The organism is Marinovum sp. (assembly GCF_048263515.1).
GTDB lineage: Bacteria > Pseudomonadota > Alphaproteobacteria > Rhodobacterales > Rhodobacteraceae > Marinovum.
In genome coordinates this window covers 132581-190251 of the sequence record NZ_JBLXEC010000004.1, presented here as the reverse complement: position 1 = coordinate 190251, position 57671 = coordinate 132581, and the positions used below count along the sequence as shown (strand labels likewise).

The window sequence follows — 57671 nt, the reverse complement described above, 5'->3', positions numbered from 1 at the left end:
TGCGTCGCAGCACCTGCGGCCAGCTGCACCTGCTGATTGCGGCGCAGCACCTCGGCAAAGGCCTCGGTATCGGCCAGGTACATGTAGCCGAAGGAGCGGATGCCCAGTGTCGGGATACGCTCGTCACCGCCCATGTAGCGCCGGATGTTCTTGACGAAATCGGCGGCGAACTGGCTGATCCGAACGTTCAGCTCGGTCGAGAACTGCTGGCGCATGCAGCTGTTGGTATGGGCGGTGGAACAGGCCGAGTAGCTGGTGTCACGCTCGACCACCAGCACGCGCCCGTTGAAATCCGGGGTGTCGGTCAGAAACCAGGCGGTCGAGGCGCCCATGATGGCGCCTCCGACGATCACCACGTCATAGGCAGCCCTTTGCGGGGCCTCTGTCCTGCCTGCCATCGCGCGCTCCGATATGTCGACCTGTCAGCCGACGGTAGCGGGCTTGTCGGGCAAAAGCTACGCCTCGCGGCAGGCCCCCGTCACAGCCGGTGCAGCGTCGTCACCAGCGCGCTGTAGGAGATCGGCTTGATCAACAGCGGCGCACCGCGGCGCGGGTCCTCCGGCGCATCCGACAGCTCCTGCCCCGAGACCACGACGAAGGGAATGCCCTTGTCCCTGAGCCAGGCCGCCACCGGCTCCGAGGTTTCGCCGGTCAGCGTCCAGTCGAGGATCGCGAGGTCCGGCCGGTCGACCTCCATCCGTGCCAAGGCGCTGCGGGTGTCGCGGAATTCGCCGAAGCGGGTGAACCCCGCCTCTTCCAGCGTCGCGGCCAGATCCATGGCGATGATCACGTCATCCTCGAGGATCATCACCGATTTGGCATGCGCCCGCTTCGCGTCGGGCTGTTGCGCAATCTCCGGCGCGGCCAGCGCCGCGGCATCGGCATGGCGCGGAAAGGTCAGGTCGCATTCGATGCCGTCCGCCGTGACCCGGCGCTGCATCTCGCCGCCCAGCTGGCCCTGCACCACCTCTGACAGCAGTTGCGAGCCATAGCCCTTGTCCTCGGTCAGGCCCACGGCCTGCACTCCGGTCTCGTGCCAGCGCACGTCCAGCCGGTCGCCGCCCGGCATCGTCCAGCTCAGCGACAGCCGGCCGTCAGGCGTGCTGAGGAAGCCGTGTTTCAGCGCATTGGTGGTCAGCTCGTGCAGGATCATCGCGATGATCTGCGCCTCGGTCGGGGTCAGCGCCACCCGCGGGCCGGTCATGTCGATCCGGTCAAAGACGTCCGGGCCGAAGGGCGCCAGCTCCTCCTCGGCCAGCTCCTGAAAGGTGACATTGCTCCAGCGCTTCTGCCCCAGCAGCCCATGCACCCGCGACAGCGCCGAGAACCGGCCCTCGAGGTCGGCCTTGACCTGCGCCACATCGTCACCGGTGGTCATCCGCGTCACCGATTGCACCACCGCCAGCAGGTTGCGGGCGCGGTGGTCGATCTCGCTGGCCATCACCCGCTCGCGGTCGCGGGCGCGTTCGCGGTCGATCCAGCCCATGGTGGTTTCCAGCACCCGCTCGATTGCCGAGATGTCGAGCGCCGAGATCGCCCGTTCCTTGTGCCATTGCGCCGCGATGACCGAGGTCACCTCGCCATTCTCGACCCAGGGCACGCCCAGGCCCTGCACCACGCCTTCGGACATCAGGTAGTTGCGGCTTTCCGGTTCGAGTTCCGGATCGCTCAGCGCGGCGCTGGTGACCTTGCCGGACATGAAGCGTTCCTGCACGCGGGAGCCGACCCGCGACGCCAGAGCGACCTTTTCCGAGGGCGGCGTGCCCTCGGCACACCATTCATGCACCAGCTCGAAGCCCACTTCGCCGCCCCGGGTGGTGCGTTCGCGCAGCGCGACGCGGCAGGCCCCCAGCAGGCTGCCCAGCATTGACAGCGACAGGCGCAGCGCCTCCTGCGGCGTTTTCGAAGTGCGGAAGGCGTTGTTGGCGGCCACAAGAAACTCGGCGTTGCGGCGTTGCAGCACGTTCTCGGTGATCTCGTTGCCGGAGTTGAAGATGCCGACGATCCGCCCGTCTTCGTCGCGCAGCGGCGTGAAGCTGTAGTTCCACCAGGTCTCTTCCTCGATGCCGTGGCGCCTCATCGGCAGCATCTGTTCCTGGGCAAACAGCCCCTTGCCGTCCTCGAGCACTTGGCGGAACTGCGGGTCGATGATGTGCCAGATGTCAGACCAGACCTCGCGCCCCGGTTTGCCCAGGGCGTCGGGATGGCGCGGCCCCGGGATCGGCGCCCAGGCGTCGTTGTAGAGGAGCCGCAGGTCGGGGCCCCAGTAGATCGCGGTCGGAAAGGCCGAGTTCAGGCAGATCGACAGCGCGGCACGCAGCGATTGCGGCCATTTCGCCGGCGGGCCCAGCGGATGGCCGGCCCAGTCGAAGTCGCGCATGCGCTGCGCCATCTCGCCGTCACCGGCGAGGAAATCCATCGGATCGTAATCGTTCTTGAACCTGCCTAGCACCCTTGGACTCCACTGCTCGTCCGCCATGTCCACCGGTGTCTCTGGCCTGGCGCCCTGCGGACCCACTACAGGTAGGGCGGCGCCGGGGGTTTGACCAGAGGCCGGTGATATTGCCCGATAACCTGCTTGTGCGGCAGAGGAAAGTGGCTTGGGAGAAGTGGGGGTTTCGGGCGCGTCGCGGAGTCTCGCGGAGGGTTGCGTTGGGGTCTTCGGGCGGTGCAGATGCCGGTCAAGCGACACGCGCCCCGGACTAGATCCGGGGCCTCACCTTTGGCGTTGAGCGGTAGTCCCAAGCGCTTTCCCACCGGGCCGCCAGAAGCAAAAAGTGCCCACTCGGACCCCCACGCCCCGGACTTGATCCGGGGCCTCATCACGGGCGTTGGGCGGGAGGTCCCGGATCAAGTCCGGGACGGCGTGGCACCAGGCGTCCGGTGTTTGACGCTCCTCACACCGGCCCCTGCCACAGCCCGGCGCGGGCGCCCTCGGTGAAGCCCAGCACGAGGTGGTAGTGCAACCGGCTGAGCGCCTCGGGCCAGAGCACCTCCCCCTCGGCGTCGAGCTGGTTTACAAAGGCCGCGCGGCCGGCGAAAAAGCGGCGGAAGGTCACCAAGGCCAGCGCGCGTGCCCGGTCGGCCTGCACCGGGTCGGAGGCGCGCAGGGCACAGGCCTTGATCGCCTCGGTCTGCGGCCAGAGCAGGAAGCGGTCCTCGCGCCAGCCGGCATCCGCCGAGACCGCGTCGAACACCGCGCCCTGCATCACGCCAGCCTCGGCAAACCCATGGGTATCGGCAAAGGCCAGAAGCCGTGCCGCCACATCCGCCATCGCCGGATCGCCGCCCAGTTCGACCTCGCGCAGCAGCAGCCAGGCCCATTCGCATTGATGGCCAATCTCACGCCGCATGCCGTCCCGTCCCGGCAAAACCGAAAGGTCGGGGGCGAGGAATTCGGTGATCGTGCCGCTCTGGGTATCGAAGAAATACTCCAGCCCCTTGGCGCGCATCTTCTGCGCGCGGTCCAGCCATTTGGCCGCGCCGGTCATCTCGTAGGCCTGCAGCGCGGCTTCGTAATTGTGCATATGCGGATTCTGCGCGCGCGGCGGCGCGCCGGGAGCGGCGGGATCGCTCAACCCGTCATGCTCCAGCAGCAGGCCGGTCACGGGATCGGTCAGCCGGGTTTCCAGTGCCTGCCAGCAGGACTCCAGCTCTTCGCCGACCGACGCTTCGGGGTGCAGCCGGCCCCAGGTGGACAGGGCGAGGATCACGAAGCTCTGGTCGTAGCTGGTGGCCAGAAGATCGTCTGCCTCGCCGGTCGCACTGCCATCGCGCAGCACTGCGCGGCAATAGAGCCCCGAGGGCTTGCGAAAGGCCGGCAGCGCGCGGTGCGCCTGCTGGGCGGCCTCGCGCCACTGCGGCGCGTCAGACAGCAGCGCCAGATGCGAGAAAGTGAACAGCAGCCGCGCCTGGGCCAGCAGAGTGCGCCGCTCTGGCGCCACCGGTCGGGCCTCGGCGTCGAGCACGTCGAAGAACCCGAGGCCCTCTGACTGCTGCGCGTGTTGCGCCCAGGCCGGCAGGAAGTCCGACCAGAACCACCCGACCCAGGTGTCGGCGCTGGCCGTGTCATCGGGGAACTGTGCGGCGATGGAGGAAGGGGTCGGCGTCATGTCAGGGGCTCGCATCTCGGGAAACTTGGCCCTGCCCTAGCACGATTGCATTCTAGTATTCCAGTTAAACCTGCGCCGCCCCGCTTCCCGGGATCACCACCTGCACGGCGTCCTCGGGAAAATGGTCAAAGCTCTTGACCCAGCTGCGGTGCGGCCAATGCAGCTCGAGCCGCCCCTCGCGCGGCCGATAGGCCGCGGTGTAGAGCGTGCCGAAGCCGGCATTGAAGGCGGTGGAATAAAGCGGCGGGCGCAGGAAGGCGGCAACAAAGCGGTCATCGGTGGTCGGATGCAGGGTGAGCTGTTGCAGCAGGAACCGCTCGCGCTCGACCGTTGCGGTAAAGCGGGCATGCGAGGACCATTCGACCCGCTCCTGGTGGTTGGTGGCCACCGCGGCGTGGCTCAGCACCGGTTTGCGATCCGGCGCGAGATAGGCGGTCAGGTACTGACGGTCGGCATCCAGCACGGTGACGTTGTAGCTCATGTGGCAGGGAATGCGCGCCAGCGCTTCGCCGGCCTCTTTGGTGCTGATGCAGGTCTGCAGCACGTAGCGCAGGATCAACGGCACGCCAAAGCCGCGCCCGGTATTGCGCCGCCCGCCAAAGGTGAGCGAGACCGCGAGACCGGCATCGTTGATCCCGTCGACCAGGCCAAACAGCCCGTCGGACATGCCGATCACGCCCCTGCCCTGCCAGCGGGTTTTCAGCACCACGGCGTCAAAGGCCAGCGGCGCGTAATCGTAGTTCCGCACCAGCAGGGGCGCGTCCCCCTGCCAGATCGCCTGAGAACAGGCCGAAAGGTACGCAGGCGGGCCGTAGAAGCTGAGAAACCGCGCCGCCGCGTCGCCGCCGCCGGCCAGATCGCAGAGCTCTTCCCAGAGATCGGCGATCTCGGGCATGTGGCGGCGCAGCGCCTTGCGGCATTCCAGATAGGTCGGCCGCGCCGTCAGCCCCTCGCGCGCCCACCAGCGGTGATAGGCGGGCCAGTACGCGGCAAAGAGACCGGCCCATTTCGGGCCGGGCCGGTCCTCTGCAATGGCGCGGAACAACATGGTCACGGGATACGGACCCTGCCCCTAGAGGATCTTGAAGGACGGGTCTTCGAGCACCTGCGCCGAGGGCAAGGGCCTGGCGTGATAGGCGTTCTTGATCCCGGCGATCCACTGCTTCGACTTGTCGGTCAGCTGGAAGCCCTTGGTCATCGACCGGCCCCGGGTGACGAGAATGCCCAGATCGGCGCCCTCGTAACGGTAATCGCCGGGCTTGAGGATGCGCAGGAAGAACGCCTCTTCCTCGCTCTCGACGGCACGGCGGTGATAGTCGAAGCGAGCAAATTCGACCGAACCATCCTCGGCCATGCGATAGATGCCCGATTGCGGCGCCTCGGTGATGATGTCGACGCTGTCGTCGGTGTGCTTGATCACCATCTGCGACCACGAGTCGATCATGTCGGGATCGGACCAGCGGGCATTGAGCTCTTCGACGTCGATCTCGAAGGGTTTCTTCGAGAACTCCAGCAGGTGGAACAGGAACAACGGTGCATCCGCATGGGCAAAGGCCGCATGATTGGTCATCGAACTGGCGCCGGTTATCCGCGGGTTGAGCTCGCCCAGCCAGATGTCGCCGGTCTTCTTGTCGATCAGGAAATCGAGCTCGAAGTAGCCGCGATAGCCCTCCTTGCGCAGCTGTTCGCCGAACTTGAAGGTCAGCTCGCGCGCCATCTGCCGGGTCTTGGGCGGAAAGGCGGTCGAGAAGATCTCGTTGCCGCACCAGCCGCCGCGATAGGGCGTGAGATCCTTGAAGCCCACCAGCTCGGTCATCAGCGGGCCGACGATAGTGCCCTGCGACGTCGCGCAGGCCTCGATCGCCGAGCCACGGCAATCGATCCGCTTCATGATCTTGATCTCGCCCTCGCCGACGATCTCGTGCTCGTGCTTGCGGAAATCGGCCTCGGAGGCGATGAAGAACGTGGTGTGGCCGCTGTCGCCATAGGCCGATTGCAGCACCAAATCGTGACCGAGACCGGCCTTTTCACACACCTCGCGCAGGTGGGCGTAATCGCGCACCTCCGACAGGGTGTTGGGCACCGAGGGCACGCCGGCCTTGTTGCCGATGCGCACGGTCTCGATCTTGTTGTCCATGCTGCTGCGCAGCTTGGCCTTGGGGAACCACAGCTCGCCGCCCAGTTCCTTGACCAGCCGTTCGGTGGTCTCGTCGAACATCAGAAAGACGAACTTGGGCTTGCCGCCGCGCGCCTTGACGTAATCCACCACCTCCTTGTGCTGCAGCAGGTAATTGTTGATGTCCTCGATCGACTGGAATTCGTCATGCGGCATTTCCGACGGCACGATGACATTCGGGTGCCGCCCGTCGAAACAGTCCATGTAACAGATATACTTGAAGTTCCGCACCCACTCGTCGAGACCGAGCAGGTTGAAGTTGGTCGCCGAGACGAAATAGACCGGATCGGTATTGGTGTGAAAGAACCGCCGGATCTCGGAGATGTTGCGCAGGGTTTTTCTGGCCATCGGTCGTTCCTCGTTTGGGGTTCAGGGATTGCTGCAGGAAAAGCCTTTCAGCGCCTCCTTGGTAAAGACCCTGAGCCCCAGATCGGCGCGGAAGCCGTGGATCTCGCTCACGTCGAGCGCCCGCATGAAGCTGAGGATTTCCGGGCTGATCACCTGCCCCGGCACCAGGATCGGAAAGCCCGGCGGATAGGGAATGATGAAGGAGGTCGAGACCAGCTCCTCGCCGTCCTCGAGCCGCTTCTGCAGGGTGTCGTCGAGCGGCAGGTAGTCGCATTTCTCCTCGTCGTAGGCGAGGAAAAAGGCCGCGCGAATGTCACCCTCGGGCGTCTCGTCACCATAGCGGAAGGCCGGGTGGAAATGGCTGAAGTCCGGCAGCGGCGGCACATGTTCGACCAGCGCCGAGACCCGGTTCTCGAACGAGCGGCGCTCCATCTTCGACGCGTCGTCGAGCAGTTCGTCCAGCTCCTTGGCGATCTCGACCAGCACTTCGATCAGATAGGCGACGGAAGAGCGCGTGGTGCCGATATTGGTCATGAAGAGCACGGTATTGCGCGAGGTCTTGTTGATCTGGATGCCGTATTTGTCCATCAGGATCTTGGTCTTGAAGGTATCGCCATCCCAGCCGGTGCCGCCCACCGCCAATGTCACCCGCGTCGGGTCGAGCACGAAGTCATCGGTGGTCCATGAGGTCGAGATATCGGTCCAACCCTGATGCGGCTCGTAATAGGTGCTGACGCCGCTTTCGCGATATTCCTCGGGGATCATGTCGCCGGCGGTGATCACCTTGAAGTACTTCTGCAGCAGCGGATGGCTTGCCGCCGCCCGGCGGATCGCCATGGCGCTTTCGACCTGCCTCTGGGTGAACTCGAAGCCTTCAAGCTCGACCTGGCGCCGGCCGACATCGAGCGAAGCGATGATCTGGTAGTTCGGCGAGGTCGAGGTATGGGTCATGTAGGCCTCGTGGAAGGCCTGTTCGACCTCGCCCTTGAAGTCCTGATCGTTGACGTGGATCATCGAGCCCTGACGCAGCGATGTCAGGGTCTTGTGCGTCGACTGGGTGGCATAGGCCCGCACCCGCGCATCCGGCGGTGGAACCAGCCGAGTGTTCAGGATGGTCTCTTCATCCGCGCCTTCCAGCTCTTTCTCCTGGCGTTCCCAGGCGGCGATCGCTTCGGGCGTGCGCAGGGTCTCGCGCAGGGTATTGGCCACGTCCATCGCCGTCCGCTGGCGATAGGTCGGGTTGAAGCGGGCAAAGGCGAACCACGCCTCGTCCCAGAGGAAGATCAGGTCCTTCTTGATCGCAAGGCATTCCTCCATCACCCGCTGCACGTTGTAGACGATGCCGTCGAAGGTACAGTTGGTCAGTAGCACCATGCGCACCTTGTCGAGCTTGCCGGCGGCCTTGAGTTTCAGCAGGTGGTGCTTGATCTCACGCACCGGCACCGCGCCGTACATCGAGTATTGGTGCAGCGGATAGCTGTCCATGTAGACCACATGCGCGCCAGACAGCACCATGCCGTAGTGGTGCGACTTGTGGCAGTCGCGGTCGACCAGCACGATATCGCCCGGCTTGCAGAGCGCCTGCACCACGATCTTGTTGCAGGTCGAGGTGCCGTTGGTGGCAAAGAACGTCTGTTTCGAGCCGAAGGCCCGCGCCGCCATGACCTGCGCCTCCTTGATCGGGCCGCGCGGTTCGAGCAGGCTGTCGAGCCCGCCGGATGTGGCCGAGGTCTCGGCGAGGAAGATGTTGGGGCCATAGAAGGCGCCCATGTCCTGGATCCAGTGCGACCGGGTGATCGACTTGCCCCGGCTGATCGGCATGGCGTGGAACACGCCGGTGGGCTGGCGGGAATATTCCTTGAGCGCGGTAAAGAACGGCGTCTTGAAGCGTGCCCCCACCCCGCGCAGGATGTTGAGGTGCAGCTCCATGAAGTCTTCCTGGTTGTAGAAGACACGGCGGCAGCGCCCCAGATCGAGCCCGGCGATCTCTTCCGCCGAACGATCCGTCACCAGATAGGCATCAAGTTCGGGCCGCAGTTTGGCGATCAGCCGACAGGCCTCGGGGCCGTATTCGCTGGGCGAGAGGTGGTCGACCTCGCCCTCGGTGCCGAGGGTGACGAGGTATTTCTTCAGCAGCGGCAGCTCGTTGTGCGATTTCAGCACCAGCCCGGGCCGCACCACCACCGCCTGGACGTTGTGGTTGAACAGGATGCCGATCAGCGCATCCTCGACCGAGGGCACCACCACCGGCTCGTAATGGAACGGGTCCTCCGGCCGGCGGGCGCGGTGCAGCGCGTTGCGCAGGAAGCGCTCCTGATGCTCGTTGACGCTGTCGACGATCATCACCTCGAAATAGGGCCGCCCCAGCGCGCGGGCCTCTGGCGAGATCGCGCTTTCGTCTTCGTAGTCCTCGCTGTCGATCTCGTCGGCGCCCAGCGGAATGTGCCGGCGGCGATAGGCGCCCGAGGTCAGCGCCCGCGCTACCCGCCTGACCGAGATCGACAGGTCGTCGATATTGCGCATCTCGAGCAGGCGGCGCAGGTGTTCAAAGGCGGCATGGCCGGGAAAGGCCCAGTAGGATTCGATCGGGGCCAGCGACTGGAACAGCGACTCGGCGGTCTTGATCAGCCGCTGCGCCGAGCGCCCCTCCATGCCGGACAGCCGCAGCGATTCCACGCATTCGCGCAGCGCGCTCCAGCGATCGGCCCGCAGCTGCGTGGCACTGTAGTAATCCCCGATGGATGGCAGATCCTTGTCACTTGCAGGTACGTTCATTCCGGTCTCCCTGTTGGCGCCTTTGCGACGCTGCGTGTTGTTCTGCCATCCGGTCGGAGGCGGCCGTCAGCCGGTGCCGCCGACCATCTTGTAAGGCGGCAGGTTGTCTTCCGGCCTGTTGGCTTGCGGGTCGAGCCCCAGCGCGCTGCGCGGGTCCGAGGTGTTCACCCCGGCCTGCGATCCCTGCTGCGGGATGGCGAGCGGGCCCAGTGTCTTGAGATAGGCGTCGGTGCCGCTGGTGCGGTCGTAGACCGGGAAATCGGCCTCGCGGTCGCGGAAGCTCTTGAGCACCTGGCCCAGCCCCTTCATCCCGGTCTCGCGCTGGCGGCGGACCATGTCGAGATCGACCTCGATCGGGAACATGTCCTCCTGCCCGGCCGACTGGTGCAGCACCGTGGCGGTCGGATCGACCACCAGCGACTTGCCCACGCCGCCGGCGCCAAGGCCGTTGACGTCGATCACGTAGCACTGGAACTGCGCCGCGGTGGCGCGTGCGATGGCGATCTCGGCGTCGCGGTCGGTGGTGCCGGTCAGCACCGGGTGCAACAGCACCTCGACGCCCTGGCTGGTCAGCTGCCGCGTGGTTTCGGGGAACCAGATGTCATAGCAGATCGACAGGCCGAAGCGGCCGACGTCAGGCACGTCGAAGACGCAGAATTCGGTGCCAGAGGCGATATCGGCCTCATAGGGCTTGAACGGGAACATCTTGCGGTAGCTGCTGATGATCTCGCCCTCGGGATTGATCACCACCGAGGTGTTGTAGATCTGGCCATCCTCGGCCTTTTCGAACATCGAGCCCGGGATCAGCCAGATCCGGTGGCGCCGCGCCTCTGCCTGAAAGATGGCGAGCGTGTCGTTCGGGAACGGCAGGGCATAGTCATGCAGCGGGCCAAAGGCCGCCAGCTCCGAGAACACCACCATCTGGGTCCAGGGGAACCGGGCCATCAGCACGGCAAGCCGCTGCTTCATGCCTTCGACGTTGGAATGCAGCGCCGCGACATGCATCTGCACGCCGGCGATTGCGAAAGGGGTCATCTGCTTTCTGTCTCCTTGCACGGCACAGGTCTTTGCTGCGCCGGGTTGTTCTGTTGCCCCCCTGGCTGACGGGGAATACGGCGGATCTCTGCCCGGCTCGCGCCCCGCCACGGAATCGTGGTCTGGTGTGTCACAGTGTCAGCCTTCCGGCGCACTGGAAAGGACGATCGAAGGAACGTCGCGGTACGCGCCGTCGCGCCGCCCTCTGGCGCCGGGCGCATCTTGGAATGGTAAAAGCCGCGAAAACCGGCCAAATTCCTGCCTCCAATCCCCTTCTGGCCCGAGGTGAGCCACACGGCCCTCACCCCCTCGAACCGGAATTCTCGTGCCTTCAGCATAGCTTGGGGCACCTCACAATCAACTGTCTCGGAAAACGCCCGCCTGCGGATTGGGCGCATCGCCCGTTTTGCGGGCATTTCGTCAAAACGTCGGCGGGGTGCAGGCGCTGATGATCACGCAATCCTGGTCGCCGATGTTGCGGAACTTGTGCGGCAGCCGGCTGTCGAACAGATAGCCGTCACCCTTGTTGAGCACCCGAACCTGATCGCCCACGGTGATCTCGATGATGCCCGAGATCACCACGCCGGCCTCTTCCGCCTGATGGCTCAGCATCTTCTCACCGGTGTCGGCGCCGGGGGGATAGGTCTCGTGCAGGAGCTGCAGGCTGTGCGACGAGGCATTGCCGAGCTGGCGCAGCGACACCCGCGAGGCGCCCTTGCCCAGTCCCATGTCCTGCGGCGAAAGCTCGATGAATTCGTCGGCGGTATAGAAGTACTTGGGCGTGCCGGCGTCCTCGACCTCGGAGAAAAACTCCGACAGCGGGGTCTGCACCGCGTCGAGAAGGCTTTTGAGTGACGAGACCGAGGGGCTGGTCTTGTTCTGCTCGATCATCGACACCGCGCCATTGGTCATTCCGGCCCGCGCCGCCAGCTCCCGCTGCGACATGCCGCGCGCCTCGCGCGCCGCCCTGAGTCTGCCACCGATATCCAATGCGTCGCCTTATTTTGAGTGCGTGTTTGAAATTGTAAGCGCTGATTTTGCCGGCGGTCAACCGGTATTCGCGCGGCGATCCGAGCGAATACCCGCCGATCCGCCATATTTATATGGGATTTCACAGGCACTTAGAAATTTGATCAAAGAACGCCGCGCGGACGGATTGACAAAAATAATGATCACGGCGTACTAATTTTTTAATCATTCACCGGAGGGTTGGGCATATGACCGCCAGCACCAAGCCGCGCGCCACCAGGGCCGCGAACAAGGACAAGAAAACCACCGCGCGCAAGCCGGCGAGCAAGCCTGCCGCAGCGCCCGCCAAGACTGCCGCCGCGCCCGCCAAACCGGCCGCCGCTGTCCAGACCGGCAGCAATGCCGCCCTCCTGGCCCGTCGCGAAGCCTCCGTGCCGCGCGGTGTCGCCTCGGCCGCGCCGATCTTTGCCGCCCGCGCCGAGAACGCCGAACTCTGGGATGTCGAAGGCAAGCGCTATATCGACTTTGCCGGCGGCATTGCCGTGCTGAACACCGGTCATCGCCACCCCGGCGTGGTTGCCGCCGCCAAGGCGCAGGAAGACCTCTATACCCACACCTCCTTCCAGGTGGTGCCCTATGAGCCCTACGTGGCGCTGGCCGAAAAGCTGAACGCACTCGCGCCGGGCGATTTCGCCAAGAAGACGCTGCTGGTCACCACCGGTGCCGAAGCCGTCGAGAACGCCGTCAAGATCGCCCGCGCCCACACCGGCCGTCCCGGCATCATCGCCTTCAACGGCTCGTACCATGGCCGCACCCTGCTGACCCTCGGCATGACCGGCAAGATCACCCCCTACAAGAAGGACGTCGGCCCCTTCCCCGCCGACATCTTCCGCGCGCCCTTCCCGGATGCGCGCCAGGGCGTCACCGTCGAGGACAGCCTCAAGGCGCTCGAGATGCTGTTCCTGACCGATGCCCAGCCCGACCGCGTGGCGGCGATCATTCTCGAGCCGGTGCTCGGCGAAGGCGGCTATCACCCGGTGCCCGCCGAGATGTTCCAGGCGCTGCGCGCGATCTGTGACAAGCACGGCATCCTGCTGATCTCCGACGAGATCCAGGCCGGCTTCGGCCGCACCGGCACCTGGTTTGCCATCGAGCATTCCGGCGTCGCGCCCGACCTGATCACCTGTGCCAAGTCGATGGCCGGCGGCTATCCGATTGCCGGCGTGATCGGCCGCGCCGACGTGATGGACAGCCTCGCCCCCGGCGGCCTTGGCGGCACCTATGGCGGCAACCCGGTGGCCTGTGCCGCGGCGCTTGCAGCCATCGAGGCGATCGAAAGCGAAGGATTGCTCGCACGCTCCGCCGCGCTGGGCGAAACCTTCCGCGCCCGCTTTGCCGAGATCGGCGCGCGGGTTGCGCCCTTCCGGATGTGGGACATCCGCGGTCTTGGCGCGATGCTGGCGGTGGAGTTTGTCACCGACTTCGACACCGCCACTCCGGATGCCGCGCTGACCAAGGCGGTGATCGCCAAGGCGCTGCAGAAGGGCCTGATCCTGCTGGCCTGCGGCATGCACGGCAACGCGCTGCGCATCATGGTGCCGCTGACCGCGTCGGACGAGATCATCGAGGAAGCCATGGTGATCTTCGAGGCCGCCCTGGCCGAGGCGATTGCCGACGAACAGGCGCTCGCCGCCGAGTGACCAGACCCCGAGGCTGGCGGCATTTTCCCGCCGCCAGCCTTGCTTGCTCCTGTCATCAGGTTTACGCGGGATGCAGGCCCGCCCTCGCTGGACGGGTCCCCCCGGTTGCCTCAATCAGGAGCTCCTCCGATGAACCACGTCTTTCCGCGCCATTCCAAAGCCAAGCTTCCCACCGCCGTCGGCGGCGAGGGCTGCTACCTGATCGATGCCGACGGCAAGCGCTACCTGGACGGATCGGGCGGCGCCGCGGTGTCGTGCCTCGGCCACAACGACGAAGAGGTCGTGGCCGCCGTCAAGGCGCAGATCGACACCCTGGCCTTTGCCCACACCGGATTCTTCACCTCGCAGCCGGCCGAGGAACTGGCCGATCTGCTGATCGCCAATGCGCCCGAAGGGATCGACCGGGTCTACCTGGTCTCCGGCGGGTCAGAGGCCACCGAGGCCGCGATCAAGCTGGCCCGGCAATACTGGGTCGAGAAAGGCGAGCCGCAGCGCGGCAAGCTGATCGCTCGCAAGCAGAGCTACCACGGCAACACCATCGGCGCGCTTTCCGCCGGCGGCAACGAATGGCGCCGGGCGCAATTCGCGCCGCTGCTGCTTGACGTGAGCCATATCGACCCCTGCTACGACTACCGCCTGCGCCACGAGGGCGAGAGCGCCGAGGATTACGGCCGCCGCGCTGCCGATGCGCTGGAGGACGAGATCCAGCGCCTTGGCCCCGAGAGCGTCATGGCCTTCATCGCCGAACCGGTGGTGGGCGCCACCGCCGGCGCCCTGGCCCCGGCACCGGGTTATTTCAAGCGCATCCGCGAGATCTGCGACCGCCACGGCATCCTCCTGATCCTCGACGAGGTGATGTGCGGCATGGGCCGGACCGGCACGCTTTTCGCCTGCGAGCAGGACGGCATCAGCCCGGATATCCTTTGCGTGGCCAAAGGTTTGGGCGCCGGCTATCAGCCGATCGGCGCGATGCTCTGCACCTCGGAGATTTACGACACCATTGCCAGTGGCACCGGCTTCTTCCAGCACGGCCACACCTACATGGGCCATCCAGTCGCCGCGGCGGCCGGCAAGGCCGTCGTCTCGGCCATCCTCGACCGCGGACTGCTGCCGCGGGTTCAGGAAATGGGCGAGAAGCTGCAGGAAAAACTGACCGAGCGCTTCGGCCAGCACCCGCATGTCGGTGACATCCGCGGCCGTGGATTGTTCCGCGGCATCGAACTGGTGGAAGACCGCGACAGCAAGGAGCCCTTCGATCCCGCCAAGGGGCTGGCCGCCAAGATCAAGAAGGCTGCCTTCGCCGAGGGCCTGATCTGCTATCCGATGTCCGGCACGCTCGATGGTCAGCGCGGCGATCACGTGCTTCTGGCCCCGCCCTTCATCATCGAGGAGGCGCAGCTTGACGAATTGGTCGACAAGCTGGACCGCGCCATCGCGGCCTCTATCTGATGCGTGAGAGCTGCCAAGGACAGAGCCGATGACCGCCGCCTTTCCCCTGCCCCCGATCTCCGACGCCGACTGGCCCGAGGAGATCGCCGAGATGACCGGCGGCTTTGCCGGCAAGCTCAACGTCTATCGCACCATGGCGCATGACCCGGCGCTGCTGCGCGCCTGGGCCACGCTGCGCGATCACGTCGTGCTGAAAAGCGCGCTGGGGCTCGAGATGGTCGAAGTGGTGATCCTGCGCACCGGCGTGCGGCTGAGCTCGCGCTACGAATGGCAGCAGCACATTTCGCGCGCCCGCAAGGTGGGCTTCACCGATGCCCGCATCGCCTCGATCCGTGGCCAGATCGACGGCATGGCGCCGGAGGATGCACTTCTGGCGCGGGCGGTGGACGAACTTTTCGACATGAAGCAGCTTTCGCCGATGACCGCCAAGGCACTGGTCGAAGCCTATGGCAAGGAAGGCATGATCGACGTGATGGCGACGGTCGGCTTCTATTCCACGCTGGGCTTCCTGCTGAAAACCTGCGGCACGCCGCTTGACGATGACATTGCCGCCGAACTGGCGACGCAACCTTTTTCCGAAACAGACAACTGAGAATTGGAGCTTCCTGCATGCTCGACCAACAGACCGATCTTGCCTCCCTGCTGAACGATCCCGAGCTGATCGCCACCAAGGCCTATCTGGCCGGCGAATGGCGTGACGCCAGGGACGGCGCCACCTTTGACGTGACCAACCCGGCGCGTGGCGATGTCATTGCCAAGGTCGCCGACCTGTCGCGCGAAGAATGCGCCGAGGCGATCGATGCCGCCTATGTGGCGCAGAAGGACTGGGCGCAATGGACCGGCAAGGAACGTGCCGCCGTTCTGCGCAAGTGGTTCGACCTGATGGTCGAACATGCCGAGGACCTGGGCAAGATCCTCACCGCCGAACAGGGCAAGCCCAAGGCCGAGGCCAAGGGTGAGGTGATGTATGGCGCGTCCTTCATCGAATGGTTCGCAGAAGAGGCCAAGCGCGCCTATGGCGAGACCATCCCCGGCCACCAGCGCGACAAGCGGATCACTGTGATCAGCCAGCCGATCGGCGTGGCCGCCTCGATCACGCCGTGGAACTTCCCCAACGCGATGATCACCCGCAAGGCCGGCCCGGCGCTGGCCTCTGGCTGCGCCTTTGTCGCCCGCCCCGCCGCCGAGACGCCGCTTTCGGCGCTGGCGCTGGGGGTTCTGGCCGAACGCGCCGGCATTCCGCATGGTGTCTTCTCGGTGATCCCCTCGTCGCGTTCCTCCGAGATCGGCAAGGAATTCTGCGAGAACCCCAAGGTCCGCAAGCTGACCTTCACCGGCTCGACCGAGGTGGGCCGCATCCTGCTGAAGCAGGCCGCCGACCAGGTGATGAAATGCTCGATGGAACTGGGCGGCAACGCGCCCTTCATCGTGTTCGACGACGCCGATCTGGATGCCGCCGTCGAAGGCGCGATGATCTCGAAGTACCGCAACAACGGCCAGACCTGCGTCTGCGCCAACCGGATCTACGTGCAGGCCGGCGTCTATGACGCCTTTGCCGAGAAGCTGGCCAAGGCCGTGGCCGACATGAAGGTCGGCGACGGTCTGGCGGACGAACCCACCGTCGGCCCGCTGATCAACGAGGCGGCGGTCGAGAAGGTCGAAGAGCATATCGCCGATGCCCTCGCCAAGGGCGGCAAGGTGATCCAGGGCGGCAAGCGTCACGAACTTGGCGGCACCTTCTTCGAGCCGACGATCATCACCGGGGCGACCAAGGAGATGGTGTTCTCGCAGGACGAGACCTTCGGCCCGATGGCACCGCTGTTCAAGTTCGACACCGTCGACGAGGTGATCGAGCTGGCCAATGACACGATCTTCGGCCTGGCGTCGTACTTCTACGCCAAGGACCTGAGCCGGGTAACCAAGGTGCAGGAAGCGCTGGAATACGGCATGGTCGGCGTGAACACCGGTCTGATCTCGACCGAGGTGGCGCCCTTTGGCGGGGTCAAGCAATCCGGCCTCGGCCGCGAAGGCAGCCGGCACGGCATGGATGAGTTCATGGAGCTGAAGTACATCTGTACCTCGGTTTGATCTTCAGGCCGCCGGAGCTTGCTCCGGCGGCCTATTCGCTCTGAGACGGGCCAGCGGCTGCCCGCGGGATGCCGCTGCTCCCGTCGTTCTGCCGCACTTTATCCCAGCCAAATCCGGAGAACCTCCGAGCTAGGCGCTTGCGTCAGCGAAAGCGGCAGCCCGGTGGGGCGGGCAGCCGCTGGCCCGGCGGGCTTGCGCCCCTGTTCCGGGCCACGAGGGGCGCAGGCGTTTTTCGAGAGGCGCCAAAGCCTTCCTCACTCCAGCCACCCCACCCGCATGCCGGGCCAGCGGCTGCCCGCGGGATGCCGCTGCACCGGCAGTTCTTTGGCACTTTATCCCGGCCAAATCCGGAAGACCTCTGAGAGACGCACCAAGACCAGCCAAAGCGGCAGCCCGTTGGGGCGGGCAGCCGCTGGCCCGGCGGGCTGACGCCCTTGATTCCGGGCCACGAGTGGCTCAGGGGTTTTTCGGAAGGCGCCAAAGCACTCCTCACTTCAGCCACCCCACCCAACATGCCGGGCCAGCGGCTGCCCGGGAGATGCCGCTACCTCGGCAGTTCAGCCGCACTTTATCCCGGCCAAATCCGGATAACCTCCGAACGACGCACCAAGCCCAGCCAAAGCGGCAGCCCGGTGGGGCGGGCAGCCGCTGGCCCGGCGGGCTGACGCCCTTGATTCCGGGCCACGAGGGGCGCAGGCGTTTCAGCCCTTCACACCGTCCCGCCCAGCGATCCCTCCAGCTGCGCCATCTCCTGGCCGCCGGCCATCATGTCCTGCAGCTCTTCCGGCGTGATCTCTCCACGCTGCGCCGTCCCCAGCGTCTTGCCCCTGTTCAGCACCGTGAACCGGTCGCCCACCGCCAAAGCGTGCCGCACGTTGTGGCTGATGAAAACCACACCGATCCCGGCCTTGCGCACCTTGTCGATGGTTGCCAGCACGTTCGAGGTTTGGCGCACGCCAAGTGCCGAGGTCGGTTCATCCAAAATCAGGATCTTGGCGCCGAAATGCACCGCCCTGGCAATCGCCACCGTCTGACGCTCGCCGCCCGACAGGGTCCCCACAGCCTGATCGGGCGCGCGCAGGTTGATCCCCATCTTGCGCATTTCGGCCATGGTGATCTCGTTCATCCGGGCGACGTCCATGCGCTTGAACGGCCCGCGCCCGATGGTGGGCTCGCGCCCCATGAAGAAGTTCCGCGTCACGCTCATCAGGGGGATCATCGCAAGGTCCTGGAACACCGTGGCAATCCCCGCCTCCATGGCATCCCTCGGACTGCCGAAATCCATGGTCTGCCCTTCGAAGAGAATCTCGCCCTTGGTGGGCTTGTGCACGCCCGACATGGTCTTGATGAAGGTCGACTTGCCGGCGCCATTGTCGCCCAGCAGGCAGTGACACTCCCCCGGCTTGACGTCGAAGCTGACGCCGGCCAGGGCGATGATATTGCCGAAATGCTTCTCGATATCGACCATCTTGACGATCGGCTCGGCGGTATTGGGCGCGTCGCCGTGGTGAAAGGTTGTGTCCTCGGTCATCTCAACGTTCTCCCGTCACGCGCTTGCGGATGGCATTGTTGAACAACACCGCGATCAACAGCATGCCGCCCAGGAACACCTGGAACCAGTCCTGGTCGAAATCGGTGTAGGTCAGCCCGATGACCACCATGCCGAAGATGATCGAGCCAAAGAACGCCCCGATCGCCGAGCCATAGCCGCCGGTCAGCAGGCAGCCGCCGATCACCGCGGCGATGATCGCCTCGAATTCCTTCTGAAAGCCCCGGCGCGAGTCGGTCGAGCCTGCGTCCATCACCGTGATGATTGCCACCAGAGCGGCGCAACAGGCGGTGACCATGAAGAGCGAAATCTTCACTCGCCGCACCGGCACGCCCGAGTTGGTGGCGGCATTGGTGTCGCCGCCGGCGGCGAAAATCCAGTTGCCCGCCGGCGTGCGCAGCAGCACCCAGGTGGCCAGCAGCGCGATGATCACGAACCAGATGATCTCGATCGGCAGGCCCGGCACCTTGGGATTGCCGTTCTTGAAGGTCTCGACGATCCCCTTCTCGGCCAGCCAGGCAAACATCCCGCCAAAGGCATCGCCGGAAAAGAATGGCGCCAGCCAGTCGCCCTCGGTGGCATCCCGCACCCCGCGCAGCTGGGTCGAGCCGCCGGTCGCCATTTTCAGCCCCACCAGCGACAGCCCCCGCAGGATGAAGAGAAAGGCCAGTGTCACGATGAAGGACGGCAGGCCCGACCGGATCACGATCAGCCCGTTGATCGAGCCCACCAGCGCGGCAAAGAGGAACGTCGCCGGAATGGCGATCACCAGCGGCAGGCCGAAGGTCACGGTGGACGCGGCAAAGAACAGCCCGGCAAAGGCCACCATCGAGCCAATCGAGAGGTCGAACTCGCCGCCGATCATCAGCATCGCCGCGCCGATGGCGAGGATGCCGAGCTGCGCCGCCGGGGTCATGAAGTTGATGATCCCCGAGGTGGTGAACATTGCCGGATCGGCGGTGGCGAGGAAGAACAGCGTCACAAGGATCACCCCGGCGATGGCGCCCAGCTCGGGGCGTTTCATCATCCGGGCGCCGAAGCCTTCGGATTTGAGCCGTTCGTCGACGGCTTGGGTACTGTCGGACATGGGGGTCTCCTCTGGCCTTTGGATGCAAAAGGGCCGTGGCGCGGTCACACACCACGGCCCCCCTGTTCCGCAGACGTCGGTTTGCAGATTAACGGATGCCTTGAGCCGAAAGCTCGATCGCCTGGCCGGCCTTGTCCTTGGTGACAAGGTTCGGGCCCGAGGGCACGTTGCCGCCCGGCATCAGGCCGTACTTGGCATTGTTGGCCAGGAAGACCACCGGCAGGTAGCCCTGCAGGAACTGCTGCTGGTCGATGGCAAAGGCCGCGTCGCCGGCGGCAATCGATTCAAGGAAGTTGGCCGAGAGGTCGAAGGAGGCGACATGCACCTCGCGCCCCGAGGCCTGCGCCGCCTTGAGCGAAGGCTCGCCCGCCAGGCTCGCGCCCAGGGCCATCACCGTGTCGATATCCTCATTCGAGGCCAGCGCCGCCGAGACCTTGGATTCGATCTCTGCCGGGTCGTTGCCGGTGGGCAGAACCTCGACCGAGCCGCCAAAGCCCTCTTCGAAGCCCGAGCAGCGCAGGTCGAGCGCCACGTTGCCGACCTCGTGGTTGACGCAGATCGCGGTGGTGCCGCCCATCTCGGCCAGCTTGGCGCCGGCTGCCTTGCCCGCGTCGAACTCGGACTGGCCAACGTGCAGCGCCGCGCCCAGTTCGGCGGCGACATCGGAGCCGGAGTTCATCGAGATCACCGGAATGCCGGCCTCGGCCGCGCGTCTGATCGACGGGCCGAGCGCGTCACCATCGGGGATCGAGACGACGATGCCGTCGGGCTCCTGGTTGACGGCGGCGTCGATCAGCTGGCTCATCGCCACCATGTCAAAGGTCTCTGGCGCGCGGTATTCCACGTTGGCGCCGGTGTGCTGCGCGGCGAGGTCGACGCCGTTCTTGACCACCGACCAGAACGGGTCATTGGCCTGGCCGTGGCTGACAACAATGATGTCCTGCGCCAATGCCGGCGCGGCAAGGCCGACGGCCGCGGCAAAGGCCGCGGTTTTGATGAAATTGGTCATGGTTCCTCCCTTTGAACGATACGGGGTTTTCCCCGGTTGTTCCGGCCTGCGCCGGTGTTCCGCCTTGCCCTCCTCCGACAAAATGGAACATTTATTCCACTACCCTCGAATCGGACGCCAAGTCAACTCTGGTGGCGCAGCGCGCTGACCGAAACGGCCAGCGCCGTCGTCAGGGTGTTTGCGGCGCTCAGGCCCCGGAAACCGGCGACCTCGCCCTCGCGCACGAGCAGCAGTTCGCTGGCACTCTGACTGAGCGGACAGCTTTGTGAATCGGTCAGCCCGAAGACGGTGATACCGCGGTCGGCGGCGGATTGTGCCAGACGCAGGGTCTCTTCGGAAAAGGGTGCAAAGGAGATGGCAAAGAGCACATCCCCCGGCAGCACCGCGCCATGGCTCTCGATCATGCCGGAAGTGAAATGCACATTGGCCGGAACGCCCATCTTTTCGAACAGATATCCCATGTTGCTGACCACCGCAAAAGCACGCCGCAGCCCCACCAGGTGGATCACCCGCGCCTCGGACATGCCCCTGGCAATCCGGTCGAGCCGATCGCTTGTCACCGTATTTGAAAGCGTTAACAGTGATTTATGCCCCGCTTCGACAAAATCCGCCAGCAGCCGCCCGGTGCCCAGCGCGCCGCCTTCGGACAGGCTGGCAAGGCGTGCGTCGTAGTCGGGGCGGAAATCGGTGAAGCGGGCGCGCAGCAGGTTCTGCATCTGCGAATAGCCCGTAAAGCCAACTGCCTGACAGAACCGCATGTAGACCGAGGGTGCCACGTCGGCGGCCTGCGCCATCTCGGACACGGTGGATACCGCGATCAGGTGCAGGTGCCGGCGGGTGAAATCGGCGCATTGCCTGAGCCGCTTTGGCAGATCCTCCCTCTGCGCATCGAGGCGTTCAAGCAATTCCGAAACGCTCTCGGGCGCGGTCTGCATCTCGGCAAGCTTGGTCATTCAGGCGTCCTTTCCGGTGTCGCGCCAGATTACCCGAACGCCAGAGAAATGGAACAAAAATTCCTTAGTGCGACTTAAGGGTGTTCTGTCAGAGTGTTACGAGCGGAACGCCTCGCCCCGCTCCGGGGGCCGCGTCCGTATCAGGCCGCGCGTCTGCGCGCCGCATCACACACCAGCGCTGCCAGCGGTCATCGCGGCCCCGTCAGGTCTCGTCCTGGCCACGGTCGCGTTCGCGCAGGGCGCGGATGCGCAGACGTTGCGAGGCTTCGATATGGGCGCGCATCGCCGCCTCGGCCGCCGCCCCGTCGCGGGATTTCAGCGCCGCGAGGATGTCGCGGTGCTCGACCACCGCGCTTTCGGCGCGTTCGGCATCAGACAGCATGGTCGGGCCGAGGATCATCAGCGCTTTCTGCAGCGACACCATGGACTTGGCGAGAAAGCGGTTCTTGGCGCCGTCGAGCAGCGTGGCATGGAACACCCGGTTCAATCGCGCCGCCTCGGCGCCGGTGCCCTCTTCCGCCAGCCGGTCGTTGAGCCGGTCGAGCTCGTCGATCTCGACGTCGGACGCCGCCCGAGCCGCCAGCCGCGCCGCCGTGCCTTCGAGCACCGCGCGCATCTCGTAGAGCTCCATGACCTCGGCGTAGTCCAGCCGGCGCAGGCTGGCGCCCTGGCGCGGCACATGGGAGACAAGCCCGTCGGCCTCGAGCTGGCGGATCGCCTCGCGCACCGGGGTGCGGCTGACGCCCAGCCGCTCGGCCAGCTCGGTCTCGCGCAGCCGGTCGCCGGGCAAGAGCGTGCCGGCGCGGATCTCGTCCAGCAGCTGAAGATAGGTGGCGCTGCCCTGCGGGCCCGACTGCGGATCGGCTGGCTCGGTCATCTGGTTACTCGCTTGCATCTTGTATCCAATCGTATACAAATGGGTACACGCCGAGTCAACCGCGCCTCCAGCCTCTTTCGGAGCCTTACCGTGTCAGATGTTACCTCCCCGCTCTCACCGCTTGTCCGTCGTCTGCTGACCGGGGCGCTTGCGGCGCTGGGCACCGCGCTGTTCTGGGCGCTGGACCTGCCGCTGCCGTTTCTCTTCGGGCCGATGGCCGCCTGCCTGATCGCGGCGCTGGCGCATGTGCCGATCAAGGGCTTTGGCGAGGTCTCGATGGGCGCGCGCACCATCCTGGGCGTGGCGGTCGGCGCCTCGATCACCCCGGCGCTCTTTGCCGAGCTGCCGCGGATGATGGGGTCGGTCGCGCTCATCCCGGTGTTCATCGGGCTGATCGGGTTGGTGGGGGTGCCGTTCTTTCGCCGGGTCTGGGGCTTTGACGCGCCCACCGCCTATTACGCGGCGATGCCTGGCGGCCTGCAGGACATGGTGATCTTCGGCACCGAGGCCGGCGGCGATCCGCGCGCGCTGTCGCTGATCCATGCGACGCGGGTGCTGATCATCGTGACGCTGGCGCCGATCTTTCTGACCTATGGCTATGGCGCGGCGCTGACCAACCCGATCGGCGCGCCGGTGACCGAGGTGCCGCTGGCAGAGCTGGCGCTGATGGTGGCGGCGGCCTGGATCGGCTGGAAAGGCGGCGCGCGGGTGGGCCTCTTCGGCGCCTCGATCCTCGGGCCGCTGATCGTGACCGCCGTGCTGTCACTCTCGGGCCTGATCCACGCCCGCCCCCCGCGCGAGGCGATCCTCGCGGCGCAATTCTTCATCGGCTGCGGCATCGGCGTGCACTTCCTGGGCGTCACCCTGCGCGAATTGCAGCGGGTGGTGGCGGCGGGCGTGGCCTATGTGGTGGTGCTGGCGCTCCTGGCGGCGGGGTTCACCGCGCTGGCGACGCAGCTGGGCCTCGCCGGTCCGGTCGAGACCTTCCTGGCCTTTGCCCCCGGCGGCCAGGCCGAGATGACGGTGCTGGCCATCGTCGCCGGGGCCGACCTGGGCTTTGTCATCACCCATCACCTGACGCGGATCGTCATCGTCATCATCGGGGCGCCGATTGTCGCCGGGATCATCCGGCGGCGGTCCAGACCTCCGGGTTGATCATGTGGATCGGGGCGCCCTCGGCACAAGCCTGCCGCTGGCCTCGGACGAGTGACCCTCAGGCCATGACACGCGCGCCGATCAGCGCCTTCTGCGCCCGGCCGGCGACGTAGACCTCTTCCACAGCGCGGTCATCGCCCAGCATCTGCAGGATAAAGAGCTCTTCCGACAGGGTCTCTGCCGCCTCGGCCCTGAGCGCCATCGCCGACGTGGCGGCGGGATTCAGCACCACCACATCGGCATCGGTGCCCACGTCCAGCGTGCCGATCCGGTCGGCCATCCCGAGCGCCACGGCATTGCCGCGGGTGATCCAGTGGAAGGCCGCCAGCGGATGCAGCTTCTGGCCCTGCAGCTGCAGGACCTTGTAGCCCTCGTTCAGGGTCTGCAGCATCGAATAGCTGGTGCCGGCGCCGACGTCGGTGGCGATCCCGGCATGGATCCCCTGCGCCCTCAGGCGCGCATCGTCGAAGAGGCCGGAGCCAAGAAAGAGGTTCGAGGTCGGGCAGAACACCGGCTTGGCGCCGGTCGTCGCCAGCACCTCGATCTCGCGCGGCTCGAGGTGGATGGAATGGCCGAGCAGCGTCTTGTCATGCAACAGGCCGTAACGCTCGTAAACGCCAAGGTAATCCGGCGCTTCGGGATAAAGCGACCGGGTAAAGGCGATCTCGTCGCGGTTCTCGCTCAGGTGGGTCTGCACGTGGCAATCGGGGTGTTCGGCCACCAGCGCGCCCGCCATCTCGAGCTGCTCCGGGGTCGAGGTGATGGCAAAACGCGGCGTGATCGCGTAGTGCGCCCGCCCCCGCCCGTGCCAACGCGCGATCAGTGCGCGGCTTTCGTCATAGCCCTGCTGCGGCGTGTCGGTCAGACCCTCGGGCGCATTGCGGTCCATCATCACCTTGCCGCCGATCATCGCCATGTCGCGGCGCGCGGCCTCGAAAAAATAAGCCTCGACCGAGGCCGGATGCACCGAGCAGAAGGCCACCGCCGAGGTGGTGCCATGGCCGATCAGCAGGTCATAGAAGCGCGCGGCCATGGTAGCGCTGTGCTCCGGATCGGCAAAGCCGGTCTCGGCCGGAAAGGTGTAATTGTTCAGCCAGTCGAGCAGCTGCGCGCCCCAGGACGCGATCACCTGTACCTGCGGGAAATGGATATGGGTGTCGATGAAACCCGGCATCAGCAGGCAGGGCCGGTGATCGACAAGCGTGGCGCCGGGGGCTTGGGCCGCGATCTCGGCATAGTCGCCCACCGCCTCGATCAGCCCGCCGGCCATCAGCACCGCGCCATCGGCGAAATAGCTGTAGGCGGCGCTGTCGCCCTCGTCGCGGGGGGCGGCGTGAAAGGTCAGCACCCGGCCGCGCAGCAGCGTCTTGTCATTCGTCTGAAGCATGGTTCCGTCTCGTTTCTGGTGAAGGCGCGGGCCCCTTGGGTGCAGGGCCCGCGCTGTGTCAGTCCCGGGGTTCCCCGGTCATTCGGCAGGCGTGCCCTGCCCCTCTGCCAGCGGAAGATCGTCCTCGGCGCGGTCTTCCTGCACATGTACCAGCGGGTAGATGTAGAGGAAGGCGGCGGCGATCAGGTAGCCCATGGAGACCGGGTTGAAATCCGGCCAATGCAGGCTGGCGCCGTGGATCACCCCGAAGAGCGACATGACGGCCGCGGCCAGGGCAAAGCCGCCGGCATTGCGGAACCGCCCGTCGATCACCGACGCCACGATCGCGCCCCAGATCAGACCGGTCAGGATCGCGCCCTGGCTCAGTGCCAGATGCCCCTGGAAATGCGCGCCCTGCTGCAAGAGCGCGGCGGTCAGCGCCTCGTCGCCCAGACGCGGCAAGCCCTCGACACCGGTGGCGCCCAAGGCCCCCATCAGCGAGCCCCATTTGACCATCAGGAAGGCCGAGACATGTGGCATCATCGCGATGGTGACCGCGGCCATATGCGCCGGTTTCACCGACATCGCCGTGTTGGTGATCAGCGACAGCGCCACGAAGACCAGCACCGGCGCGGCGGCGGCCACGGGGATCAAGTCATTGAGGAAGGCCAGGAGGCCAAAGACCGCCGCCACCGGGATCACCACGGCCACGCCGATGATATAGCCGGCATGTGCCCCCATCCGCTTGTAGGCCGGGTGGCCGATATAGGCGGTGGTCGGGAACGGCGAGCCGAAGAGCGCACCGATCATCGTGCCGACACCATCGGTCACCTGGCAGGTGGCGACGGGGTAATGGTCGCCCGCGGCCTCGGCGCTCTCGACGTTGTTCATGGTTTCGATGAAGTTGTAGATCTGCACCGGCACCAGCACGAGGAACAGCTCGGGGTTGGCAAAGAGGTGCTGGATGCCCGCGATCAGGTCACCGACATAGGGCAGCGGCGGGTAGAAGCCGACGCCGGCAAAGCTGATCTTCGCCTCGCCGATCGACAGCGCCACCAGCGTGCCGACGATCAGCGCCAGAAGGCCCGCGGGGATGTTGAACGGCAGGCGGAAACGGCCGACCAGCCCCCAGAGGATGATGATCATCGAGGCAAAGCCCACAAACGGGTTCTCGAACACCGTGGCCAGCGGCACCGTGCCGATGAACACCAGAGCAATGCCGCAGAGCGTGCCCAGCATGCCGGCGCGCGGGGTGACACGCTTGAGCCAGGGGCCGACGATGGCGCCCATGGCAGCGACGATGCCGCCCATGAAGCCCGCGCCGATGCCCACCTGCCAGGCCAGAACCGGGTCATTCGTCGCCCAGTAGATCGGGCCGATGACACCGAAGAGATAGACGAACATCACCGGCGTCGAGATGCCATAGGGCAGCGCGGTGACATCGCGGCCGGTCTTCTCGGCGGCGCGCTTGGCCAGCCAGACATAGACCGCGATACCGGCGACAATCGCCACGGCGGCGCCGGGCACGATGCGGCCGAAGACGATCTCGGCCGGCATCTGGAAGACGAACTGGCAGATCCCCGCCAGCACCATCAGGTTGATCAAATTGTCGGTGAACAGCGCCCAGAAGGCGCTGAAATCGCTGCGTGAGACCAGCGTATATGTGTAACTCCCATCCCGCATGGGGACCTCCTCCTTAGAATGCGCCGACAGGCCCGCTCCTCTTCGGGCCGGTGGCGCGGCTATTGCGCCGCGATCAGCGGTGCATTGCCCCGAACCGGGGCCTCTGCGGCAGTTTCAGAGGTCAGCGCCGCGATCACGTCTGCCACCACGAAGGCGGCGATCACGGCTGGCCGCTTGTCGCGGCTGCCGCCTGCCCCGATGGGACAGATGAGATCTTCGATGGTCAGCCCATCGCAATGTTTCAGGCACCAGCTGCGGAACTTGGCCCGCTTGGTGTCAGAGCCGATCAGGCCTACGTAAGCCGCGTCGCCGCGCTCCAGCGCCGCCGAGGCCAGCAGGAAATCCAGCCCGTGGTCATGGGTCAGCACAACAAAGGCGCTGCCGGCCGGCGCAGTCATGATGTCGATCTCGGGGATGGCGCTCTGGCGTGTCTCGACCTGCGCTGTGCTCTGCGCCAGTTCCTCTGCACGCTGGTCGATCAGCACGGTCCTGACGGGAAGATGCTGCAGCTGCGCCGCCAGCGCCCGGCCGACATGGCCGGCGCCGAGGATATAGACCGCAGGCGCCGCCTCTGCCTCTGCCCGCGCCTCGGCCAGGGCGGCGGCGCGGTCGCCTTCGCTCATCCGTTGCAGCGACACCTCGACCCGCCCGCCGCAGCATTGGCCGATCTCCGGCCCCAGCGGCACGTCGAGCACCTGCGCCAGATCGCCAGAGGCCAGCAGCGCGCGGGCGGCGTCGATGGCGATATGTTCGAGCCTTCCGCCGCCGATGGTGCCGAAGAGCGCCTCGGCGGTGACATACATCTCGGTTCCCGCCTCGCGCGGTGACGAGCCCTTGACCGACGTCAGCCGCACCCGCACCACCGGATCGGCGGCGAGGAAGGCCTCGAGCTGTGCCACCCCGGCCATCACACCCGCCCCCGCAGCCGCTCCACCGCCATCAGCACGCGCTCGGGCGTGGCCGGCGCATCGAGACGCGGGCATTCGCGGTAGGCGGCGACACTGGCCACCGCCATCGACAGCGCCTCGAAGACCGAGACGCCGAGCATGAAGGGCGGCTCGCCCACGGCCTTGGACCGCTTGATCGTGCGCTCGGGGTTCACCGACCATTCCGCGAGGTTCACGTTGAAGATCCGCGGCGCGTCAGAGGCCAGCGGGATCTTGTAGGTCGAGGGCGCATGGGTGCGCAGCCTTCCCTGTTGGTCCCACCACAGTTCCTCGGTGGTGAGCCACCCCATGCCTTGGATGAAGGCGCCTTCGACCTGGCCCTTGTCGAGCACCGGGTTCAGCGAGCGACCGACGTCGTGCAACAGGTCGGTGCGCTCGACCCGGTATTCCCCGGTCAGCGTGTCGACCGAGACCTCGGAGCACGACGCGCCGTAGGCGTAATAGTAGAACGGCCGCCCCTTGCCCGCCGCGCGGTCCCAGTGGATGTCCGGCGTCTTGTAGAAACCCGCCGCCGAGAGATGCACCCGCGCCATATAGGCGGCCTTGACCAGCGCGTCGAAGGCCATGACCTCGTCGCCGACCTTGACCGCGTTGGGCAGGAAGACGACTTCCGCCTCGCTGACGTTCCACTTTTCGGCCGCGAAATCCACCAGCCGCGCCTTGATCTGCTCGGCCGCATCGAGCGCCGCCATGCCGTTGAGGTCAGAGCCGGAGGACGCCGCCGTGGCCGAGGTGTTGGGCACCTTCTCGGTCGTGGTTTTGGTGATCTTGATCCGGCTGATATCCACCTGAAAGGCATCGGCCACCACCTGCGCCACCTTGGTATTCAGCCCCTGCCCCATCTCGGTGCCGCCGTGGTTCAGATGGATCGAGCCATCGGAATAGACGTGGATCAGCGAACCGGCCTGATTGTAATGCGTGGCGGTGAAGGAGATGCCGAACTTGACCGGCGTCAGCGCAATGCCGCGCTTGATGAAGCGGCTATGCGCGTTGAACTCGAGGATTGCCTTGCGACGGGCCTGATAGTCGGCGCTTTCCTCCAGCTCGCCCACCAGACGGTCGAGGATATTGTCGGTGACCTGCTGGTGATAGGGCGTCAGGTCGCGGCCTTCGCCGCCGTAGAAGTTGGCCTTGCGCACTTCCAGCGGGTCTTTGCCCAGCGCATAGGCGATCTCTTCGATCATCCGCTCGGCGGCAACCACGCCCTGCGGTCCGCCAAAGCCGCGAAAGGCGGTGTTGGAGACCGTGTTGGTCTTCATCGGCCGCGAGGTGAGCTTCACATGCGGATAGAAATAGGCGTTGTCGGCATGAAACAGCGCGCGGTCGGTGACCGGGCCGGAGAGGTCCGAGGTCCAGCCGCAGCGCGCGGCGAACTGGCTCTCGACCGCATGGATGCGGCCCGCGTTGTCAAAAGCCACGTCGTAATCGATGACGAAATCATGCCGCTTGCCGGTGGCGGTCATGTCCTGATCGCGGTCCGGGCGGATCTTGACCGGGCGGTTCCACTTCTTCGCCGCCAGCGCCGCGACGCAGGCAAAGAGGTTCATCTGGCTTTCCTTGCCGCCAAAGCCGCCGCCCATGCGCCGCACGTTCACCGTGACCGCATTCGACGGCACGCCCAGAACATGCGCCACCATGTGCTGCGCCTCGCTGGGGTGCTGGGTCGAACAATGCACCACCACGTCGTCATCCTCGCCCGGGATGGCAAAGGAGATATGGCCTTCGAGGTACATGTGATCTTGGCCACCGACGGTGATCCGACCCTGCAGGCGGTTCTCCGCCCCGGCAAAGCCCGCCGCAACATCGCCGCGTTCCAGCGTCAGCGGATCGGTGACATGCGGATAGCCGGCGCCGATGGCGGCATCCGGGTCGAGCGCATGGGGGAGAGCCGTGCACTCGACCCGGGCCAGAGCCGCCGCTCGGCGGGCGGCATCCCGGGTTTCGGCCACCACCGCAAACAGCGGCTGGCCATGGAATTCGATCTTGTCAGTCGGAAACAGCGGCTCGTCGTGCCGGCCGGTGGGGCTGACATCATTGACGCCGGGAATGTCGGCGGCGGTGAGCACGCCGATCACGCCGGGGGCAGCCTTCACCGCCGCGAGGTCGAGCGCGGTGATCTCGGCATGGGCCACATCCGAGACGCCGAGATAGGCGTGCAGCGTGCCTGCAGGCTCGGCGATATCGTCGCAATACTCGGCGCGGCCGGTGACATGCTTGAGCGCGCTGTCGTGGCGCAGGTCGCTGTGGACGGCGCCTTCGATGGTGATCTGGTCTTTCATGGTCGTCCCTCCCTTACGCCACGGCCAGCCGGACCGGCTGGGTGCTGTCCTGCTCGTGGTAGAACCGGCGCAGCAGGTTGGCAGCGGCGCTGTCGCGATACTCGGCGCTGGCGCGCCAGTCGGTGAGTGGGGTGAAATCCTGCGCCAGAGCGGTGGCGGCGGCCTCGAAGGCGCTTTCGTGCCAGGCCTGACCCAGAAGCGCGGCTTCTGCCGCAGCCGCCCGCCTCGGCGTGGCGGCCATGCCACCGAAGGCCAGCCTGACATCGGTGATGATGCCGTCGCTCAGCGTGACGCGGAAGCCGGCAGCGACCGAGGAGATATCCTCGTCGCGGCGTTTGGATATCTTGTAGGCAGCGTGGCGCTGGCCTGCCTGCAAAACCGGCAGGCGGATCTCTTCGACGAATTCGCCGGGCGCGCGGTCCTGCTTGCCGTAGTCGATGAAGAAGTCCTCAAGCGCCATCTGCCGGCGGGTGTCGCCGTGGCGCAGCACCACTTCGGCACCCATGGCGATCAGCACCGGCGGGGTATCCCCGATGGGCGAGCCATTGGCGATATTGCCGCCGATGGTGCCGGCATTGCGCACCTGCCAGCCGGCAATGCGCGACCAGTATTCGGCCAGATGCGGATAGTGCTCGGCGATTACCGGGCCAAGCTCGGAATAGCTGACGCCGGCGCCGATGCGCAGGTGGTCGCCCTCACGCTCGATCCGCTTGAGCCCGTCGAGATGGCCGATGAAGATCGCGGGGCCGATGGGCTTGAGAAACTTGGTCACCCAGAGGCCAACGTCCGTCGCTCCTGCCACCACGGTGGCCTGCGGATTGGCGGCATAGGCCGCGGCAAAGTCGTCGACATCGCCGGGCAGGATGGCGCGGTTGCCCTCGGGGCCGGTCTCGATCCGCTGGCCGTCGCGCAGCGCGGTCAGGGCGGCGGTGATCTTGTCGCGCTCCTGCTCCAGCAGGTCGGCGGTGGGGGTGCCGTAGCGGCTGACGGCCACGGCGGCGCGGATGATCGGCGCGTAGCCGGTGCAGCGGCAGAGATTGCCCTGGATCGCGGTCTCGACTTGTTGCGCGCTGGGCTCGGGCACCTCCATCCAGAGCGCGTAGAGCGCCATGACAAAGCCCGGCGTGCAGAAGCCGCACTGGCTGCCGTGATGCTCGACCATCGCCTGTTGCACCGGGTGCAGCCCGCCGTCGGGGCCGCGCAGATGTTCGATGGTGACCACGTGGCACCCATCCAGCGTGGCGAGGAATCGGATGCAGGCATTGACCGCCTCGTAGCGCAGCTGACCGCTGGCCAGGCGACCGACCAGCACGGTGCAGGCGCCGCAATCGCCCTCGGCGCAGCCTTCCTTGGTGCCGGTCAGCCGGCGGTTCAGGCGCAGGAAGTCGAGAAGGGTCTGCGAGGCGCCCACCTCTGGCAGCGCCACTGGCGCGCCGTTGAGCAGAAAACGGATCTCGTTGCGGCTTTGCATGTCATTCCTCCCGAAGCGTGCATCCCTTAAGAGAGGTTCTACGCCTTTGCGGCTTCAACGAATACGGGCGCATTCGGCAAATACTTTATACGGATCGTTGATAATGGCGGTGCAGCGGGTGTACCCTGAGCGCGGTTCCCTGACCCATGCGAGCAAAGCCGATGCCTTACGTCGAAAGCCTGCGAGTCTTTGTCCGCGTGGTCGAGCTGGGCTCGATCACCTCTGGCGGTCGCGACCTGCGGTTGACCCCCGCGGTGGCCAGCAAACGCATCAAGGAACTGGAGCGTCACCTGGGTGTGCGGCTCTTCAACCGCACCACCCGGTCACTGACGCCGACCGAGGTCGGCCGGGTGTTCTATGAGCACGCGCGACAGGCGCTGGCAGCGCTCGACGAGGCCGAGGCGGTGGTGGCCAACTTCTCCGACACGCCGCGCGGGGTGATCCGGGTGACCGCGCCGCTGGTCACCGGCCGACGGATCATCGCGCCGCTGGTGCCGGAATTCACCGACCTCTACCCCGAGTGCCAGGTGCAGATGCGCCTGTCGGACCGGGCGGTCGACATGCTGGGCGAGCGGCTGGACGTGGCGTTCTTCGTGGGCATTCCCAAGGAATCGGGACTGACCCTGCGCAAGATCGCCGCCTGCGACCGGGTGCTCTGCGCCGCACCGGAGTATCTGGAACGGCATGGGGTGCCCACGGGTCCTGACGACCTGTTGCAGCACAATTGCCTGCTGCTGCGCTACCCGCGTTCGCCCGAGTATTTCTGGGTGCTGGAGACGCCCGCCGGTCCCCGCAAGCTCGAGGTGGCGGGCAAGTTCGACGCCGACGACAGCGACGTTCTGATCACCTGGGCCTTGGCGGGGCGCGGCATTGCCAATATCCCGCGGTTCCTGATTGCCGATGCGTTGGTCTCGGGCGCGCTGGTGCCGGTGCTGGAGGACCTGCCGCCGGCGCCGTCGATCTTCGGCTGCCTCTATCCGCACCGGCGGTTGCAGGATCCGAAGATCCGGCGATTTGTCGAATTCATGACGGAGCGGTGCCGGCGGGTTGTGATGGGGGCGTGATTGCAAGGCGGTGTGCCCCGTGCCGGCGGGGGTTGGGGGCTTTGCCCCCGTCCTCGCGGGGCGAGGACTCCCCCAAGGGTATTTCCGGCAAGAGGAAGCCGCAAGGCGGGCGCGTCAGCCGGGGATGATCTCGAACTTCAGGACGTCGACCATGCCGCGGTCGGTGATTTTCAGGGCGGGGATCACCGGGAGGGCGAGGAAGGCCAGTTGAAGGAAGGGTTCCTCGAGGGTGACGCCGAGGGATTTCGCGGCGTCGCGCAGGGTGACGAGGCTCTGGTGGACCTGTTCGAAGGGGTCGAGGCTCATGAGGCCCGCGACCGGCAGGGCCAGTTCGGCGAGGATGGCGCCGTCGCGGGCAACGACAAAGCCGCCCTCGATTTCCGACAGGCGGTTGGCTGCGAGCGCCATGTCGGCATACTCCATGCCGACGCAGGCGATGTTGTGATGGTCGTGGCAGACGGTTGACGCGATGGCGCCGGCCTGCAGCCCGAAGCCGCGCACGAAGCCGGTGGCGATATTGCCGTTCCTGCCGTGGCGCTCGACCACCGCGATGCGGGCGAGATCGCGGCCGGCATCGGGGCGCTTGTCGCCGTCCTCGATGGCGATCTCCTCGGTCAGATGCTCGGTGATGATCTTGCCTTCGATGATGCCGATGACATCGGTGGCGCTGCGGTTGCCGGTGCTGCGGAAATCGGCCGCCATCACCTTGGGAGCCTTGACCGAATGGCGGCCGACGACGTCAATTGTGGTGCGGGCAGCAAAGGCCGCTTCGGTGACCTCCTGCCCGGCGCAGAAGACGCGGGCGGCGCGGCAGTCCTCGAGGCTGTCGAGCGCCACGATATCCGCGCGCAGGCCCGGCGCGATGAGACCGCGGTCCTTCAGGCCGAAGGCCTCGGCGGCGGAGAGCGAGGCAGCGCGGTAAGCGGCAAGCGGCGACACACCCTTTTCGATCAGCCGGCGGATCATGTAGTCGAGATGGCCGTGTTCGGCGATGTCGAGCGGGTTGCGGTCATCGGTGCAGAGGCACATGTAGGCGCTGGTGCGCTCGGTCAGCAGTTCGGCCAGGGCCTCGAGATCCTTGGAGACCGAGCCTTCGCGGATCAGCACGCGCATGCCCTTCTGCAGCTTTTCGCGCGCCTCGGCGGCGGTGGTCGCCTCGTGCTCGGTGCGGATGCCGGCGGAGATATAGGCGTTGAGATCGCGGCCTGACAACATCGGGCAATGGCCGTCGACATGGCCGCCCTCGAAGAGGCGCAGCTTGGCCATGGCACGGGGGTCGCGGTGGATCACGCCGGGGTAGTTCATGAATTCGGCGAGGCCGATGCCCGAGGGGTGGTTCATCACCTCCTGCAGGTCGGCGGCCTCGATCTGGGCGCCGGCGGTCTCCATGTCGGTCGAGGGCACGCAGGACGACAGCTGCACGCGGATGTCCATCAGCGTATGGGTGCTGGCCTGCTGGAAATAGCGGATGCCGTCGAGGCCGATGACATTGGCGATCTCATGCGGATCGCAGATCGCGGTGGTCACGCCGCGCGGGGCGACGCAGCGGTCGAACTCGAAGGGGGTGATCAGCGAGCTTTCGATATGCAGGTGGGTGTCGATGAAGCCGGGCACGAGGGTGAGGCCGGTGACGTCGATCACCTCCCTGCCCTCGTAATCCGCGCCGATGCCGACGATGCGGTCGCCGCAGATCGCGACGTCGCCGGGGATCATCTCGCCGGTGACGAGGCAGAAGACCTGGCCGCCGCGGAGAACCTTGTCGGCGGGTGCGTCGCCACGGCCCTGGGCGATGCGGGTTTCGAGATCTGTCATGGCGGTGCCCCCTTGGAGATTTTTCGCGACGATAGCATGTGGGGCGGCGGTGTCACGGTGCGGCGGGGGGTCAGGTGGAAGAGACGAGAGGGAGCCCCGGAACGCCGAGCCTCGGGGCGGCGATCCTGCGCGTGTTTCTGGCAGCCGCGGGCCATGCCGAAGGCATGCCTCTGGCAGGACGACGCGCGGCGGCCTGCGGCCGCTGTTGACGCGCCGGGCATGGGGACGGACGGCGGTGCCAAACCTATAGCTCGGAAAAGGCAGCCATTCGGTCTTCCCAAAGAACAACCGCGCCCCGGACTTGATCCGGGGCCTCCCGGTGACAACGACCTGACCAGAAAGCAAAAAGGCCGGGGTTACCCCCGGCCTTTTCTCCTCCCTGTCAGAGGGACTTACGACGCGACGTTCAACTCGCCGCTGTCGATCTGCTCCTGTTCGATCGACTCGAACAATGCCTTGAAGTTGCCCTCGCCAAAGCCGTCGTCGCCCTTGCGTTGGATGAACTCGAAGAAGATCGGGCCGATCACCGTTTTCGAGAAGATCTGCAGCAGGATACGCGTCTCGCCGCCGTCGACCACGCCTTCGCCGTCGATCAGGATGCCGTGTTTCTTCATCCGGTCGATCGGCTCGTCGTGGCCTTTCACGCGGTCCTTCGACAGCTTGTAATAGGTCTCCGGCGGGCCGGGCATGAACTTGATGCCGCGCGCGGCGATCTCGTCGGTGGCGTCGTAGATGTCATGCGAGCCCACGGCGATGTGCTGGATGCCCTCGCCGTTGTACTTCTTGAGATAGGCCACGATCTGGCCGGTCTCGCCCCGGTCTTCGTTGATCGGGATGCGGATGCGGCCGCAGGGCGAGGTCAGCGCGCGGGAAAACAGCCCGGTGAACTTGCCCTCGATGTCGAAGAAGCGGATTTCGCGGAAATTGAACAGCTCGCCATAGAAGTTGAACCACTTGTCCATGTTGCCCTTGAAGACATTGTGGGTCAGGTGGTCGAGGTAATAGAACCCCACGCCACGCGGCTTGGACTGGGCGATCCAGGTGAATTCCTCATTGTAGGGCGAGGTCTCGTAATACTTGTCGATGAAGTAGATCAGGCTGCCGCCGATGCCCTTGATGGCCGGCACGTCCATGGTCTTGTCGTTGCCTTCGTAGGGCTCGGCGCCCTTGGACACCGCATGCTCAAAGGCGTGCTGCGCATCGACCACGCGCCAGGCCATCGAAGGGGCGCAGGGGCCGTGCTCTTCGACGAATTTCGCGGCAAAGCTGTCGGGATCGGCGTTGATCACATAGGTGATGTCGCCTTGCTGCCAGAGCTCGATCTGCTTGGTTTTGTGGTTGGCGACATGCTCGTAGCCCATCTTGGCAAAGAGATCGCGCAACTCCTGCGGATCGGGATGGGCGAACTCGACAAACTCGAAGCCGTCGGTCCCGGCGGGGTTCTCGGCGGTGATGGTCGATTTCGGGGCGTCGTGCGGGAACGGTCCCATTGGCGTCTCCTTCTGTCTGCGTGTTGCGCTCAGAATAACGCCGAAGGTGGGGGCGATGTGCGCGTTCTGCGGCAGCCCGGGGTTCCCTTTCGCGGTAATTCCGCGCAATGTGGCCATGTTACGCGGAGATCACGCTTATGCTCGATTCTACCGATCGCAAGCTGCTGGGGCTGCTGCAGCAGAACGCCCATCTTACTGCCAACGAGCTGGGCGAGGCGCTGAACCTCTCGGCCAGCCAGGCCGGGCGGCGACGGCAACGGCTCGAGGCCGAGGGCTACATCCGTGCCTATGCCGCCAAGCTCGACGCCGCGCGCTTGGGGCTCGGGGTGCAGGCCTTTGTCCAGGTGCAGATGGCCAGCCAGCGGCCCGAGGACGCGCAGAGCTTTACCCGGCTGATGATGACGCAGCCCGAGGTGGTCAGCACTTGGACCCTGACCGGCGATGCCGATTACCTGCTCAGGGTCTATTGCGCCGACCTTGCGGCGCTCAACCGGTTGATCCACGAGGTGCTTCTGCCGCATCGCGCCGTCGCCCGGGTGCAGAGCCAGATCGTCATGGACCAGTTGAAGCAGGACGCGCCGTTGCCGCTTTGAGGGACCATGTCCCGACCCCAGTTGACCTCATCACCAAGCACACGCGTCCGCGGTCGACCACCGAGAGACCCCTGCCCGGGACATCCAGGAAATTCCGGCGAAAATAACCGGCCCGTGACCTGAACCCGCCTTGTCCTGCGCCCGCTGCACTTGCATCATGAGCCAGGCACATAAGGATACCCCGCAAATGGAAAGCTTTCTCCTCCAGGCCTCGATCTTTCTCGCCGCCGCGGTGATTGCCGTGCCGCTGGCGGCCAGGCTGGGGCTGGGGTCGGTGCTGGGTTACCTCGCTGCCGGCATCCTGATCGGGCCGGTCTTCGGTTTTGTCGGCGGGCATGAAACCCAGGAATTGCAGCACTTTGCCGAATTCGGCGTGGTGATGATGCTGTTCCTGATCGGGCTCGAACTCGAGCCGAAAGCGCTCTGGGACATGCGGCACAAGCTGATCGGGCTGGGCGGGCTGCAGATCGGGCTGTCGACGGTGCTGATCATGATCGGCGCCATGCTGCTCGGGCTGGTCTGGCAGGTGGCGCTGGCGGTGGGGTTGATCTTCGCGCTGTCGTCCACGGCGATCGTGCTGCAGACGCTCAGCGAAAAGGGCCTGATGCAGACCGGCGGGGGCCGCTCGACATTCGCAGTGCTGCTGACCCAGGACATCGCGGTGATCCCGATGCTGGCGCTCCTGCCGCTGCTGGCTGTGGTGCCGCCGGCGGTGATCCGGCCCGACGGCGCGATCACCCTGCCCGCCAAGGAGGCCGAGGAGGCCGCCCATGCCACCATGTCGCTGGTCGAGGGGCTGCCGGGCTGGGGCGTGACGCTGGTCACCTTGGGCGCGGTCGGCGCGATCATTCTGGCCGGCGTCTACTTGGTGCGGCCGATGTTCCAGTTCATCCACGCCGCGCGCCTGCGCGAGCTCAACACTGCGCTGGCGCTGCTGATCGTGGTGGGTATCGGCACGCTGATGAACATGGTGGGCCTGTCGCCGGCGCTGGGCACCTTTCTCGCCGGCGTGGTGCTGGCGAACTCGGAATTCCGGCACGAGCTGGAAAGTGACATCGAGCCCTTCAAGGGGCTGCTGCTGGGGCTGTTCTTCATCACCGTGGGCGCCGGCATCGACTTCGGCACGCTGTTCGACGCGCCGTTCAAGATCCTCGGGCTGACCGTCGCCGTAATGGCCGCCAAGGGCGCGGTGCTGCTGGCGCTGGCCCTGATCTTCGGGCTGCGCGGGCGCAATCGCTGGCTCTTCACCCTGGCGCTGGCGCAGGCGGGCGAGTTCGGCTTCGTGCTGATCTCCTTCTCGGTCAGCCAGCACATCCTGCCCATCGCCCTGTCGCAGACGCTGCTGCTGGTGGTGGCGCTGTCGATGCTGATCACCCCCCTGCTCTTCATCCTCTACGAGGTGCTGTCGCGCCGCATGGCCGAGCGCGGCGAAACCGCCGAGCCCGACGAGATCGACGAACAGGGCCCGGTGATCATCGCCGGAATCGGTCGCTTCGGGCAGATCGTCAACCGGCTGGTGCAGAGCTCGGGGTTCAAGACCGTGGTGCTCGACAACAACATGAAGACCATTGAACTGATGCGCCGCTTCGGCTTCAAGGGGTTCTACGGCGATCCCACCCGGCCCGAGCTGCTGCATGCCGCCGGGCTCAAGGACGCGCGGGTGCTGGTGGTGGCGCTCGACGATCCGGCGGCGACGCTGCGGCTGGTGACCTTTGCCCGACGTGAACGGGCCGACCTGCACATCGTCGCCCGCGCCCATGACCGCACCCATGCCTTCAAGCTCTACCAGGCCGGTGCCGACGACATCGTGCGCGAGCTGTTCGACAGCTCGTTGCGTGCCGGGCGTTACGTGCTCGAGAACATCGGTCTGACGGAATACGAGGCGGCCGAGGCGGAACGGGTGTTCTATCACCACGACCGTCATTCGGTGGCCGAGCTGGCAAAGCTCTGGCGCGACGATATCCCCTCGGTCGACAACGAGCCTTATATCGCCCGCGCCAAGGAGCTAGAGCGCGATCTCGAGGCGCTGCTGCTGGCCCAGTTGCAGAAGGATTCGGCGGCCTGAGACCCCCGCTGGCAGTTTGACCGACACATGAAAAAGCCCGCACAATCTCTTGCGCGGGCTTTCGAATTTCAGATCAGCTGTTGTCCTCGGACTCTCAGGCCGCGCGCGACAAGAGCACCTCGTCGACCTGCTTGGCCGCCGCCACTTCGTCGCCGCCGGAGACGGCTGCAACTTCGCGGGTCAGGCGCTCGAGAGCGGCTTCATAGAGCTGACGCTCGGAATAGCTCTGCTCGCGCTGTTCGTCATTGCGGTGCAGGTCGCGCACCACTTCGGCGATGGAGATCAGGTCGCCTGAGTTGATCTTCTGTTCATACTCCTGGGCGCGACGCGACCACATGGCGCGTTTGACGCGGGCCTTGCCCTTGAGCGTGCTGAGCGCCTTTTCGATCACATCGGGCGAGCTGAGCGAACGCATGCCGATCTCGGAGGCCTTGTTGGTGGGCACCCGGAGGGTCATCTTGTCCTTCTCGAAGGAAATCACGAACAGCTCCAGCGGGATGCCTGCGATTTCCTCCTTGTCGATCGACACGATCTGGCCCACACCATGGGCCGGATAGACGACATAGTCGTTCGGGCGGAACTCGTTTTTCTTCGATTTGGTCATGCAGTCCTTCCTCGCATGTTCCCACGCCTCACGCGACAAAAGAACCGGACGGGGATTTTCATCTCCGTTCCCGGTTTCAACAATGCCGTGTTCAGGCGAACAGGTGCAGACGATCCTGTTCTGAGTGAGAAGAGTAAATCATATGACAGGAATATAGCACGAAAAGGATGCGATTTCCAGCATATTTCCGTGATCAGACGGATTACCCCTCTGATCGCAAGTGCTTATGCGGCGCAGTTCAGGCGCTTTCGAACCGCTTTGACGGGCTGCGCCCGAATCGCTGACGCAGGGTCAACCGCCTTCGCCGGGCGCTTCCGAGAAGTACTTCTCGAGCTTGCCCTCTTCGCCGTCGCGTTCCTCGGCCTCGGGCAGCGGGTCCTTCTTGGTGATGATGACCGGCCAGAGCTCGGAGTACTTGCGGTTGAACTCGACCCATTTCTCCATGTCCGGTTCAGTGTCCGGGCGGATCGCATCGGCGGGGCATTCCGGTTCGCAGACGCCACAGTCGATACATTCGTCGGGGTGGATCACCAGCATGTTCTCGCCCTCGTAGAAGCAATCCACGGGGCAGACCTCGACACAGTCGGTGTATTTGCAGGCGATGCAGGCATCGTTGACGATATAGGTCATGAGACGAGTCTTTCTTGCTGACGCGGGTGTTTGCTAATCCAGCAAGCCGGATCATTCAAGCGTGCGTCGGCGGTTAAGATCAAGGTTGCGACGATCCTGCTTGGTCGGGCGACCTTTTCCCTCGTAGGCCGGATTCGGCGGCAGCCTGTCCTCTTTCGGGGCCTCCGGCGGTGACAGGTCTTCGTAAAGCGCCTGAGCCTCGGCCGCGGGGCCGCGCCGCGCGCCAAGCGCCAGAATGCGGATGATCCGCACGCGCTTGGCCTGGACGAAGGTCAGGACATTGCCGGGGCTGACGGTCCGGCCGGGTTTCGACACCCGCGTGCCGTCAACCCGCACCCCCTCGGTCGAGACGGTGCGGGCGGCCAGGGTACGGGTCTTGAAGAACCGCGCCTGCCAGAGCCATTTGTCCAGCCGGAGCTTGTCGGCGGACAAGGGCTCAGCCCTTGTCCTTGAGCCCCATCAGAGCGGCGGCAAAGGGGTTGTCCGGATCGATCCGGTCCTTCTTTTCCGGGCGCGACTGATAGGTCTTGGCGCCCTCTTCACGCCGCGGGCCCTTGCCCTTCGCGCCTTTGGGACCCCTACCCTTGCCCTCGCCACGGTCGCTGCGCCGGCCCTTGCCCTGCGGCTTGCCACCGTCGCGCTCACCGCGTGCACCGCCCCGCGGCTTGCGGTCGCCGCGCGCGTTGCGACCCCAGGTGAAGGTGTAGAACACCTCCATCTCGGGTCCGGCCTCTTCCTTGTCGGGGGTCTCGCCGGGGGCCAGTTCGCCTGCCGCTTCGTCGACCACCGGGATCGGGTCTTCGTTGGCTTCCAGCTCGGAGGGCGCGACGGTTGCGGCCGCCTCGGTGCTGTCGGTGGCCATGGCCGCCGGAACTTCCTCGGTGGCCTCGGGAATGTCGGGTGTCTCGCTGGGCTCGACAGGCTCGGCCTCGGCCGCAGGATCGATCTGCGGCGCGGCTTCGGTGCCGGGCGCTGGCTCGGGCTGGGCCACGTCCATCACCGGGGTGTCGGGCGCGACCGGTTCGTCACCGGCCTCTTCCACCACAACCGCGTCGGCAGGCTTCACCTTGGCGCGTTCGCCCTTTTCGGCGCGGTAGCCAAGTCCCTGCATCAGATCGGCAAATTGCTCGAGCGTCATGCCGGTGATCGACAGCATGTCGGCCTTGGCTTCAAAGCCGCCGCGGGTGTCCTCGGCGCGCAGCATGTCGGCCAGACGTTCAAGCATGTCGATGCGGATCGCCCGGGCGCCGGCCTTGCGATAGCCCGACATGGTGTCGGCGCCTTCGGGGGCACCCTGATCGGAGGGCACGGTCACCAGACCCGGCGGCGGTGCCTCGGGGAAAGCATCGAGCCCCTGCCAAAGCGACCAGAGCACCAGCCGCAGACGGGTCGGCGCGGGTTTCAAGAGCAGCGGCATGAAGATGGTGAACTGGCCGAAGCGCACGCCATGCTTGCGCAGCGCGCCACGGGCATCCTGATCGAGCGCCTTGACGTCGTCGGCCACCTTGGCACGCGGCAGCACGCCGAAGTTCTCGACCATCTGGAAGGCAAAGCCCTTGGCCAGACCGCTCAGCGCCTCGTCGCGGCCGAGCGCGACCAGCGGCTCGAACAGCGTGGCGATCTTGCGGTCGATGAAGTGCTGCAGGCGGCGCTGCACCTTCTGCGCCACATCCGGACCGGCTTCGTCATCGACGAAGGCCTTGACCTCGGGCTTCAGTGGCTCGCTGCCCTTGACCAACTTGCCGACCGCCTGGTCGCCCCACATGAGGCCGCCCTGCTCGGTATAGTCGATCTCGGTATCGGGCGCATTGTAGAACCGGTCAGCCCGCAGGTGGAAATGCGGGGTCAGGGCCTGAAGCGACGCCGCCTTGAGCGTCTTGGCCTCCTGACCTGTTGCATCCTTGTCCTGCCGGAAGCGGAACCCCTCAAGACGGCCGACGAATTCACCTTCGACAGTCACTTCACCGTTTTCGTTCACATCGGCCAAGAGGGCCTCCTTCTGTTTCAACCGCCGCAAAAGCACGGATGTGCGGCGGTCAACAAATCTCTGGGTCAGACGGTCGTGCAGCGCATCCGACAGCCTGTCTTCTACAGCGCGCGTCACCCCGCGCCAATGGCTTTCGTCAGCGACCCAACCCTTTCGTTGAGCCACATAGGTCCAAGTGCGGATATATGCCAACCGTTTCGACAATGTGTCGATATCGCCGTCCGTGCGGTCGATCCGTCGCACCTGTCGCGCCAGCCAGTCATCGGGTACCTTTCCGCTCTCGTGCAGATTGCCGAAGATAACCCCCAGAAGCCCCGCATGTTCCGCATGAGATATGCCGCGGAAGTCGGGAATGCGGCAGACGTCCCACAACAGCTTGACCGACTGCGGGCTGGACGCGCGGGCAAAGACCAGATCGTCCTGCGCCAGGGTGCGCAGGGTGCGCAGGTCATCGGCCTCGCGCGCCTTGAGCAGGATCGGGTCTTCGGGCGGTTTTTCAAGCGAGGCGATCAGACGGTCGATACTGCCGAACTCCAGCGCCGCGTTGCGCCATTGCAGCTTTTTCAGCGGGGTGAACTGGTGGTCGCAGATCGCATCGACGACGCCTTCGTCGAGCGGCGGCGCCTCGCCGGTCACGCCGAAGGTTCCGTCGCGCATGCCGCGCCCGGCGCGCCCGGCAATCTGGGCCAGTTCGTTGGGGGCAAGCGGCCGCATCCGGCGGCCGTCGAACTTCGACAAGCCGGAGAATGCCACGTGGTTCACGTCGAGGTTCAGCCCCATGCCGATGGCATCGGTGGCCACAAGGAAATCGACATCGCCGTTCTGGTAAAGATCGACCTGCGCATTGCGGGTTCGGGGCGACAAAGCCCCCATGACAACCGCCGCACCACCCTTCTGGCGCCGCAGCAGCTCGGCAATCGCATAGACATTCTCAATCGAAAAGCCGACCACGGCGCTGCGTGCCTGCAGTCGGCTTATCTTTTTCGAACCAATGTAGCTCAGCTGGCTCATCCGCTCGCGGCGCAGGAACTCGACGCCCCGGACCAGCGCCGCAATCGGCCCGCGCATGGTCTCGGCGCCCAGAAACAGCGTCTCGTGGGTGCCGCGCATGCGCAGCAGACGGTCGGTGAAGACATGGCCGCGCTCGGGATCGGCGCAAAGCTGGATTTCGTCGATGGCGACGAAATCGGTGCCCATGACTTCGGGCATCGCCTCGACGGTGCAGACCCAATAGGCGGCGCGCGGTGGCACGATCCGCTCTTCGCCGGTGACCAGCGCCACCACGCCGGGGCCTCTGATGGCGACGATCCGGTCATAGACCTCGCGCGCGAGCAGCCGCAGGGGCAGCCCGATGATGCCGGACCGATAGCCCAGCATCCGCTCGATGGCGTAATGGGTCTTGCCCGTGTTCGTGGGCCCAAGGACCGCTACGGTCCGCTGTTCCATCGCCATCCCGTGTCTCCCGGGGGTTGTTCGTTGTTCAGATTTCGCGGCCGCGGGCGGCAACCAGCAGACGCTCGACGCCGCTTTGTGCCTCGGCGTCGTGGGGGTTGAGCGCGAGCACCATTTCGTAGCCGCGCAGCGCCCGGTCTTCCTCGCCCAGCGTCTCGAAGATCACCGCGAGCCCGCGCAGCGCGCCGAAGTGATCGGGATTGAGCCGCAGGGCCATCTCCAGATCCCCCAGCGCCGGACCGATCCTGCCGGCGTTGAAATAGGCCATGGCCCGCATGTGATACCCCTCGGCAAAGCCCGGCGCATGGTCGATCAGCGCGGTGAAATGCTCGGTCGCGGCCTCGAGATCCTCGACATCCATCGCATCGCGGCCACGCTTGAGCAGCAGGTCCATCGCCGCCGACCCGCTTTTTGACCATTCGCGGCTGATATCACTGACCAGCCGCCCGGCCTCGGCCGGTTCGGCCTCGCGCAGCTGCTGCAACAGGCTCTCGACATCCTGGGCGCGTACACCCGACGGTAGGGAATACGTGACTAGGATGAGAAATGCCGCAACGCTACATTTGATGTGCTGTCTGATCGTGACCATAGTGCCAGTAATGTAGCGCAGCGGGCCCGGAATACCACCCGCGATCAGACAAAGGAGCGTGCAAATGAGTGACGTGGTTGCCGAGGCCGTGAAGGCCCTCAATGCAAAGATCGACGGTGGATTCGACGGTGTCGCCAAGTTCGTCATCGAAGACGAAGGCGCGATCATGGTCGACGGTGATGGCGCGCGCGCCGGCGACGACGAGGCCGAGGTCACGATGACCGCCGATGCCGATACCTTCGAGTCGATCCTGTCGGGCGATCTCGACCCCACCGCCGCCTTCATGTCGGGCAAACTCGCCGTGGATGGCGACATGGGCACCGCGATGAAGCTGGGTCAGGCGCTCTCCTGATGACCCTCTCGCCAGCGCCCTATTTCGAAGACATGGCGCGCGGCCCCAAGGGCGGGCGCTGCTTCTGGCTGACGACCGAGGACGGCAAGCGCATTCGCATTGGCCATTGGCCGACCGCGGCCAAGCCGCAGGGAAGCTTCCTGATCTTTCCCGGTCGTACCGAATATGTCGAGAAATACGGGCTGCTGGCGAGCGACCTTTCTGCCTTGGGCTACGAGGTCGTTGCCGTCGACTGGCGCGGCCAGGGGCTGGCCGACCGGCTGCTGCCTGATGCACGCGTCGGCCATGTCGACGTCTTCGACGATTACCAGCGCGACGTGCGTGCCGTGCTGGACGCCCTGCCCCAGCTGAGCCTGCCCAAGCCCCTGTTCCTGCTGGGCCATTCCATGGGCGGCTGCATCGGCCTTCGGGCGCTCTACAACGGTCTGCCGGTGAGGGGCGCGGTCTTTACCGGGCCGATGTGGGGCATCCGCATCGCCGGCGCCGTGCGCCCCGCCGCCTGGGCCATGGGCTGGACCAGCCGCAAGCTGGGCTTTTCACATTTCTACGCGCCCTCGACCGGATCGGCGAGCTATGTCGCCACTGCGCCCTTCGAGGACAACGTGCTCACCCGCGACCCCGAAATGTTCGACTACATGCGCGGGCAGGTGCTGGAGCACCCCGAGCTGCAACTGGGCGGCCCCTCGCTGCATTGGCTGCACGAGGCGCTGCGCGAATGCCGCGCCCTGGCCACCCTGCCGCCGCCGAAACTGCCCTGCGTCACATTCCTCGGCAGCAACGAACGCATCGTCAGCGTGCCGGAAATCCACAGCCGCATGGCCAACTGGCCGCAGGGCCGGCTCGAGGTGATCGAAGGCGGCGAGCACGAGGTGCTGATGGAGGATGCCGCCACACGGCAGCATATCTTCGAGGTCACCTGCCACCATTTCGAGGAGACCTTGCTGGCCAAACCCCGGGCCGCCACCGCCTGAGGGCAGGCTGACGCCGGGCCAGCGCCGCCAGCTTCCCTTGAACCTTGCACCCTGCCGGGCTTATCTGTGTCCAACCAGAACAGAAGGCCTATTTCATGCTGCACCTCCCCTTTCCCGTCCGTGACGCCCAAGCAGGCGGCGGCGCGCGCGACCTCGGAAATCTGCCCGAATGGGACCTGACCGATCTCTATGCCTCCGAAGACGCCCCGGAACTGGCGCGCGACCTCGACTGGCTCGAAAAGGAATGCGCCGCCTTTGCCGCGGACTACGAAGGCAAGCTCGCCACGCTCTCGGCAGAGGAGTTCCTGACCTGCGTCCAGCGCAACGAAAAGATCAGCGCGATCGCCGGCCGCATCATGTCCTTTGCAGGGCTGCGCTATTACCAGCAGACCACTGATGGCGGGCGCGCCAAGTTCATGTCGGATTGCCAGGAAAAGATCACCGACTACACCACCCCGCTGGTGTTCTTCACGCTGGAACTCAACCGACTCGAGGATGATCACCTCGCCGGGTTGCTGGACCAGAACCGCGATCTCGCCCGCTATGCCCCGGTCTTCCGCCGCATCCGCGCGATGAAGGATCACCAGCTCTCCGACGAGCTGGAAAAATTTCTGCATGATCTCGGCGTTGTCGGAGACGCCTGGGAGCGGCTCTTTGACGAGACCATCGCCGGGCTGCAATTCGAGGTCGACGGCGAAGAGATGGGCATCGAGGCGACGCTCAACCTGCTGACCGAACAGGACCGGTCCAAGCGCGAGGCCGCCAGCCGTGAACTGGCGCGCGTCTTCGAGGACAACATCAAGATTTTCGCCCGCGTCCACAACACGCAGGCGAAAGAGAAAGAGGTTATCGACCGCTGGCGCAAGATGCCCTCGCCTCAGGCCGGTCGGCACCTGTCGAACGACGTGGAACCCGAGGTCGTCGAGGCGCTACGCAATGCGGTTGTCGCCGCCTACCCACGCCTGTCGCACCGCTACTACGCGCTCAAGGCAAAATGGCTGGGGCTCGACCGCATGCAGGTCTGGGACCGCAATGCGCCGCTGCCGATGGAAGAGACCAGGATTGTCGGCTGGGACGAGGCGCGCGAGATTGTGCAGGAGGCCTATGCCGGGTTTGATCCGCGCATGGCCGAGCTGTCAGAGCCCTTCTTCACCGACGGCTGGATCGACGCCGGGGTCAAGCCCGGCAAGGCGCCCGGCGCCTTTGCCCACCCCACGGTCACCGATGTTCACCCCTACGTCATGCTCAACTACCTCGGCAAACCGCGCGACGTGATGACGCTCGCGCATGAGCTGGGCCACGGCGTGCACCAGCGGCTGGCGGCGGATCAGGGCGAGATGCTGTCCTCGACCCCGCTGACCCTGGCCGAGACAGCGAGCGTCTTCGGCGAGATGCTGACCTTCCGCAAAATGCTTGAAAAGGCCGAGACCAAGGAAGCCCGCAAGATCCTCCTCGCCGGCAAGGTCGAGGACATGATCAACACCGTGGTCCGGCAGATCGCCTTCTACGATTTCGAGTGCAAGCTGCACGACGCCCGTCGCGGCGGCGAGCTGACGCCAGAGGATATCAACGCGCTCTGGATGTCGGTGCAGGCCGAGAGCCTGGGGCCGGTCTTCGACTTCATGGAGGGCTACGAGACCTTCTGGGCCTATATCCCGCATTTCGTGCATTCGCCCTTCTACGTCTATGCCTATGCCTTCGGCGATGGCTTGGTGAACGCGCTTTATGCCGCCTACGAGGCCGCGCCCGAGGGTTTTCAGGAGAAATACTTCGACATGCTCAAGGCCGGCGGCTCCAAGCACCACAAGGAGCTGCTCGCCCCCTTCGGCCTCGACGCCTCGGACCCGGCCTTCTGGGACAAGGGCCTGTCGATGATCGAAGGCTTCATCGACGAACTGGAAGCGATGGAAGACTGACAAGGTGCGGTGGGTCACTCGGGTGTCGCAAACTCGGTGACCCTCACGACCGCCGCGCCCTTGGCCGGCCTTGCACTGGCGTATTTTGGAAAGAGAAGAAGCAGCAGGGCCTTCTTCTCTTCGGCAAATACGCCAGTGCCATCCATGACACGGGCCGCTCGGGTCAAGAACAGGGCGGCCGCGGTGACACGGGCGGCCTGCCCCTCGACATTTTGCCTTCGAACCCCGCACGGATCGCCCATGTTGACGCTCGACAATATCCTCACCGACAAGGGCTCGAAATACGCGGTCTCGGGCGCGCCCTGCCGTTCCGAGCAGGAGGCAAAGGCGCTGCTCAAGGCGCTGAAGACGAACAAGAAGTTCGCCAAGGCCACCCATAACACCTGGGGGTTGCTGCTGGGCGAGACGCCGATCAAGGCCGATGACGGAGAAAGCGGCGCCGGCAACGTGATCCTGCGCATGCTCGAACGCGACGAGATCTGCAATCACCTGGTCGTGGTCACCCGCTGGTACGGCGGCAAGCATCTGGGCGGCGACCGATTTCGCCACGTGCAGACCGCCGTGCGCACCTATCTCGAGGCCGCCGGTCTGGTCTGAGCCGCGATTTCTCGGACCCAAAGCGCTTTTCGGGTGTTAGACTGGTCATGACCCGTCCAGAACCAGCCGGAAAAGCCAGATGATCGACACCCAGACCTTCCTGTTGCGCGCTGCCGTCGCGGTGATCCTCGGCGGCATCATCGGCATTGACCGCGAGATCAAGCGCAAACCGCTGGGCCTGCGGGCCTACATGCTGGTGTCGCTCGGCGCGGCGGCGGTCTGCATGATGTCGATCAACATGGCGGCCAAGGCCGAGGTTGACGGCCTCGCCTTCGACCTGTCGCGCGCGGTACAGGGCATCGTCGGCGGCATCGGCTTTCTCGGCGCCGGCGCCATCATCAGCCGCAACGAGACCGGCCGGCTGCGCGGCGTGGCCTCGGGCTCGGCGATCTGGCTGGTGGGCGTGGTGGGCATCGGCGTGGGCTTTGGCCTGCTGATCGAATCCGCCGTCATCGCCATCGCCGCGACGCTGATTCTGACCGTCGTCGCCGAGGCGCGCAACGGCAGTGATTTCGACAAGGGCACCAGCCCCGACACCTGATCTATTGCAGCACGAAGGGTTGCCGCTGCCAGGCCCTGAGCGCATTGATCACCGCTTCGGGCTGTTCCAGCGCCGCCATGTGACCGGCGCCTTCGATCACCTCGAGCTTGGCATAGGGGATCAGCGTCGCCAGGAACTGGTGGCGTTTCACCGGCAGCGCCGCGTTCTCGGCCCCGCAGAGGATCAGCGCCGGCACCTTGCATTTCCGCATCACCGCCTGCTGGTCCTTGCGCCGCATCATTGCCCGGCTTTGCCGCGTGTAGATATCGGCGCCCAGGTGCATCCCCATGTCGAGCGCCAGCGCCATGACATCGCTGCGATAGGGCGACACGGCGAGACCGGCGGTCGAAAGGTCCTCCTGCAGCACCTCGCGCAGCCGCCCGGTGCGGGCGCGGATGATCCGGGCTTCGCGCGCCGAGGCGTCCTGCGGTGTCTCGGCCAGCGGCGAGGCGTCGATAAGGGCGATGCGCGTGACCCGCTCGGGCGCGCGGCGCATCAGCTCCATCGCCACCACGCCGCCAAATCCCATGCCGGCGACGCCGAATTTGGCCGGGGCGGCGGTCAGGATGGCCGAGGCGATCTCTTCGATGCGTTCGCCCTGGGTGACCGGGGCCAGCATCACCGGCGTGTCATAGCTCAGCGCCGCGACCTGCGGTCCGAAGACCCGCGCGTCACACATGAATCCCGGCAATAATACGAGCGGTTCACGCATTGCTTGGGCCCCTGCTCTCTCATATCCGCCCCGCGTTGGCCGCGAGGTCCCGGGCAGAGCCTATCGCAACGCGCCGCGAATGACAGCGGGGAATCGCCGGTCGGCCCCGCCACAGGTGGGCTTTCGCCGATCCCCGGGGTCAGGAGCCTTGCTGCATCCGGTCCCAGAACACCGCCAGGTGCCGCGCCACGATCTCGTTGTAGCGCGCGCTCTCCTTCAGCGCCGCCAGCCCGGCGTTCACCCGGTAGAGAAAGGTCGTGCCGCGCCAATGGGTCTTGGAGATCACCACATGCAGCCCCTCGGTCGACAGCGGGCGTTCCAGCGGCACCACCTTGCCGCGCAGCCCCATGGCATCGAGCGTATTGGCGCCGAGAAAGACGTTCACTGTCACCGCATCGACCGTGCCGGCGGTGAGCAGATCGAAACAGGCCTGCGGGCTCTCGGCCCGGACCAGGGTGATCAGCCCTTGGCTCAGCCAGTTGCGGCCGTCACGGTCGAGATCATGGGTGAAATAGCCCTTGGGCCGGCAGAGCGTTTTGCCAAGGATGTCGGCGTCGTCGGCAAAGTCGAAGCTGTCATCCGCCCGCACGAAGAGCATGATCAGGATCTCGACCAACGGATCGGAGAAATGGAAATTGGCGCAACGTTCGTTGTCGGGCGTGGCCGCGCAGTCGGGCTTGAGCCAGGGAAAGCCCATGTCCACCTGCTTGTCATCGAGCAGCGGAAACAGGTGTTTCGACCAGTCATCCTCCCAGACGATGGCATAAGGCACCGGCGCGGGCGCGCTTTCCAGCGCGGCGTTGACCAGTTCGGTCGCCATGCCCTGGCCGGGCCAGTCGGTGTCGGTAAAGGGCGCGTAGTTCGAGCCGGTCAGCAGCACCATCTCGGCATCGGGGCGTTGCAGCGGCGTCGCATCCTCTGTGACGGGCGCTGCCTGCCCCGGCGCGCAGGGCACGTAGATTTCGGTGCCCGGCACCAGCTTGAAGGTGTTGTCCTCGAGCAGCGCCTGGTTGGCATAATAGATCAGCGTCCATTGCTCGTGGTCGCCGTAGCTCTCCTTCGCTAGCGAAAAGAAGGTATCGCCGACCTCGACCTGCCGCGTTTCGTTGCAGCCGGCCTGCGCCGCGCCGGTGCCGAGGATCAGACCGAAGACAGCCGCCGCTGCGCCGTATCGCAAACCGCCTATGCTCAGAACCCCGCCCAGAGACGCGACAGATGCGCCTCGATGATTGTGGTATAAGCGCCCGAGGCCCGGATCTCCGCGAGGCCCGAGTTGAACCGCGCGATCAGCGCCTCGGCCTGCGGGTTGCCGCGATGGGCCACCAGGTGCAGCGTCTCGATCGACAGCGGCCGCGCGCCCAGAACCTCGACCCGGTCGCGCAGGCCCATTTGCGCGATCAGAAGCCGCCCGGTAAATTCGTTCAGCGCCACGACGTCGGCCGCGCCGGTGGTCAGCTGGTCAAAGCAGGCCTCGGCGCTGGCAGGCTGCACCAGCGTCATTTCGGTGCCCTCCAGCCAATCCACCGCCCCGAACCCGCGCGGCCGGCAAAGCCGCAGCCCGGCGAGGTCAGCCGGCGTGGCGAAGGTCAAGCCGCTGTCACTGTTGGCAAAAATAAGCACCAGCATCTCGAACATCGGGTCGGAATAGAGGTACTCCGCGCAGGCACCAGTGCCGTCGCAGGCCGGTCTGATCCAGGGAAAGGCCAGATCCGCCATGTCCGTTGACAGCATCGGGTCGAGATGCGCCGCGCGGTCGTTGATCCAGAAAATCCTGTGGTCTGCGCCCTCGGACGCGGCCAGTGCCCGCTCCACCACCTCGGTCATCATGCCCGCCGCCGGCTCGGCCCGGTCGGTGAAGGGCGGATAGCCGTCGCCCGCCAGAAGGCGCAGGGTCGGGCCTGGCGTTGTTGGTGCCGGTTTGGCGGTGTCCGGCGTCGGTGTATCAGCCTGCGTCACCGGCGTACCGCCGGGCAGGCCTGTTGGCATGCCGTTGATGCAGCTCAGCCTGAGCTGCTGCCCGGTGCGGATGTTGTTGGCGGCTGCGCCAATGCTGGCAGCGTTGTTGCTGTGGATCGCGGTCCACAGGGCGGCGTTCTGGTACATCCGGTCGGCAATGTCCGAGAGGCTGTCGCCCGGTTGCACCGTGTAAACACCGCCGCAGGTCTCCTGCGCCCGGGTGGACTGCGCCGCAAACGTAGAAAAAAACGCCATCGCCCCGACGGCAAGCAATCGTGAAAAACTGGACATGAAATTCCCCTAGATATGGTGGTAATTTCCTGCATCTGGGGGTTTGGGTCAACGATATTACCAGACGTAGTGGCAAAGCCTTCGGTGTATTGAACAATCTTCCCGGTTTCCGCGCGGACGGGCCGCGTCAGCCGGCGAATCGTGGCGCCTCAGCACATGACGCTGGGTCCGGCCGTTTCATCCCCCGGCAGCCGCAAACCGCGGAACGGCGGGAAATCGGCATAGCGCGCCTGCCGCTCGGAGAGGCTTTCGTCAGGGTCTTCGCCTCGGCGCAAGAGCGTGCCGCGCGGGGTGATGTAGCTCGAGATCGTCTTCCAAGGCCGGGGTCGCCAGGACACGTTGAAGGCGCAAAGCTTGGGAAAGAACCAGATCTCGGAATAGTCGATGTGATCGTGCAGCCACCACGCCAGATCGCGCCAGTCGCGCCCGGCGTCGTAGCGATCGGCGAACCAGGGGATCACCAGGCTGGCCCCGGCCACCGGCACCTCGGCGATGTCCCAGATGTGGCATTCCAGCGGGTTGTCGTTGCGGGCGCAGTTGAGCCGGTTGTCATTGCCGAACTGGTTGAGTTCGGGCGAGCGATAGCCCGACCGCACCGCCACCCGGCCGAAGGTCTCTTCCAGCGGGTCGAGCAGCTGCGTGCAAAGCGCCCGCCCCCGGTCGACCGCCAGATCGGGGTTCTCAGGGATATTCGGAATGCGGTGGATATTGCCGATCTCCGAATAAAGAAACTCCCGCATGTAGAAATACCGGCTGAGACGGACCCGCCCCAGCGTCTCGAGGCTCCACATGCTGGCGGGTTTGCGCATCAGCGCGGGCTGCCACTGCCTGCGGTCACGGCCAAGTCCTCAGCCATAGCCGTTCCAGCAGAATGCCCCGTCTTCCGCCAGTGGAGAAAAGGGATTGAAGGTCACCTCCCAGATATTGCCTTCGGGATCGGCGAAATACCCGTGGTAGCCCCCCCAGACAGCCTCTTGCGGCGTTTTCAGAACCGTGGCGCCAGCCGCCTCGGCCCGTTGCATCAGATCGTCCACCTCCTCCTTGCTGCGCAGGTTATGCGCCAGGGTGACAGCGCCACGACCCAGGGTACCCGGGGCGACGCCGATATCCTCGGCCAGGGCCGCGAGCGGATAGAGCCCCAGCGTCTGGCCGATCAGGTCGAAAGCAACCACCTCGTCAGGCGATTCGGCACGCTCCCAGCCCAGCCGTTCGTAAAAGGCCGCCGTGGTGGCCATGTCCTGCACGCCAAGGGTGATCAGGGATACGCGCTGTTCCATCGTGGACTCCAAAGGTTGACACTTCGTGAACGTAACATGAACATCAACTGATGTCCGGTCAAAAAAGCGAGCCCTGTTCCGGCGGCTTGCGCGCCGGTTTGCTGCGTGCGGCTTTGCCCGCGCCCAGCTTCAGCCGGCCATCGGCAAATTCGATCTCGAGGCCTGTGGTCTCTTCGGCTGCGGCCTTGGTGGTGACCACCCCGGCGTCGCCGCGCACCACCGCGTAGCCGCGCGCGAGGGTCGCGCGGTAGCCCAGGGTTTCGCGCAGCCGGTCGGTGGCCTCGAGCCGTTTACGCAGGTCGGAAATCTGGCGTGAACCTGTTTCGGCGAAACGTGAAAAGACGCGCTCAAGTCGTTCTTTCTGAACGTCAATATCCTTTTCGACCGCGCGCGTCGACAGGCGCAATCCGGCCAACCGCTCGGCCTTGCGCGTCACCGCCCGGTCCAGCGCCGGGGCCAGCCGCGCCGAGAGGTGATCCAGCCGCTGGCGGTCATTGGCCAGCATCCGCCGCAGCGAAGACGGTTGCAGCGCACCGGAGCGGTCTGAGAGCATCACCCGCCGCCGCGCCACCCCGCGCTCCAGAGCGACAGGCAGCCGGTCGCCCCAGGTGTCGAGCCGCTGCCGCGGCCCCTCCACCAGTGTCTCGGCCCGTGGCAAGGCGCGCGCCAGGTCACGGAGCCGCTGGCTGCGCTGCGACAGCCCGCCGGTCAGCGCCTGCGCCAGCCGCCCGCCCTGTCCTTCGAGCCAGGCCAGCAGCTCCAGCCGCACTGGCACCGCCATTTCCGCAGCGGCCGTGGGCGTCGGCGCGCGGCGGTCGGCGACGTGGTCGATCAGCGTGGTGTCGGTCTCGTGGCCCACCGCCGAGATCAGCGGAATGTCCGAGGCCGCCGCCGCGCGCGCCACGATTTCCTCGTTGAAGCCCCAGAGATCCTCGATCGAACCGCCGCCGCGCGCCACGATCAGCAGGTCGGGCCGCGGCAAGGCGCCGCCGGGGGTCATGGCGTTGAAGCCATGGATCGCGCGGGCGACCTCTGGCGCGCAGCTGGCACCTTGGACGGCGACCGGCCAGATCAGCACCTTGCGCGGGAAACGGTCGCGCAACCGGTGCAGGATATCGCGGATCACCGCCCCGCTGGGAGAGGTGACAACTCCAATGATCTCAGGCAGATACGGCAGCTTCTTCTTGCGATCCGCGGCAAAGAGCCCCTCGGCCTCGAGCAACGCCTTGCGCTTTTCCAGCATCGCCATCAGCGCGCCGACGCCGGCCGGTTTGATGTCTTCGATCACCATCTGGTATTTCGACTGGCCGGCAAAGGTGGTCACCCGGCCGGTGGCCACGACCTCCATGCCTTCCTCGGGCAAGGTGGTCAGCCGCGCCGCCACGCCCTTCCAGACCACGCCGGAGATCACCGAGCGATCATCCTTCAGATCCAGATAGATATGGCCCGATCTTGGCCGCGACACCCGGCCGACCTCGCCGCGGATGCGGACATGGCCGAACTCGCCCTCGATCACCCGCTTGATTGCGCCCGAGATCTCGGAAACGCTGAATTCCGGCGCGTTCAACCCGTCGGGGGCATCATCAATCAGGTCGGACATCGGGCCTCGCTTGTATCTGCTCGGCCCGGACCCTAAAACGCCTCGCAACAAAGGCCAAGCGGAGAGCGCCCATGAACATCCTCATTCTCGGTAGCGGCGGGCGCGAGCATGCGCTGGCCTGGGCGGCGTTGCAGAACCCGAAATGCGACAAGTTGATCGTGGCGCCGGGCAATGCCGGCATCGCGCAGATCGCCACCTGCGCCACCGTCGATATCGAGGACGCCGGCGCGGTGCTGGCGCTGGCCGAGGCCGAGACCATCGATTTCGTCATCGTCGGCCCCGAGGCGCCGCTGGCCAAGGGCGTGGCCGACCGGCTGCGCGACGCCGGGCTGCTGGTCTTCGGCCCCTCGCAAGAGGCCGCGCGGCTGGAGGCCTCGAAGAGCTTTACCAAGGAGATCTGCGACGCGGCCCGGGCCCCCACCGCCGGCTATGCGCATTTTACCGATGCCGAGAAGGCGAAGGCCTACATCCGCGAACAGGGCGCGCCGATCGTGGTCAAGGCCGACGGTCTGGCCGCCGGCAAGGGCGTGATCGTGGCGATGGACGAGCAGACCGCGCTCGACGCCATCGACGACATGTTCGGCGGTGCCTTCGGCGCGGCGGGCGCCGAGGTTGTGATCGAGGAATTCATGGAGGGCGAAGAGGCCAGCTTCTTCGTGCTCTGTGATGGCAAGACCGCCCTGCCCATCGGCACGGCGCAGGATCACAAGCGGGTCGGCGAAGGTGACACCGGGCTCAACACCGGCGGCATGGGCGCCTATTCGCCCGCACGTGTGCTGACCGACGAAATCGCCACCCAGGCGCTGGAAGAGATCGTCAAGCCGACGCTGCAGGTCATGGCCGACCGCGGCATGCCCTATCAGGGCGTGCTTTATGCCGGGCTGATGATCAGGGACGGTAAGGCGCGACTGGTGGAATACAACGTGCGCTTCGGCGATCCGGAGTGCCAGGTGCTGATGCTGCGGCTGGGCGCGCAGGCGCTCGACCTGATGCATGCCGCTGCCGAAGAGCGGCTGGACGAGGCGCAGGTGAACTGGGCCGACGATCACGCGATGACGGTGGTCATGGCCGCCAACGGCTATCCCGGCAGCTATGAAAAAGGCAGCGTGATCAAGGGGCTGGACGCGCTTCCCGAGGACAGCAGCAACATGGTCTTCCATGCCGGCACCACGGCAAAGGACGGCGCGATCACCGCCAGCGGCGGGCGGGTGCTGAACGTCACCGCCCGCGGCGAGACGCTGGCCGAGGCGCGCGAGCGCGCCTATGCCATGGTCGAGGCGATCGACTGGCCCGGCGGGTTCTACCGCAAAGACATCGGCTGGCGCGCGCTCTAGCGCCCCAGCCCCTGGGCGTAGTCGACCAGTTGATCGACCACGATGCCCCAGCCGTCGTAGAACCCCATCTCCTTGTGCGCCTTGGCTTTTTCGGCTGATCTGTGCCGCGCGGTGGCGGTGTAGCGCGTGCCACCATCGTCCAGCGGCGCGAGATCGAGGATCGCGGTCATGAAGGGGTCCGGCGCGGGCTTCCAGCCCTCGGTGTAGGTGTCGGTAAAGACCAGCCGGCGCTCGGGGTCGATTTCGAGGAAGACGCCGTTGTTCTCCATCCGGTTGCCCTCGACCTCGAAGGTGGTGTTGAAGCGCCCGCCGACCTTCAGGTCGATGTCGCAGTCGAGCACCTTGTGCGGCTTCGGCACGAAGAAATGCGGGATATGCTCGGACGAGGTCCAGCATTCCCAGACCAGCGACGGCGGGATCGGCAGGTCGCGGGTAAAGCTGAGGTCGGTGTCGGGATCGAGTTGCATGACATCTCTCCTGTCGCGGGCCGCCTGGTGCGGGCCTCTCCGGGCTGACTATCCAGCGCATCCCTTGCCAAGGCAAGCGTCCTGAAGGGCCCTTGCGGGCCGCGGCGGAAGGCGGCAGAAAAGAGCCCTGCATTCTTCGGAAAAGCCGAAAGGTCCATTCGTCAGCGCGCGCGGCACAAGGCTTGCCCGTCCGCCGACCTTTGCCGTAAGGGATGTGGTATACCATTGCGCACCAAAGCGGAGACCAAGAGCATGAACACACGTGTTGACCGGGCCGGACTGGCCGTAGACGAGGTTCTGGCGGCGTTCATCGAAGACAAGGCCCTGCCGGGCTCTGGCGTCTCACCCGAGGAGTTCTGGCAGGGGCTGTCGGAGCTGGCGCATGAGATGGGGCCGAAGAACCGCGCCCTGCTGCAGAAACGCGAAGAGCTGCAGAGCCAGATCGACAACTGGCACAAGGGCCGCGCCAACCAGCCGCATGATGCCAAGGCCTACAAGGCATTCCTTGAGCAGATCGGTTACCTGCTGCCGGAGGGCGGCGATTTTCACATCGAGACGACGAATGTCGACCCCGAGATCGCGCTGGTGCCGGGCCCGCAGCTGGTGGTGCCGGTGACCAATGCGCGCTTTGCCCTGAATGCCGCCAACGCCCGCTGGGGCTCGCTCTACGACGCCTTCTACGGCACCGATGCCATGGGATCGCTGCCGCCGAAGGGCGGCTATGACCGTGGCCGCGGCGCGCGGGTGGTGGCCCGGGCGCGGGTCTTCCTCGACGAAGCCTTCCCGATCGAAGGCGGCAGCCATGCCGACGCCCGGCGCTATCACGTGCAGGACGGCGCGCTGTTGATCGACGACATGCCGCTGGCCGAGCCCTACAAGTTCGCCGGCTACCGCGGCCACCCCAAGGCGCCCGAAGCGGTGCTGCTGCGCAACCACGGTCTGCATGTCGAGCTGGTCTTCGATCGCACCCACATGATCGGCGCGCGCGATCAGGCCGGTCTCGCCGATGTGGTGATCGAGAGCGCGGTCTCGGCGATCATGGATTGCGAAGACAGCGTCGCCTGCGTCGATGCCGAGGACAAGGTGCTGGCCTATGGCAACTGGCTCGGGCTGATGAAGGGCGATCTCGAGGCGAGCTTCCAGAAGGGCGGCAAGACCATTACCCGCCGGCTGAACGAGGACCGGACCTATACCGGCCCCGACGGCGAAGAGGTGACGGTCAAGGGCCGCGCCCTGCTCTGGGTGCGCAATGTCGGCCACCTGATGACCAACCCGGCGATCCTGACCCGCGACGGCGAGGAGATCTTCGAAGGGCTGATGGATGCGATGGTGACCGTGCTGATCGCCAAGCACGATCTTGCCCGTGACAGCGGCAATTCCACCCATGGCTCGGTCTATGTGGTCAAGCCCAAGATGCACGGCCCCGAGGAAGTGGCCTTTACCGACGAGATCTTCGATCACGTCGAAAAGGCGCTGGGCCTGCCGCAGCACACCGTCAAGATCGGCATCATGGATGAGGAGCGCCGCACCACGGTCAACCTCAAGGAATGCATCCGCGCCGCGAAACACCGCGTGGCCTTCATCAACACCGGCTTCCTCGACCGCACGGGCGACGAGATCCACACCTCGATGGAGGCCGGGCCGTTCTCCCGCAAGGACTTCATCAAGCGCAAGGCCTGGATCACCGGCTACGAGAACCAGAACGTCGATATCGGGCTGGAATGCGGGCTTCAGGGCAAGGCGCAGATCGGCAAGGGCATGTGGGCCATGCCCGACGCCATGGCCGCCATGCTGGAGACCAAGATCGAGCACCCGAAATCCGGCGCCAATTGTGCCTGGGTGCCCTCGTCCACCGCGGCGACGCTGCACGCGCTGCATTACCACAAGGTCGATGTCTTTGCCGTGCAGGACAAGCTCAAGAAAGGCGGGCGGCGAGCCTTTGTCGAGACCATCCTCGACATCCCGCTGGCCAGCTACCAGGCCTGGACCGACGACCAGATCGCCCGCGAGGTCGAGAACAACGCCCAAGGCATCCTCGGCTACGTGGTGCGCTGGATCGACCAGGGCGTCGGCTGCTCCAAGGTGCCCGACATCAACGACGTGGCGCTGATGGAGGACCGGGCGACCTGCCGGATCTCGGCCCAGCACATCGCCAACTGGCTGCACCACGGCGTGGTGAGCGAGGCGCAGGTCCGCGCCGCGATGGAGAAGATGGCGGCGGTGGTCGACAAGCAGAACGAGGGCGACCCGGCCTATACGCCGATGGCGCCGGGGTTCGACGGCATCGCCTTTCAAGCCGCCTGCGATCTGGTGTTCAAGGGCCGCGAGCAGCCGTCCGGCTAT

48 protein-coding genes (2 of these 48 running past the window's edge) are annotated in these 57671 nt (G+C 65.7%); 15 read left to right on the top strand and 33 right to left on the bottom strand.

All coding sequences use genetic code 11. From position 1 onward, the window contains the following. From ACN0SE_RS06235 to ACN0SE_RS06200, 8 genes are all read right to left on the bottom strand, one after another. A protein-coding gene (locus ACN0SE_RS06235) for an NAD(P)/FAD-dependent oxidoreductase (protein WP_417523635.1) crosses the window boundary here: on the bottom strand, window positions 1-398 show its 5' portion. 820 nt of this gene lie to the left of the window's left edge; 398 of the gene's 1218 nt are visible here — the first part of the coding sequence; the start codon lies at window positions 396-398; its stop codon lies beyond the left edge, outside the window. An 80-nt stretch (window positions 399-478) separates the two neighbouring features. Continuing rightward, window positions 479-2479: an HWE histidine kinase domain-containing protein gene (locus ACN0SE_RS06230; protein ID WP_417523634.1), complete on the bottom strand. Its 2001-nt coding sequence runs from the start codon at window positions 2477-2479 to the stop codon at window positions 479-481. Window positions 2480-2897: 418 nt separating this feature from the next. Continuing rightward, window positions 2898-4112: an AGE family epimerase/isomerase gene (locus ACN0SE_RS06225; RefSeq protein ID WP_417523633.1), complete on the bottom strand. Its 1215-nt coding sequence runs from the start codon at window positions 4110-4112 to the stop codon at window positions 2898-2900. A gap of 64 nt (window positions 4113-4176) precedes the next feature. Then, window positions 4177-5160: a C45 family autoproteolytic acyltransferase/hydolase gene (locus ACN0SE_RS06220; RefSeq protein WP_417523686.1), complete on the bottom strand. Its 984-nt coding sequence runs from the start codon at window positions 5158-5160 to the stop codon at window positions 4177-4179. A gap of 24 nt (window positions 5161-5184) precedes the next feature. After that, on the bottom strand, window positions 5185-6636 hold the full coding sequence (locus ACN0SE_RS06215) for a biotin carboxylase (protein WP_417523632.1): 1452 nt from the start codon (window positions 6634-6636) through the stop codon (window positions 5185-5187). 21 nt (window positions 6637-6657) lie between these two features. Beyond that, a complete protein-coding gene (locus tag ACN0SE_RS06210) occupies window positions 6658-9411 on the bottom strand; it encodes an aminotransferase class I/II-fold pyridoxal phosphate-dependent enzyme (protein ID WP_417523631.1) in 2754 nt (917 codons plus the stop codon). Window positions 9412-9477: 66 nt separating this feature from the next. Further along, on the bottom strand, window positions 9478-10446 hold the full coding sequence (locus ACN0SE_RS06205; RefSeq protein ID WP_417523630.1) for a carbon-nitrogen hydrolase family protein: 969 nt from the start codon (window positions 10444-10446) through the stop codon (window positions 9478-9480). Window positions 10447-10866: 420 nt separating this feature from the next. Continuing rightward, complete coding sequence (locus tag ACN0SE_RS06200) at window positions 10867-11436, bottom strand: cupin domain-containing protein (protein WP_417523629.1); 570 nt, start codon at window positions 11434-11436, stop codon at window positions 10867-10869. A gap of 227 nt (window positions 11437-11663) precedes the next feature. Here ACN0SE_RS06200 and gabT point away from each other — a divergent pair, with 227 nt between their 5' ends. From gabT to ACN0SE_RS06180, 4 genes are all read left to right on the top strand, one after another. Continuing rightward, window positions 11664-13115 (top strand): 4-aminobutyrate--2-oxoglutarate transaminase, encoded by a 1452-nt coding sequence (gabT, locus tag ACN0SE_RS06195; protein WP_417523628.1) that lies wholly within the window; start codon window positions 11664-11666, stop codon window positions 13113-13115. Window positions 13116-13244: 129 nt separating this feature from the next. Then, complete coding sequence (locus ACN0SE_RS06190; protein WP_417523627.1) at window positions 13245-14564, top strand: aspartate aminotransferase family protein; 1320 nt, start codon at window positions 13245-13247, stop codon at window positions 14562-14564. Window positions 14565-14592: 28 nt separating this feature from the next. Beyond that, window positions 14593-15156, top strand: coding sequence for a carboxymuconolactone decarboxylase family protein (locus ACN0SE_RS06185; protein WP_417523626.1), 564 nt, complete (start codon window positions 14593-14595; stop codon window positions 15154-15156). A 17-nt stretch (window positions 15157-15173) separates the two neighbouring features. After that, complete coding sequence (locus ACN0SE_RS06180) at window positions 15174-16652, top strand: NAD-dependent succinate-semialdehyde dehydrogenase (protein ID WP_417523625.1); 1479 nt, start codon at window positions 15174-15176, stop codon at window positions 16650-16652. Between the two features lie 709 nt (window positions 16653-17361). Here ACN0SE_RS06180 and ACN0SE_RS06175 read toward each other — a convergent pair. The 5 genes from ACN0SE_RS06175 to ACN0SE_RS06155 form a co-directional block, all read right to left on the bottom strand. Next, entirely contained in the window at window positions 17362-18183 is an 822-nt protein-coding gene (locus ACN0SE_RS06175) for an ATP-binding cassette domain-containing protein (protein ID WP_417523624.1), read from the bottom strand. A 1-nt stretch (window position 18184) separates the two neighbouring features. Next, window positions 18185-19288, bottom strand: a complete 1104-nt coding sequence (locus ACN0SE_RS06170) for an ABC transporter permease (protein WP_417523623.1) — start codon at window positions 19286-19288, stop codon at window positions 18185-18187. An 88-nt stretch (window positions 19289-19376) separates the two neighbouring features. After that, window positions 19377-20297: a sugar ABC transporter substrate-binding protein gene (locus ACN0SE_RS06165; protein WP_417523622.1), complete on the bottom strand. Its 921-nt coding sequence runs from the start codon at window positions 20295-20297 to the stop codon at window positions 19377-19379. A gap of 122 nt (window positions 20298-20419) precedes the next feature. After that, window positions 20420-21250 carry a MurR/RpiR family transcriptional regulator gene (locus tag ACN0SE_RS06160; protein ID WP_417523621.1) on the bottom strand — a complete coding sequence of 277 codons (831 nt, stop codon included), beginning with the start codon at window positions 21248-21250 and terminating at the stop codon, window positions 20420-20422. Window positions 21251-21452: 202 nt separating this feature from the next. Beyond that, window positions 21453-22127, bottom strand: coding sequence for a GntR family transcriptional regulator (locus ACN0SE_RS06155; protein WP_417523620.1), 675 nt, complete (start codon window positions 22125-22127; stop codon window positions 21453-21455). Between the two features lie 90 nt (window positions 22128-22217). Here ACN0SE_RS06155 and ACN0SE_RS06150 point away from each other — a divergent pair, with 90 nt between their 5' ends. Then, the gene (locus ACN0SE_RS06150; RefSeq protein WP_417523619.1) at window positions 22218-23282 is read left to right on the top strand and encodes an AbrB family transcriptional regulator; all 1065 of its coding nucleotides are present in this window, start codon (window positions 22218-22220) and stop codon (window positions 23280-23282) included. A gap of 58 nt (window positions 23283-23340) precedes the next feature. Here the strand turns inward: ACN0SE_RS06150 and guaD are convergent, their stop codons facing one another. From guaD to xdhA, 5 genes are all read right to left on the bottom strand, one after another. Continuing rightward, window positions 23341-24669 carry a guanine deaminase gene (gene guaD, locus ACN0SE_RS06145; RefSeq protein WP_417523618.1) on the bottom strand — a complete coding sequence of 443 codons (1329 nt, stop codon included), beginning with the start codon at window positions 24667-24669 and terminating at the stop codon, window positions 23341-23343. Between the two features lie 78 nt (window positions 24670-24747). After that, window positions 24748-26331 (bottom strand): xanthine/uracil/vitamin C permease, encoded by a 1584-nt coding sequence (locus tag ACN0SE_RS06140; protein WP_417523617.1) that lies wholly within the window; start codon window positions 26329-26331, stop codon window positions 24748-24750. Between the two features lie 59 nt (window positions 26332-26390). Then, window positions 26391-27239 carry a xanthine dehydrogenase accessory protein XdhC gene (gene xdhC, locus ACN0SE_RS06135; RefSeq protein ID WP_417523616.1) on the bottom strand — a complete coding sequence of 283 codons (849 nt, stop codon included), beginning with the start codon at window positions 27237-27239 and terminating at the stop codon, window positions 26391-26393. After that, the gene (gene xdhB, locus ACN0SE_RS06130; protein ID WP_417523615.1) at window positions 27239-29557 is read right to left on the bottom strand and encodes a xanthine dehydrogenase molybdopterin binding subunit; all 2319 of its coding nucleotides are present in this window, start codon (window positions 29555-29557) and stop codon (window positions 27239-27241) included. The genes xdhC and xdhB overlap by 1 nt, the downstream gene beginning before the upstream one ends. Before the next feature lie 13 nt (window positions 29558-29570). Then, window positions 29571-31028 (bottom strand): xanthine dehydrogenase small subunit, encoded by a 1458-nt coding sequence (gene xdhA / locus ACN0SE_RS06125; protein WP_417523614.1) that lies wholly within the window; start codon window positions 31026-31028, stop codon window positions 29571-29573. Between the two features lie 161 nt (window positions 31029-31189). Here xdhA and ACN0SE_RS06120 point away from each other — a divergent pair, with 161 nt between their 5' ends. Then, window positions 31190-32092 carry a LysR family transcriptional regulator gene (locus ACN0SE_RS06120; protein WP_417523613.1) on the top strand — a complete coding sequence of 301 codons (903 nt, stop codon included), beginning with the start codon at window positions 31190-31192 and terminating at the stop codon, window positions 32090-32092. A 114-nt stretch (window positions 32093-32206) separates the two neighbouring features. Here ACN0SE_RS06120 and ade read toward each other — a convergent pair whose 3' ends face one another. Together ade and hppD are read right to left on the bottom strand one after the other, a co-directional pair. Then, window positions 32207-33904, bottom strand: a complete 1698-nt coding sequence (gene ade, locus ACN0SE_RS06115) for an adenine deaminase (protein ID WP_417523612.1) — start codon at window positions 33902-33904, stop codon at window positions 32207-32209. 392 nt (window positions 33905-34296) lie between these two features. Beyond that, window positions 34297-35394 carry a 4-hydroxyphenylpyruvate dioxygenase gene (hppD, locus tag ACN0SE_RS06110; RefSeq protein ID WP_417523611.1) on the bottom strand — a complete coding sequence of 366 codons (1098 nt, stop codon included), beginning with the start codon at window positions 35392-35394 and terminating at the stop codon, window positions 34297-34299. A gap of 137 nt (window positions 35395-35531) precedes the next feature. Here hppD and ACN0SE_RS06105 point away from each other — a divergent pair, with 137 nt between their 5' ends. After that, on the top strand, window positions 35532-35987 hold the full coding sequence (locus ACN0SE_RS06105; protein ID WP_417523610.1) for an Lrp/AsnC family transcriptional regulator: 456 nt from the start codon (window positions 35532-35534) through the stop codon (window positions 35985-35987). A 187-nt stretch (window positions 35988-36174) separates the two neighbouring features. Beyond that, window positions 36175-38052, top strand: a complete 1878-nt coding sequence (locus tag ACN0SE_RS06100) for a monovalent cation:proton antiporter-2 (CPA2) family protein (RefSeq protein ID WP_417523609.1) — start codon at window positions 36175-36177, stop codon at window positions 38050-38052. Between the two features lie 94 nt (window positions 38053-38146). Here ACN0SE_RS06100 and ACN0SE_RS06095 read toward each other — a convergent pair whose 3' ends face one another. From ACN0SE_RS06095 to ACN0SE_RS06075, 5 genes are all read right to left on the bottom strand, one after another. Further along, entirely contained in the window at window positions 38147-38656 is a 510-nt protein-coding gene (locus tag ACN0SE_RS06095) for a CarD family transcriptional regulator (RefSeq protein ID WP_417523608.1), read from the bottom strand. Window positions 38657-38947: 291 nt separating this feature from the next. Next, window positions 38948-39286, bottom strand: coding sequence for a ferredoxin FdxA (gene fdxA / locus ACN0SE_RS06090; protein WP_005849180.1), 339 nt, complete (start codon window positions 39284-39286; stop codon window positions 38948-38950). 51 nt (window positions 39287-39337) lie between these two features. Next, on the bottom strand, window positions 39338-39718 hold the full coding sequence (locus ACN0SE_RS06085; protein ID WP_417523607.1) for an RNA-binding S4 domain-containing protein: 381 nt from the start codon (window positions 39716-39718) through the stop codon (window positions 39338-39340). Between the two features lie 4 nt (window positions 39719-39722). Further along, window positions 39723-42725 (bottom strand): helicase-related protein, encoded by a 3003-nt coding sequence (locus ACN0SE_RS06080; RefSeq protein WP_417523606.1) that lies wholly within the window; start codon window positions 42723-42725, stop codon window positions 39723-39725. Window positions 42726-42753: 28 nt separating this feature from the next. After that, window positions 42754-43209 (bottom strand): tetratricopeptide repeat protein, encoded by a 456-nt coding sequence (locus ACN0SE_RS06075; RefSeq protein ID WP_417523605.1) that lies wholly within the window; start codon window positions 43207-43209, stop codon window positions 42754-42756. Between the two features lie 169 nt (window positions 43210-43378). Between ACN0SE_RS06075 and ACN0SE_RS06070 the strand changes: the two genes are divergently transcribed. The 3 genes from ACN0SE_RS06070 to ACN0SE_RS06060 all read left to right on the top strand — a co-directional run bounded on the left by ACN0SE_RS06070 (window position 43379) and on the right by ACN0SE_RS06060 (window position 46553). After that, entirely contained in the window at window positions 43379-43666 is a 288-nt protein-coding gene (locus ACN0SE_RS06070; RefSeq protein ID WP_417523604.1) for an SCP2 sterol-binding domain-containing protein, read from the top strand. Then, window positions 43666-44637: an alpha/beta fold hydrolase gene (locus ACN0SE_RS06065; protein ID WP_417523603.1), complete on the top strand. Its 972-nt coding sequence runs from the start codon at window positions 43666-43668 to the stop codon at window positions 44635-44637. The genes ACN0SE_RS06070 and ACN0SE_RS06065 overlap by 1 nt, the downstream gene beginning before the upstream one ends. Window positions 44638-44732: 95 nt before the next feature. Beyond that, window positions 44733-46553 (top strand): M3 family oligoendopeptidase, encoded by a 1821-nt coding sequence (locus ACN0SE_RS06060; RefSeq protein WP_417523602.1) that lies wholly within the window; start codon window positions 44733-44735, stop codon window positions 46551-46553. Between the two features lie 14 nt (window positions 46554-46567). On the opposite strand, the gene ACN0SE_RS06055 is transcribed toward ACN0SE_RS06060, so the two are convergent. After that, window positions 46568-46810, bottom strand: coding sequence for a hypothetical protein (locus ACN0SE_RS06055; protein WP_417523601.1), 243 nt, complete (start codon window positions 46808-46810; stop codon window positions 46568-46570). Here ACN0SE_RS06055 and ACN0SE_RS06050 point away from each other — a divergent pair. Both ACN0SE_RS06050 and ACN0SE_RS06045 read left to right on the top strand, forming a co-directional pair. Further along, a complete protein-coding gene (locus ACN0SE_RS06050; protein ID WP_417523600.1) occupies window positions 46794-47150 on the top strand; it encodes a YigZ family protein in 357 nt (118 codons plus the stop codon). The genes ACN0SE_RS06055 and ACN0SE_RS06050 overlap by 17 nt on opposite strands. 79 nt (window positions 47151-47229) lie before the next feature. Beyond that, the gene (locus tag ACN0SE_RS06045) at window positions 47230-47691 is read left to right on the top strand and encodes an MgtC/SapB family protein (protein ID WP_417523599.1); all 462 of its coding nucleotides are present in this window, start codon (window positions 47230-47232) and stop codon (window positions 47689-47691) included. A gap of 1 nt (window position 47692) precedes the next feature. Here ACN0SE_RS06045 and ACN0SE_RS06040 read toward each other — a convergent pair whose 3' ends face one another. The 6 genes from ACN0SE_RS06040 to xseA form a co-directional block, all read right to left on the bottom strand. After that, window positions 47693-48403 (bottom strand): alpha/beta fold hydrolase, encoded by a 711-nt coding sequence (locus ACN0SE_RS06040; protein WP_417523598.1) that lies wholly within the window; start codon window positions 48401-48403, stop codon window positions 47693-47695. Between the two features lie 139 nt (window positions 48404-48542). Next, window positions 48543-49580 carry a transporter substrate-binding domain-containing protein gene (locus ACN0SE_RS06035; RefSeq protein ID WP_417523597.1) on the bottom strand — a complete coding sequence of 346 codons (1038 nt, stop codon included), beginning with the start codon at window positions 49578-49580 and terminating at the stop codon, window positions 48543-48545. An 11-nt stretch (window positions 49581-49591) separates the two neighbouring features. Then, window positions 49592-50650 carry a LysM peptidoglycan-binding domain-containing protein gene (locus ACN0SE_RS06030; protein WP_417523596.1) on the bottom strand — a complete coding sequence of 353 codons (1059 nt, stop codon included), beginning with the start codon at window positions 50648-50650 and terminating at the stop codon, window positions 49592-49594. Between the two features lie 149 nt (window positions 50651-50799). Then, window positions 50800-51441: a hypothetical protein gene (locus ACN0SE_RS06025; protein ID WP_417523685.1), complete on the bottom strand. Its 642-nt coding sequence runs from the start codon at window positions 51439-51441 to the stop codon at window positions 50800-50802. Between the two features lie 57 nt (window positions 51442-51498). After that, a complete protein-coding gene (locus ACN0SE_RS06020; RefSeq protein ID WP_417523595.1) occupies window positions 51499-51927 on the bottom strand; it encodes a VOC family protein in 429 nt (142 codons plus the stop codon). A 58-nt stretch (window positions 51928-51985) separates the two neighbouring features. Then, on the bottom strand, window positions 51986-53527 hold the full coding sequence (gene xseA, locus ACN0SE_RS06015) for an exodeoxyribonuclease VII large subunit (protein ID WP_417523594.1): 1542 nt from the start codon (window positions 53525-53527) through the stop codon (window positions 51986-51988). A 71-nt stretch (window positions 53528-53598) separates the two neighbouring features. On the opposite strand from xseA, the gene purD reads away from it, so the two are divergent. Beyond that, complete coding sequence (purD, locus tag ACN0SE_RS06010; protein ID WP_417523593.1) at window positions 53599-54861, top strand: phosphoribosylamine--glycine ligase; 1263 nt, start codon at window positions 53599-53601, stop codon at window positions 54859-54861. Here purD and ACN0SE_RS06005 read toward each other — a convergent pair. Beyond that, entirely contained in the window at window positions 54858-55328 is a 471-nt protein-coding gene (locus ACN0SE_RS06005; protein ID WP_417523592.1) for an SRPBCC family protein, read from the bottom strand. The two genes, purD and ACN0SE_RS06005, sit on opposite strands and share 4 nt — an antisense overlap. Window positions 55329-55580: 252 nt before the next feature. Between ACN0SE_RS06005 and ACN0SE_RS06000 the strand changes: the two genes are divergently transcribed. Beyond that, window positions 55581-57671, top strand: partial view of a malate synthase G gene (locus ACN0SE_RS06000; protein WP_417523591.1) — the 5' portion only. The gene runs 54 nt beyond the window's last position; the window shows 2091 of its 2145 coding nt (coding positions 1-2091); its start codon is at window positions 55581-55583; its stop codon lies beyond the right edge, outside the window.

Excerpts from the sequence above, each read along its gene's own strand:
- ACN0SE_RS06230 (WP_417523634.1), bottom strand. The coding sequence starts at position 2,479 with ATGGCGGACGAGCAGTGGAGTCCAAGGGTGCTAGGCAGGTTCAAGAAC.
- ACN0SE_RS06225 (WP_417523633.1), bottom strand. The coding sequence starts at position 4,112 with ATGACGCCGACCCCTTCCTCCATCGCCGCACAGTTCCCCGATGACACG.
- ACN0SE_RS06220 (WP_417523686.1), bottom strand. The coding sequence starts at position 5,160 with ATGTTGTTCCGCGCCATTGCAGAGGACCGGCCCGGCCCGAAATGGGCC.
- ACN0SE_RS06215 (WP_417523632.1), bottom strand. The coding sequence starts at position 6,636 with ATGGCCAGAAAAACCCTGCGCAACATCTCCGAGATCCGGCGGTTCTTT.
- ACN0SE_RS06210 (WP_417523631.1), bottom strand. The coding sequence starts at position 9,411 with ATGAACGTACCTGCAAGTGACAAGGATCTGCCATCCATCGGGGATTAC.
- ACN0SE_RS06205 (WP_417523630.1), bottom strand. The coding sequence starts at position 10,446 with ATGACCCCTTTCGCAATCGCCGGCGTGCAGATGCATGTCGCGGCGCTG.
- gabT (WP_417523628.1), top strand. The coding sequence starts at position 11,664 with ATGACCGCCAGCACCAAGCCGCGCGCCACCAGGGCCGCGAACAAGGAC.
- ACN0SE_RS06190 (WP_417523627.1), top strand. The coding sequence starts at position 13,245 with ATGAACCACGTCTTTCCGCGCCATTCCAAAGCCAAGCTTCCCACCGCC.
- ACN0SE_RS06185 (WP_417523626.1), top strand. The coding sequence starts at position 14,593 with ATGACCGCCGCCTTTCCCCTGCCCCCGATCTCCGACGCCGACTGGCCC.
- ACN0SE_RS06180 (WP_417523625.1), top strand. The coding sequence starts at position 15,174 with ATGCTCGACCAACAGACCGATCTTGCCTCCCTGCTGAACGATCCCGAG.
- ACN0SE_RS06175 (WP_417523624.1), bottom strand. The coding sequence starts at position 18,183 with ATGACCGAGGACACAACCTTTCACCACGGCGACGCGCCCAATACCGCC.
- ACN0SE_RS06170 (WP_417523623.1), bottom strand. The coding sequence starts at position 19,288 with ATGTCCGACAGTACCCAAGCCGTCGACGAACGGCTCAAATCCGAAGGC.
- ACN0SE_RS06165 (WP_417523622.1), bottom strand. The coding sequence starts at position 20,297 with ATGACCAATTTCATCAAAACCGCGGCCTTTGCCGCGGCCGTCGGCCTT.
- ACN0SE_RS06160 (WP_417523621.1), bottom strand. The coding sequence starts at position 21,250 with ATGACCAAGCTTGCCGAGATGCAGACCGCGCCCGAGAGCGTTTCGGAA.
- ACN0SE_RS06155 (WP_417523620.1), bottom strand. The coding sequence starts at position 22,127 with ATGACCGAGCCAGCCGATCCGCAGTCGGGCCCGCAGGGCAGCGCCACC.
- guaD (WP_417523618.1), bottom strand. The coding sequence starts at position 24,669 with ATGCTTCAGACGAATGACAAGACGCTGCTGCGCGGCCGGGTGCTGACC.
- ACN0SE_RS06140 (WP_417523617.1), bottom strand. The coding sequence starts at position 26,331 with ATGCGGGATGGGAGTTACACATATACGCTGGTCTCACGCAGCGATTTC.
- xdhC (WP_417523616.1), bottom strand. The coding sequence starts at position 27,239 with ATGGCCGGGGTGGCACAGCTCGAGGCCTTCCTCGCCGCCGATCCGGTG.
- xdhB (WP_417523615.1), bottom strand. The coding sequence starts at position 29,557 with ATGAAAGACCAGATCACCATCGAAGGCGCCGTCCACAGCGACCTGCGC.
- xdhA (WP_417523614.1), bottom strand. The coding sequence starts at position 31,028 with ATGCAAAGCCGCAACGAGATCCGTTTTCTGCTCAACGGCGCGCCAGTG.
- ACN0SE_RS06120 (WP_417523613.1), top strand. The coding sequence starts at position 31,190 with ATGCCTTACGTCGAAAGCCTGCGAGTCTTTGTCCGCGTGGTCGAGCTG.
- ade (WP_417523612.1), bottom strand. The coding sequence starts at position 33,904 with ATGACAGATCTCGAAACCCGCATCGCCCAGGGCCGTGGCGACGCACCC.
- hppD (WP_417523611.1), bottom strand. The coding sequence starts at position 35,394 with ATGGGACCGTTCCCGCACGACGCCCCGAAATCGACCATCACCGCCGAG.
- ACN0SE_RS06105 (WP_417523610.1), top strand. The coding sequence starts at position 35,532 with ATGCTCGATTCTACCGATCGCAAGCTGCTGGGGCTGCTGCAGCAGAAC.
- ACN0SE_RS06100 (WP_417523609.1), top strand. The coding sequence starts at position 36,175 with ATGGAAAGCTTTCTCCTCCAGGCCTCGATCTTTCTCGCCGCCGCGGTG.
- ACN0SE_RS06095 (WP_417523608.1), bottom strand. The coding sequence starts at position 38,656 with ATGACCAAATCGAAGAAAAACGAGTTCCGCCCGAACGACTATGTCGTC.
- fdxA (WP_005849180.1), bottom strand. The coding sequence starts at position 39,286 with ATGACCTATATCGTCAACGATGCCTGCATCGCCTGCAAATACACCGAC.
- ACN0SE_RS06080 (WP_417523606.1), bottom strand. The coding sequence starts at position 42,725 with ATGGCGATGGAACAGCGGACCGTAGCGGTCCTTGGGCCCACGAACACG.
- ACN0SE_RS06070 (WP_417523604.1), top strand. The coding sequence starts at position 43,379 with ATGAGTGACGTGGTTGCCGAGGCCGTGAAGGCCCTCAATGCAAAGATC.
- ACN0SE_RS06065 (WP_417523603.1), top strand. The coding sequence starts at position 43,666 with ATGACCCTCTCGCCAGCGCCCTATTTCGAAGACATGGCGCGCGGCCCC.
- ACN0SE_RS06060 (WP_417523602.1), top strand. The coding sequence starts at position 44,733 with ATGCTGCACCTCCCCTTTCCCGTCCGTGACGCCCAAGCAGGCGGCGGC.
- ACN0SE_RS06050 (WP_417523600.1), top strand. The coding sequence starts at position 46,794 with ATGTTGACGCTCGACAATATCCTCACCGACAAGGGCTCGAAATACGCG.
- ACN0SE_RS06045 (WP_417523599.1), top strand. The coding sequence starts at position 47,230 with ATGATCGACACCCAGACCTTCCTGTTGCGCGCTGCCGTCGCGGTGATC.
- ACN0SE_RS06040 (WP_417523598.1), bottom strand. The coding sequence starts at position 48,403 with ATGCGTGAACCGCTCGTATTATTGCCGGGATTCATGTGTGACGCGCGG.
- ACN0SE_RS06030 (WP_417523596.1), bottom strand. The coding sequence starts at position 50,650 with ATGTCCAGTTTTTCACGATTGCTTGCCGTCGGGGCGATGGCGTTTTTT.
- ACN0SE_RS06025 (WP_417523685.1), bottom strand. The coding sequence starts at position 51,441 with ATGTGGAGCCTCGAGACGCTGGGGCGGGTCCGTCTCAGCCGGTATTTC.
- ACN0SE_RS06020 (WP_417523595.1), bottom strand. The coding sequence starts at position 51,927 with ATGGAACAGCGCGTATCCCTGATCACCCTTGGCGTGCAGGACATGGCC.
- xseA (WP_417523594.1), bottom strand. The coding sequence starts at position 53,527 with ATGTCCGACCTGATTGATGATGCCCCCGACGGGTTGAACGCGCCGGAA.
- purD (WP_417523593.1), top strand. The coding sequence starts at position 53,599 with ATGAACATCCTCATTCTCGGTAGCGGCGGGCGCGAGCATGCGCTGGCC.
- ACN0SE_RS06005 (WP_417523592.1), bottom strand. The coding sequence starts at position 55,328 with ATGCAACTCGATCCCGACACCGACCTCAGCTTTACCCGCGACCTGCCG.